This is a genomic window from Streptomyces sp. NPDC005808 (assembly GCF_042871385.1).
Lineage (GTDB): Bacteria > Actinomycetota > Actinomycetes > Streptomycetales > Streptomycetaceae > Streptomyces.
In genome coordinates this window covers 736,571-788,642 of sequence record NZ_JBIAIK010000001.1, presented here as the reverse complement: position 1 = coordinate 788,642, position 52,072 = coordinate 736,571, and the positions used below count along the sequence as shown (strand labels likewise).

Sequence of the window (52,072 nt, the reverse complement as noted above, 5' to 3'; positions counted from 1 at the left end):
CCGCCGTCATCGCCTTCCTCCGCGAATACAAGGACGACCTCGTCCTGTGCGTCCACAACTTCTCCCGCTTCGCACAACCCACCGAACTGGATCTGAGCGCGTTCAACGGGAGGCATCCCGTCGAGCTGATCGGCGGGGTACGCTTCCCAGCCATCGGTGACCTGCCGTATCTGCTCACCCTCGCAGGTCACGGCTTCTACTGGTTTCGGCTCCGCAAGGACGCGGTCCAGAACTGAGGCGGGGCCGGTTTCCCCCGCCCCGCCCTGGGCACGCATGAGTAACACCCCGACTCCCCCGGCCGCCCAGGATCTCCGGGTCCTGGGTCTCCGGGCCTCCGGATCCCCTCGTCCATGGGTCTCCGGGGAAAGGACGCGACGCCATGTCGGAAGCAGCAACCCACTCTGCCACTGCCCCGGCCGCACGCCCCGAGCTGCTCGCGTCCCTCGATCCGCTGCTGCGGGAGTGGCTGCCGCGGCAGCGCTGGTTCGCGGGCAAGGGGCGTCCGGTGACCAGGTTCTCGCTGGTGTCGGCCACGGAACTGCTGCCGACGACCGGCCCCCTGGGCCTGCTCCACCTTCTCGTGCGCGCCCATCAGCCGCTCACCGCGGCACAGGGCGCACTCCCGCACCCGAGCGACTGCTACCAGCTGCTGATAGGCGTGCGCCAGGCCCTGCCACCGAGGCTCGCACCCGCGCTGATCGGGCATCTGGAGGAGGGGCCGCTGGCCGGCCTCACCGTGTACGAGGCGCTGCACGACGCGCGCCCCGCCGAAGTGCTCCTGGAAGCCCTGCGCACCCGGGCCCGGATCGGCGACCTGCGCTTCGAGCGCGACAGGCGCCAGGAGAGCCGGGGCGGGCAGATCATCCGCGACGGCCTGGTGCCCCGACTGGTGACCTCGGAGCAGTCGAACTCGTCCGTCGTCTACGGAGATACGTTCATTCTCAAGCTGTTGCGGCGGATCGTGCCGGGCACCAACCCGGACCTGGAGCTGCCGCTGCTGCTGTCCGGGGAGGGCTGCCCGCGGGTGCCGGCGCCGGTGGCGTGGATGGTCGCGGAGCTGGGTGAGGAGACGTACACCCTGGGTGTGCTGCAGCCCTTCGTGCGCGGTGCGACGGACGGCTGGGAGCTGGCGCTGCGCGAGCTGGCCAAGGGGGCGGACTTCGGCGCCGAGGCGCGGGCGCTGGGCCGCGCCACCGCCGAGGTGCACACGGCACTGGCCCACGCGCTGCCCACGGTCACGCTGGGCCACGCGCAGATGAAACCGCTCGTCGACGGAATGACCCAGCGCCTAGACGCGGCCGCGCAGGCGGTACCGGCGCTGCGTCCGTACGCTCCCGGTCTGCGCACCGCCTTCGAGGCGCTGGCCGACCTGGCCGCGGAGAGCGGCGCCTGGACCGCGCAGCGTATCCACGGCGATCTGCACCTCGGGCAGTGCCTGCGTTCGCCGTCCGGCGAGTGGTCGCTGATCGACTTCGAGGGCGAGCCGTCGAAGCCGCTCGCCGAACGCCGGATGCCGCAGCCCCCGGCGCGTGACATCGCGGGCATGCTCCGCTCCTTCGACTACGCGGCCCACTCGCACCACCCCCTGACGCCCGGCTGGGCCGACACCTGCCGGGCCGCGTACTGCACCGGTTATGCCGAGGTCACCGGAGTCGACCCGCGTACCGACCCCGTACTGCTGCGGGCCTACGAGACGGACAAGGCGGTGTACGAAGTCGTGTACGAGGCCCGCCACCGTCCCGACTGGCTCCCCGTACCGCTGGCGGCGGTGCGCCGACTCGCGGCGGACGCCACCGCCCCTTGACCGTCCCCCGCCCCTCTCGTTTCCAGGAGGCTTTGCCCGTGACGCCCCGTCCCTCGTCCGACGACAGTCCGAAGAAGACCGGCGCGAAGAAGAAGGCCGCCGCCGAGGGGAAGGCGACGGCCAAAACACCCAAGACTGCCGATGCCAAGAAGGCCGCCAAGGCCGGCAAGGGTTCGAAGAAGACCCGGGAGGCGGATCCGGTGCCCGCCGCCGACAGCGCTCCCGTCTTCGCGGGTGTGCACCCCGGCGACCGCGAGCGGCTGCTCAGCGGCACGCACCACGATCCGCACGGGGTGCTCGGGGCCCATCCCATAGCCGGTGGCGTGGCCTTCCGGACCTTCCGCCCGCACGCGCTGGCCGTGACCGTCGTGACGGACGAGCTGCGGGCCGAGCTCCAGGACGACGGGGACGGTTTCTTCTCGGGCCTGCTGCCACTGCGCGCCGTGCCGTCGTCCTACCGCCTGCTCGTCTCGTACGAGGGGACGGCCCAGGATCCCTTCGAGACCGAGGACGCGTACCGTTTCCTGCCCGCGATCGGCGAGCTCGATCTGCATCTGTTCGGCGAGGGACGCCATGAGCAGCTGTGGCGGGCGCTCGGCGCGGAGCCGATGGTGCACCAGGGCGTCGCCGGCACCCGCTTCACCGTGTGGGCACCGAACGCGCGGGGTGTCCGGGTGGCCGGCACCTTCAACTTCTGGGACGGCACGGCGTACCCGATGCGGTCGCTCGGGTCCTCCGGGGTGTGGGAGCTGTTCGTGCCCGCGATCGGTGACGGCGAGCTCTACAAGTTCGACATCACCCGCGCCGACGGTTCCCGCACCCTGCGCGCGGACCCGATGGCCCGGCGCACCGAGGTCCCGCCCCACACCTCCTCGATCGTGACCTCGTCGTCGTACACGTGGGACGACGACACCTGGATGGCGACCCGCGCCGCACGCCCCGTGCACCAGGCGCCCTTCTCCGTCTACGAGATCCACCTGGCGTCCTGGCGCCCAGGGCTGACCTACCGCCAGCTCGCCGAGCAACTCCCCGCCTACGTCGCCGACCTGGGCTTCACCCACGTCGAGCTGATGCCGGTGGCGGAGCATCCCTTCGGCGGCTCCTGGGGCTACCAGGTCACCGGCTTCTACGCCCCCACCGCACGGCTGGGCACCCCCGACGACTTCAAACACCTCATCGACGCCCTCCACAAGGCCGGCATCGGCGTCCTCATGGACTGGGTCCCCGCCCACTTCCCCCGCGACGACTGGGCGCTGGCCGAGTTCGACGGACGCCCCCTCTACGAACACGAAGACCCCCTCCGCGCCGCCCACCCCGACTGGGGCACCCTCGAATTCGACTACGGCCGCCGAGAAGTCCGCAACTTCCTCGTCGCCAACGCCGTCTACTGGTGCGAGGAATTCCACATCGACGGCCTCCGCGTCGACGCCGTCGCCTCCATGCTCTACCTCGACTACTCCCGCGAACCCGGCCAGTGGACCCCCAACGAACACGGCGGCCGCGAAAACCCCGACGCCGTCGCCTTCCTCCAGGAAATGAACGCCACCGTCTACCGCCGCAACCCCGGCGTCGTCACCATCGCCGAGGAGTCCACGGCCTGGGACGGCGTCACCCGGGCCACGCACCACATCGGCCCCGGCGGCTTCGGCGGTCTCGGCTTCGGCCTCAAATGGAACATGGGCTGGATGCACGACTCGCTGGACTACGTGAAACACGAGCCGGTCCATCGCAGGTACCACCACCACGAGATGACCTTCTCCATGGTGTACGCCTACAGCGAGAACTACGTCCTGCCCATCTCCCACGACGAAGTCGTCCACGGCAAACGCTCACTCGTATCGAAAATGCCCGGCGACTGGTGGCAACAACGCGCCACCCTCCGCGCCTACCTCGGCTTCATGTGGGCCCACCCCGGCAAACAACTCCTCTTCATGGGCCAGGAATTCGCCCAGGGCGCCGAATGGTCCGAAACCCACGGACCCGACTGGTGGCTCCTGGACCCCGCCTACAGCGCCGAACCCGACCACCGCGGCATCCGCGACCTCGTCCGCGACCTCAACACCACCTACCAACGCGAACCCGCCCTGTGGCAAAGGGACACCGACCCCCAAGGCTTCACCTGGATCGCCGGCGACGCCGCCGACGACAACGTCTTCGCCTTCCTCCGCCACGACACCGACGGCACCCCCCTCCTCGCCGTCTCCCACTTCTCCCCCGTCGTCCGCCACGGCTACCGCCTCGGCATCCCCGACGACATCCCCGCCTGGCACGAAATCCTCAACACCGACGCCACCCACTACGGCGGCAGCAACATCCTCAACCCCGACCCGGTGAAACCAGAGCCCCAGGGCGCCCACGGCCGCCCCGCCAGCATCCAACTCACCCTCCCCCCACTGGCAACCATCTGGCTCCGACCCGCGTAACGCGTAAAGATTCAGCCCCTCCGGCGTTTGAGGAGCGGGGGTTTGGGGGCGGAGCCCCCAAGTGACGGGAACGGGCAGGGGCGGAGGGGGCGAAAATCCCCTACGCCGCCCCCGCCCCCCGCACCAACCCCCCAGGCAGCTCCCCGGTATGAAGCACCCCCAACGCCTGCGTAGCCCGAGTCAGAGCCACATACAGGTCGCTCGTTCCGAACGCCCCGGGCTCGACCACCAACACCGAGTCGAACTCCAGCCCCTTGGCCTGCCGAGGGTCGAGAAGCACCACCGACCGGGTCAGATCGGGCGACGCTCCCGCCGTCACCCCGTCCAGCCGCCCGGCAAGCGCCCCGTGCAGCGCCCGCGGCGCAATCACCGCGAGCCGCCCCTCGGCAGGCGCCAGCTCGGCGACGGCCTTGGCCACCGCCCCCGGGAGATCATCGGAAACGGCACGCACCCACGGCCGTACGCCAGTACTCCGTACCGACCGCGGCGGCTCGAACCCGGGATGCTCCGCCCGCAGCACTCCCGCCGCGAGGTCCATGATCTCGGACGGCGTCCGGTAGTTGACCGCGAGGCGGGTGTGGTCCCACCGGTCCTCGACATAGGGAGAGAGGATCTCCTCCCACGATCCGACCCCGCCCGCCTCGGAGGTCTGCGCGGGGTCGCCGACCAGGGTCATCGACCGCGTGGGACTCCGCCGCATCAGCAGCCGCCAGGCCATGGGCGACAACTCCTGCGCCTCGTCCACGATGATGTGTCCGAACGCCCAGGTACGGTCGCCGGCCGCCCGCTCGGCGGCACTGCGGTGGTCGTCCTCCTCGTGCCGCTCGGCCATCCGCTCGGCGTCGATGATGTTGTGCGCGGAGAGGACTTCGGAATCCTCTTCGTCCATGTCCTCGAACTCGTAGGTACGGGAGGCGTAGGAGACGTCCAAGACGCCCTGTGCGTAGGCGACTTGACTGGTCCGCTCCTGGTCGGCGAGGGCCCGCGCCATCCGGTCGTCCACGCCGAGCAGTTCGGCGGCCTCGTCGAGGAGCGGCACGTCGGCGGTGGTCCATTCCCGGGTGACCTCGCGCCGAACGGCGTCCGCGTCCTCGTCCGGCAGATACCCGTCGGGCGCGGCGAGGAAGTCCGCGACCAGCCGCTGCGGGGTCAGCCGGGGCCACAACTGCTCGATGGCGTCCCAGACTTCGGGGTTCTCGGCCAGTTCGTCACGGATCTGCGTGATGTCGCCGGGGTCGAGGAGGTTCGACCCGTCGAAGGGATCCGTGCCGATGCGCTCGGCCAGCATGTCGGTGAGCGTGTTGAGGATGTGGCCCTCGAAGTACTCGCGCGCGACGTTGTGCGGCAACTGCGCCTCACGGGTGCGCTCCCGGGCGACCCGCACGAGCCCGGCGTCGAGCATCAGGATGTCCCGGTCGTGCTCGATGGCGATGACGGGGTCGGGCAGGCTCTGCCGATCGCGTACGACGGCGGCGAGTACGTCGGCCATGTCGGCGCGCCCCTTCACGGCGGCCGCTTCGGGCAGGTCGATGGCGGTCGCCTTCACACCGGGGAACAGTTCCCCGACCGTCGCGAGCAGCACACCCGTCTCGCCCAGCGCGGGCAGCACCTCGCCGATATAGCCGAGGAAAGCGGGGTTCGGCCCGACGATCAGGACGGCGCGTTTGGCGAGCAGTTCGCGGTACTCGTACAGCAGATAGGCGGCTCGGTGCAGCGCGACCGCCGTCTTGCCGGTGCCGGGGCCGCCCTCGACCACCAGCACACCCTGGTGGGGCGCGCGGATGATCTGGTCCTGCTCGGCCTGGATGGTCTGCACGATGTCGCTCATGCGGCCGGTGCGCGCCGAGTTCAGCGCGGCGAGGAGCACCGCGTCGCCGCTCGGGTCCTCGTGACCGGTGCGTTGGCGGTCGCCGAGGTCGAGGATCTCGTCGTGCAGGTCGGTGACCTGCCGGCCGTCGGTGGTGATGTGCCGGCGGCGCCGCAGGCCCATCGGCGTATGGCCGGTGGCCAGGTAGAAGGGGCGGGCGACGGGCGCCCGCCAGTCGATGAGGACCGGGGTGCGCTCGGTGTCGTCGGCGCGGATGCCGAGACGGCCGATGTGGTGGCTGACGCCGGAGGTGAGGTCGATACGGCCGAAGCAGAGCGAACCGTCGACGGCGTTCAGCGCGGCCAGCAGCCCCGAGCGCTCGGCGACGAGCACGTCCCGTTCCAGTCGCGCCTGCATGGGCGTGTTGCCCTGCCCGAGCGCGTCCACGACCGCGGCCTCCGTGAGACCGCGCAGCGCGTCCACGCGGGAGTACACCCCGTCGATGAATTCCTGCTCAATACGCAATTCATCGTCGATAAAACCTGTGGTGGAGTCTGTGTTTGAGCCCCTGTTTGACAATTCCACTCCCGGCCGGATACACTGTGCTCAATGAACTTCTCCGCGATTCAATGCACTTGAAGTCGCGAACCATTAAATATACGCAAGGAAATCCCCCGAGCGCAATTGCTCGGGGGATTTCTTGTGTGGGTGGCCTGTTGTCGGGTGGCCGGTTCCGCGGCGCGGGGTCACATCACCTCGGAAAGCTCCTCCAGAAGCCGTCGCTTCGGCCTGGACCCCACCATCGACTTCACCGGCTCACCGCCACGGAACACCATGAAGGTGGGCATCGACAGCACGCCGTACGCGAGCGTGGTCCGCGGGTTCGCGTCCACGTCCAGTTGTACGACCTTGAGCCGGTCGCCCTCCTCGGCGGCGAGGGCGGTCAGCACCGGCGCCATCTGCCGGCACGGCGGGCACCAGTCGGCCGTGAACTCCACCAGCACGGGCAGCTCCGCCCCGATCACCTCCGCCTCGAAGTCCGCGTCGCTCACCTCGGCCACACCCGCCGCCTTGATCACCGTGTCTGCCCTCCCAGTTCGCACACGGGTTCCGGGCCACCCGGAATCCCTGCATCGGCCGCCAGCTCGTCCCGCGCCCGCTCCGCCCGCGCCAGCTGCTCACCGACCGTCGCCCGCACCGCGGCCAACTCGTCGATCACCGCGTCGAGTTCACCGAGCTTGCGCCGGTAGACGGCAAGCGACGCGGGGCACGAGTCGCCCTCCGGGTGCCCGGCCCGCAGACACTCCACGAAGGGCCGGGTCTCCTCCAGCTCGAACCCGAAGTCCTGCAAGGTCCTGATCTGCTTCAGCAGCCGCAGATCGTCCTCGTCGTACGTCCGGTACCCGTTCTCACCCCGCCGCGCGGGCAGCAGCCCCCGGGACTCGTAGTACCGCAGAGTCCGGGTGGTCGTCCCGGCCCGCACGGCCAGCTCGCCGATTCGCATACCGCGACGGTAATCCTTGACGCCGACGTCAAGGCAAGCATGTTCAGGCGCGCACGCTGCCGGGGACCGGTCCACGAGAAACGTCCCGAGCCGGAGGCGGTGGGCGACTTCGGGGGTCGCGGCCAGGTTCGAAAGGACCTCGCGACCAGGCCCGTACCAGGGCAAATCGGTGGAGCCCCGGTGGACGGGACAAGGGCTTTCCCCATGGCCAGGCACAATGACCGTCATGAGCACGGAAACCCCCGGCCACGTGGAGACCCTCAGCCGCGCGGACGTGAACCGACGCCGCATCCTCGATGTCGCGCTCACGGAGCTGCTGCGTGATCCCGACGCGTCCATCGACCAGATCGCGCGAGCCGCGGGTGTCGTACGACGTACGGTCTACGGGCATTTTCCGAGCCGTGAGGCGCTGATCTCCACCTTGTTCGACGCCGCCGTGGACGCGGTGGAGGCGGCGCACATGGCGGGTCGCGAAGGTGTCGAGGATCCGCTGGAGTCGGTGGTCCGCTCGACGCTCGCCTGCTGGGAGGTCGCCGACCGCTACCGGCTGCTCGTCGGGCTCGCGCAGCGCAGTGTCACGGTGCAGGGCATCCGTGACCGGCTCGCGCCCGTCCGCGGGGCTGTCGTGGAGGTGCTGCGGCGCGGCCTGGAACAGGGGGTTTTCGAGTCCCCGCTGCCCGCGACCGTGCTCGCCCACGTGCACGAGCAGATGCTGTTCGCCCTCATGGAGGCGGTGAACCACGGCCTGCTGGCACCGGAAGAGGCGGGCCGCTCCGCCGCGGTCACGTTGCTGACCTCGGCAGGCGTACCCGCCTCACACGCCACCGAGCTGGTGGCCAAGCTGAGCGACTAGAGAACTGGTGACGCACCGAGCGGCCAGGCTACGGGGGATGGCCTGGCCGCTCGGCGTTCTGGGGAGGGGATTTACCGGTCTCCCCGGTTCGCGGGCGCCCCGTTCAGGAGGGCACCCGCGAGGCTCATGCCTTGGCGAGTTCCTTTTCGCCGCCCTGCTCCGAGACGTCCGCGTCGGCAGGAGCCGCGCCGTCCTCGTCGTCCAGCAGGGTCTTCTCGTCGAACGGGAACTCACCGGCGAGGACGCTGTTCACGCGCTCGGTGTCGATCTCCTTCGTCCAGGTACCGATCAGGACGGTGGCGACCGCGTTGCCGGCGAAGTTCGTCAGGGCGCGCGCCTCGCTCATGAAGCGGTCGATGCCGACGATGAGGCCGACGCCGTCCACGAGGGCGGGCTTGTGCGACTGCAGACCGCCGGCCAGGGTCGCGAGACCCGCGCCGCTGACGCCCGCGGCGCCCTTCGAGGCGACGAGCAGGAAGAGCAGCAGCGGGATCTGCTCCCCGAGCGACATCGGGGTGCCCAGGGCGTCCGCGATGTAGAGCGAGGCCATGGTCATGTAGATCATGGTGCCGTCGAGGTTGAAGGAGTAGCCGGTCGGGATGGTGATGCCGACCACCGGCTTGCTCACGCCCAGGTGCTCCATCTTCGCGATGAGCCGCGGCAGGGCGGACTCGGAGGAGGAGGTGGACAGGATCAGCAGGAACTCACGGCCCAGGTACTTGAAGAGCGTGAGGATGTTCAGGCCCGCGACGACGCGCAGCAGCGTGCCGAGCACGATGAAGACGAAGAGGAAGCAGGTGGCGTAGAAGCCCAGCATCAGGACCGCGAGGCTCTTGAGCGCGTCCACTCCGGCGGAACCGGTGACCGCGGCGATGGCGCCGAAGGCACCGATCGGGGCCGCCCACATCACCATGCCGAGGATGCGGAAGACCAGCCGCTGGATGTGCTCGACGCCGCGCAGGATGGGCTGTCCGGCCGATCCCATGGCCTGGAGCGCGAACCCGGTGAGCAGCGCCACAAGGAGGGTCTGCAGGACCTGGCCCTCGGTGAAGGCGGAGATCATCGTGGTCGGGATGATCGACAGCGCGAACTCGACCGGCGGCAGCGCCTCGGCGGACACCTGGCCCTGACCGGCTTCCTTGACCGCGTCGGTCACCTGGAGGCCCGTGCCCGGGTCCAGGATGTTGCCGACGACCAGACCGATGGTGAGCGCCACCAGCGACATGACCAGGAAGTATCCGAGGGCGATACCGCCGACGGCGCCGACCTTGGCGGCCTTGCGTACGGAACCGATGCCCAGCACGATCGTGCAGAAGATGATGGGGGAGATCATCATCTTGATGAGGTTCACGAAGCCGGTGCCGATGGGCTTGAGCTCGACCGCGAAGTCGGGAGCGAGCAGACCGACCGCGATACCGAGGATCACGGCGCCGATCACGGCGATGTAGAGATAGTGGGTGCGGTCCCGCTTTACGGCGGGTGCGGCAGGTGCGGTTTGCGGGGTGCTGGCCACGGCTGCCCTCCTTGACGACGTCGTCGGCATCATCCGGCGTGCGGCTCACGACCGGCGGAACCCGGCGTGCGACTCACGACCGGGGATCCGGAAGTCGCGCCCCCAGGACCCGGGAGGCGGATTCCCGGTGGATCCGGGAAACGGACTCCCGGCCTGTCCTGGAGGCGCACTCCCAGGGGATGCGGTGACTATCTCCCGCCTTGTGAGGGCGGTCACCCTTCCGTTCATTTAGTTCACACTTGTACGTGGAGGGAGACTGTTAGCCATGCACCTGCCCCGCGTTCCCAAACCCCGCAGCCTCGCCGGTCAGCTCTTCGGTATGCAGGCCGTGCTGATCGCGGTGCTCGTCGCCGGGTACGCGCTCTTCAGCTACGTCAGCGACCGCGGCCAGGCCGAGGAGGCGGCGGGCCGCCAGGTCATGGCCGTGGCCGGCTCGGTCGCCGGCTCCCCTTCGGTACGCGAGGCGATCCACACCGCCGACCCGACGAAAACCCTCCAGCCGTACGCCCTCCAGGTCCAGCAGGACACCGAGGTCGACTTCGTCACGATCATGAACACGCAGGGCATCCGCTGGACGCACCCGGACGAGACGCTGATAGGAAAACACTTCCTCGGACACATCGGCCCCGCTCTGGAGGGCACCCCCTTCACGGAGACCTACACCGGCACCCTCGGCCCTTCCGTCCGCGCGGTCACGCCCATCTGGGACAACGGCAAGATCGTCGGGCTGGTCAGCGCGGGCATCAAGGTCGAGGCGATCAGCGCTCGCGTGCAGGAGCAGGTGGCGGCTCTTCTCGGGGTGGCGGCGGGCGCCCTGGCCCTGGGCGGTCTCGGCACCTACGTCATCAACGCGCGCCTGCGCCGCTCCACCCACGGGATGAACGCGGCCGAGCTGAGTCACATGCACGACTACCACCAGGCCGCGCTGCACGCCGTACGCGAGGGTCTGCTGATGCTGGACGGGCAGTTCAAGGTGGCGCTCATCAACGACGGCGGGCGCGAGCTGCTGGGGGTGAGCGGCGATGTGGTCGGCCGTTCCGTGGCGGAACTCGGGCTGCCCGCACCGCTGACGGGCGCGCTGCTGTCGGCGGCGCCGCGGATGGACGAGGTGCACCTCACCGCGAACCGCGTCCTGGTGCTGAACACCTCGCCGGTCTCCGGCGGCGACCGCCGCGGCACCGTGGTGACCCTGCGCGATGTCACCGAACTCCAGTCCCTGATGGGCGAGTTGGACTCGGAGCGCGGCTTCACCCTGGCGCTGCGTTCACAGGCTCACGAGGCCGCGAACCGCCTCCACACGGTGGTGTCCCTCATCGAGCTGGGCCGCGCCGAGGAGGCCGTCGACTTCGCCACGGCGGAACTGGAGCTGGCCCAGACACTCACCGACCAGGTGGTCGCGGCGGTCAGCGAACCGGTGCTCGCCGCCCTGCTGCTCGGCAAGGCCGCGCAGGCCAACGAGCGGGGTGTGGAGCTGGTGGTCTCCCAGGACAGCGCCATCGACGACGGGCTCCTGCCGGCCTCGCTGTCCGCCCGCGACCTGGTCACGGTCCTGGGGAATCTCATCGACAACGCGGTGGACGCGGCGCAGGGGACGGTGGGCGCGCGGGTCACGGTGACGGCGTTCACCGACACCGACGGGCTGGTGCTGCGGGTCGCCGACACCGGCGCCGGGGTCGCTCCCGCTCACGCGGAGGCGGTCTTCCAGCGCGGCTGGTCGACCAAGCCGTCGGGGCCGGGCGGCCGGGGCCTGGGACTGGCCCTGGTACGACAGACCGTGAGCAGGCACGACGGCACCTTGACGGTGACGGCGGCCGCCGGGGGTGGGGCGGAGTTCGAGGCGCGACTGCCGTTGCCGTTGCCGTTGCCGTTGCCTACGGTGCCCTCGACGCCGAGGAGCGCGGCGCCCCGGGCAGGGGCATCGGCTGCGGCGCCCGGGACCGGGGCATCCGCCACCACGTGCGGGACCGAGACATCCGCCGCAGCGCCCGAGGCCGGGGCATCCTCCGCGGCGCCCGAGACCGGCGCATCCGCCGCCACATCCGGGACCAAGGCATCGACCGCACCGGCCCGACAGCAGGACGACCGGCCTGAGCACGCCCAGACCACCCCGACTGCCCACACCACCCAGACCACCCCGACCACCCAGCCCGCTCAGCCCGCCCAGCCCGCCGTGCCTGGAGGCGACGTATGACGACCGATCCCATCCGTGTGCTCGTCGTCGAGGACGACCCGGTCGCCGCCGACGCCCACGTCATGTACGTCGGCCGCGTCCCCGGTTTCGTCGCCGTCGGCAAGGTGCACACGGGTGCCGAGGCGCGGCGCGCGCTGGACCGTACGCCGGTGGATCTGCTGCTGCTCGACCTGCACCTGCCGGACGCACACGGCCTGCAGCTCGCCCGCTCCCTTCGCGCCGCCGGCTACCACGCGGACGTCATAGCGGTGACGTCGGCGAGGGACCTGGCGGTCGTACGGGAGGGTGTGTCGCTCGGGGTCGTCCAGTACGTCCTGAAGCCCTTCACCTTCGCCACGCTGCGTGACCGGCTGATCCGGTACGCGGAGTTCCACGCGGCGGCGGGTGAGGCGAGCGGCCAGGACGAGGTGGACCGCGCCCTGGCCACCCTGCGCGCACCGGGCCCGGCCGCGCTGCCCAAGGGCCTGAGCGCCCCGACCCTCGAACGCGTCACCGTCACTCTGCGGGACTGCGGCGAGGGCCTCACAGCGGCCGGGATCGCCGAGCTGGTCGGTATCTCCCGGATCACGGCCCGGCGCTATCTGGAGCACCTGGTGGAGTCGGGGCGGGCGGCGCGGGCCCCGCAGTACGGGCAGGTGGGACGGCCGGAACTGCAGTACCGGTGGGTGAAGGGCTAGGGACTAGTCCGGTGGACGGACTTCGGGACGCGGCCGTACGCGCGTGATCGCGGCGAAGACCACGAGGGCCGCCAGGCTCCCGCACACGAGGGCGGGATAGTCGGCCCAGTCGGGGTCGGCCGGTGCGGGCAGTCCCCGCCGCACCAGCTTGCCGATTGACCAGAAGACCAGCAGACCGGCTATGAAGGCCGGCCAGCGGTGCCGCACACCCTTGGTGACGTCGTCGAGCATCGCCAACACGGTCCAGACACCGATGAGGTCCACGAACTCCGTCCAACCGACGGCCACGACCCCTCCCCCCGCGGCGGTGAAGAAGAGCCAGGCATGAGCCAGCGGCAGGATCGGCGCGGCCTCTCGCGGCTCCTCCCGTGGAAACCAGAAGAACCTGCGCGCATTCCCGACGAACCCGCGATCCCCGTCGTCCAACGTCATGTCGCCCCCCGCGATGACCAGTTGGCCCGTCCGCCTCGTACGAGGTGGACCCACGGCGGCGGCCAAGGGTTGCGCGCACGCCCCAGGACGTTCTCCCACCCGAAGGTGAGGACCGGCAACTGCCCTACGGTGACGCCCTGTTCGGCACGGCACCTTCCATCTTGACTACGGCCACTGCAAGGTCATTGACCTGACATGCTCCCGCCTCTTACTTTCGCCGGGCAGACAATCTTGGCCACCAACGACGTCGGCCAGCAGGAGGTCCTGCCCGTGCGCCCCACCGCCGCCCCCATTCTCCTCGCGACACTGCTCACCGCCGCCACGCTCACCGCGTGCGGATCGGGATCCGGCAGCGATCCGGACACCGTGAAGATCTCGTTCAAACAGTCCACGGACAACTCGATCAAGGTGATGGACACCTATCTGGGCGAGATGAAGAAGGAGTTCGAGAAGGCGAACCCCGGCAAGAAGGTCGAGCTGGTTCCGATCAAGGCACCGGACTCGGAGTACTACACGAAGGTCCAGCAGATGCTGCGATCCCCGAAGACGGCTCCCGACCTGGTCTACGAGGACACCTTTCTCATCAACTCGGACATCACCAGCGGCTACTTGAAGCCCCTGGACGCCTACCTCGAAAGGTGGCCGGACTGGGACCAGTTCATCGACACGGCCAAGACGGCGGCCAAGGCCGAGGACGGGAAGACGTACGGCGTTCCGGACGGGACGGACACCCGGGGCCTCTGGTTCGACAAGGCCATCTTCAAGAAGGCGGGCCTGCCGACCGACTGGCAGCCGAAGACCTGGGACGAGGTCCTCGACGCGGCCCGCACGATCAAGGAGAAGGTCCCCGGCGTCACCCCCCTGAACGTCTACACGGGCAAGCCCGCCGGCGAGGCCGCCACTATGCAGGGCTTCGAGATGCTGCTGTACGGGACGGGGGACGGAACGACGGACCCCTTGTACGACACCGCGTCCAAGAAGTGGATCGCCGGCAGCCAGGCCTTCAAGGACTCCCTCGCGTTCGTGGAGACGGTCTTCAAGGAGAAGCTCGGCCCGGAGGTCTCCGACGCCCTCGACCCCAACTTCCCCACCAGGGTCCGCGGTGAACTGCTGCCCGAGGGCAAACTCGGCATCAACCTCGACGGCAGCTGGCTCCCGCAGGACTGGCTGGCGGGGTCGGGCCACGAATGGCCCGAGTGGTCCGACAAGCTCGGTCTCGCCTACATGCCGACGCAGAACGGCCAGGCTCCCGGCAAGGTGAGCATGTCCGGCGGCTGGACCTGGTCGATCCCGTCCAAGGCGGCCAACCCCGACCTGGCCTTCCAGTTCATCGAGACGATGCAGACCAAGGCGAACGCCCAGAAGTGGTACATCGCCAACTCCGGTATCGCGGTACGGAAGGACGTCGCCGCCGACCCCGGCTACGTGGACGCGCAGCCCGGCATCAAGTTCTTCACGGACCTCGTCGCGAGCACGCACTACCGGCCCGCGTACCCGGCGTACCCGAAGGTCTCGACGGCCATCCAGGAGGCCATGGAGGGCGTGACGACGGGCGACAGTTCGGTCGAGGAGGCGGCGAAAGGGTACGACGAGGAGCTCAAGACGGCCACCGACGGCCAAGTGGTCACGCAATGAGCGTGAGTACGCCGGTGGCACCGCAGATCCGTCCCCCGGATCCCTCAGGTACGAAGGTCGCCTCCCCTCCCCGGGGAGGCCTCCGCCGCTCCCTCGTCCGGGCCCTCCCGCTCTCCCCCGCCCTCATCCTGCTCGTCCTCTTCCTCGCGGGCCCGATCGGCTACTGCGCCTACATCGCCTTCACGGACCTGCAGTTGACCGGCCAGGCCCACTCGTCGTTCGTCGGCTTCGACAACTTCCGGGCGGCGTTCCAGGACGACGCGTTCCTCAACGCGGTCTGGCTCACCCTGGTGTTCACGGTGCTGTCCTCGCTGGTCGGCCAGAACACGCTGGGGCTGGCGCTCGCCGCACTGATGCAGCGGGCGTCGAAGCCGGTACGGACAGTGGTGGGCGGGATCGTCATCACGGCGTGGGTGCTGCCGGAGGTGGTCGCGGGGTTCCTGCTGTACGCCTTCTTCCGGCAGGAGGGGACGTTGAACGCCATCCTTGACTGGCTCCATCTCCCCTCCCAGAACTGGCTGTTCACGTTGCCGATCCTGGCGGTGTCGTTCGCGAACGTGTGGCGGGGCACGGCCTTCTCGATGCTCGTCTACTCCGCCGCGCTGAACGAGATCCCGAAGGAGATCACGGAGGCGGCGGAGGTGGACGGGGCGGGAGGCTGGCGCCGGATGTGGCACATCACGCTCCCGATGATCCGCCGGTCGATCGGCACGAATCTCATGCTCAACACCTTGCAGACACTCTCTGTCTTCGGGCTGATCTGGGTGATGACCCGGGGCGGCCCGAGCGGCAAGAGCCAGACCCTGCCACTGTTCATGTACGAACAGGCCTTCCAGAAGAGCATGATCGGGTACGGGACGGCGGTGGCGTTGCTGCTCCTGGTCGTCGGCTCGCTGTTCTCGGTCGTGTACATGCGACTGCTGCGGACGGAGGTCTGAGATGGCGATTCAGCCTGCTCGTACGCCCCTCAGGTCCCGGCGTCGTTCCACCCGGCGGCTGGCGGCGGACGCCGGGCTCCTCGTCCTGGCCGCCGCGTTCGCGCTGCCGCTGGTCTGGGTGGGCCTGTCCGCGCTCGACCCGGACGCGGGCCTGCGGGTGCAGGCCCCCGACAGCCTGACCCTGGACAACTTCGACGCGGTCCTGACACCGGACATCACCTTCACCCCGCTGCTCAACAGCCTGATCCTGTGCGGGGGCGGAACACTGCTGACGGTGCTCTGCTCGACACTGGCCGCCTATCCGCTGTCGCGGTTCAGGTCACGACTGAACCGTCCCTTCCTGCTCACCATTCTCTTCGCGACGAGTCTGCCGATCACCGCCATCATGGTGCCGGTGTACGCGCTGTTCGTGCAGGTGAATCTGATCGACACCATGCAGGGCACCATCTTCTTCTTCGCGGCCTCCCAACTGCCGTTCGCCATCTGGCTGATGAAGAACTTCATGGACGGGGTGCCGAAGGAACTGGAGGAGGCCGCGTGGACTGACGGGGCTTCGTCGTTCCAGTCCCTGATGCGAATCGTCCTGCCACTGATGGGACCGGGCGTGGCCGTGGTGACGGTGTTCTCGTTCGTGATGATGTGGGGCAACTTCTTCGTGCCGTTCATGCTGCTGCTCACGCCGGACCAGATGCCCGCGTCGGTGAGCATCAACGAATTCTTCGGGAATCGAGGGACCGTGGTCTATGGACAATTGGCGGCGTTCTCGATCATTTACTCGACGCCGGTGATTCTGTTGTATGTGCTGGTGGCGAAGCGATTGGGCGGGGGCTTTGCTCTGGGCGGGGCGGTAAAGGGATAGAGGCGTCACCCCTTGACCGCCCCGCCCGAGAACTCCCGAGCCCCCCGCCAAGGCAACACCGCCCACATCCGCGTCCCGCCTCCCGGCTCCCTGGCCTCCCCGAACCCCCACTCCCCCTCACAGACCCGCACCACGCACGCCAGCACCCGGAGCGCCGCCCGCCTTCGCGCATCGCAGGCCGCCGCCAGCCGGGGATGGCTGTGCCGCGGATGCCCGTCGTAGAGGATCACCCGCAACGCCCCCTCCCGAAATCGCAGCGACACGTACACCGAGGCGTCCGGCGTGAACCGGCAGGCGCACGCGGCCAGTTCAGCCACCACCTGCACCGCCGCCTCCGTCATGTCCGCCAGCCCGTGCGCCTGAAGAGCCACCCGGGTCGCCTCCCGCGCGATCCGCGAACTCACCGCCCCGGCGGGCAACGTGAAGCTGTACGCGAGCGTGTCCGGGGACGGGGGTGCCGCGTCCCGTACGTCTGCGGAGATGGGGCAGGCCGAGACGGCCGACGATGAGGACATGGCGAACTCCCTTGAGATCCAGCGGACATGACGAGGTATGTACGGCTCGGCCAGTGGCCTGTCTCCCTGGCACGATTCCGCCCCTCCCAGGGAGGGAGAACGCGGGCAGGCTCGCGCGATGCACTTCCGAACGACGCCGGGCCGTAAGCGACTTGTCACTGACTGTAGGACTTCAAGGGGCACGTGTGCCACCTAGTCGAGCACATTGCCTCCGGAGAAGTGGACCGGTCCGCGGCGCGCAGTGCAGACTGATCCCCGACCAATCGGGGAGGAAGGTGCCGATGCCGACACGGCCCGCACCGACGGAACGTCAGAAGCGCCTGGGCGCCGAGCTGCGCAAGATGCGACTCGCGGCTGATCTGACCACGGAGTACGCCGCCGGACTGCTCGGGCTGGACCGTACGAAGGTCTCCAACATGGAGTCGGGCGTCCGGGCCACGTCACCCGATCGGATCCGGATACTCGCCAGCAACTACGACTGCGCGGACGAGGCATACGTCGACGCGCTCGTAACCCTGGCCGATTCACGCAAGCGAGGCTGGTGGGACAACTTCAAGGGGACCCTCCCCCAAGGCCTGCTGGACGTCGCCGAGTTGGAGTGGTTCGCCTCCCGCCTCCGGAGCTACCAGACCGTGCACATCCCGGGGCTGCTCCAGCTCAGCGGATACGCCCGCGCCGTCTTCGACTCAGCGCTGCCACAGCTGCCCAAGTCGGAGGTCGAACTACGCGTCCTGCAACGCCTGCAGCGTCAGCAGGTACTCGATCGCGACGACCCCGTCGAGTACGTCGCGTACGTCCACGAGTGGGCCTTGCGCATGCAGTTCGGCGGGCGCCGTACCACCCGTGAGCAGCTTGCGTACCTGTGCGAGGCGTCCGAACGCGAGCACGTCGAGTTGCGCGTGCTCCCCGTCGAGGCCGGAGCCTTCCCCGGTGCAGGGCACGCCGTTCTGTACGCGAGCGGTGCCGTCCCCCAACTGGACACCGTCCAGTTGGACTCCGCGCACGGCGGCGAGTTCACCCATGCAGACGCCCAACTCGCCAAGTACCGTGCCCACATGGACTGGTGGCACTCCCACACCCTGAGTCCGGAGCGCTCGCGCGACCTCATCCACGCCATCGCCCAGCAACTCTGAGGAGCCCGCATGCCCGAGATCATCTGGGAAGAGCCCTACTGCGCCGAAGGAAACAACTGCTTCCGCATAGGCACCGACCCAGACCCCACCGGCAACGCCTACATAGCCATCGCCGGTCAGGAGGACCACTACCTCACCGACACCCGCGAAGCGCTCCGTACCCTCATCCGGGACATCAAGGCCGGAAAGGCCGACCACCTCCTCTGAGCCGGTCCGGAGCACCGACGCGGGAAACAGAAAGGCGGCGTCGGCCGACCCCCCGGAGGGAGCCGGCCGACGCCGTGTACGGGTGGCGTCTGACTCAGGTGTCAGATGCGCGGGGTGCCGTAGTAGCCACCTACCTGCTCGTGGTAGCCCGCATCCCCGATGTGCTTGTCCTTGTCGAACTCCGGGGAGTTCTTGATCTCTTCCTTGGTACGGCCGACGAAGATCTTCTTGTCGGTCGTGTCCACGCTCGTGATGGTGCCGGCCGGCAGCAGCACGTGCTTGCCGAAGATCCACACACCGGTGTCGACGACGATGTAGGCGGAGCCGACCTCCTCGGAGTACTTGTCGACCTTGCCGATGTGGCCGTCGGTCGCCTCCACCTTGAAGCCCGTCAGATCCAGGCCCGCCTGGTAACCCGACGTCGGCTGGTAACCCCACATGTCGGTCACGATAAATCCCTTCGTTCAGCTGTACAGAATTACCCCGGACGCTTGATGGGCGCCGGTGTCTTTGCTGACGGGAGACGGGTTCCCGACCGGGCCCCCGCCATGCACGGGAAATCTCGTTGAAATCCGTGCGGTCCGTCGGGAACGGCGCACCACCTGGCATTTCCAGCCACGATCATCAGCGCGCCGGACTCTCGACTCGCTGCGCATCAAACTCCCGTTTACCAGCGGTACCAACGGCTACGTCGGCCGCCTCCGCCAGCGGCGGGCCTGAGGACGAACCCCAGCACCCACACCACGAGAACAATCACCGCTATCCACCACAGTGCTTTCAGTGCGAAGCCCGCACCGAAAAGGATGAGAGCGAGAAGAAGAACGAGAAGCAGGGGAACCATGATTATCAACCTCCGGACAATCGTGTGCCCTAGGCCTGAACGATCATGCCTGCCGAATTTCGGGTTTGATTCTGCTGTTCGGGGTGAGAGGGTCCGCCGCCACCGTTCTTCTTCGACCGGCAGGGAGCGCCGTGACCAGCACACGCATGGAGTCGGAAGGGACCCGGGTGACGGCCGCCCCGCGGCTGGACCCGGCGGAGAACAAACAGCGGCTGCGGCGTCGCCTGGAGCGGCTGATCGGCATCGCCGCGACGGAGGGCAACTCCCTGACGGTGCTGCGCAACGGGGACGAGATCTTCGCGGCGATGCTGGAGAGCATCCGCGGCGCCGAGTACACCGTGGACATGATGACGTTCGTGTACTGGCGCGGAGAGATAGCCCGCCGGTTCGCGATCGCGCTGGCCGAGCGGGCCCGCGCGGGTGTGCGGGTGCGGCTGCTCCTTGACGGCTTCGGCAGCCGGCTGATCGAGCGGGACCTGCTGGAGATGATGGAGGAGGCCGGGGCCGAAGTGGCCTGGTTCCGCAAGCCCTTGTACCTCTCGCTGTTCAAGCAGAATCACCGCTGCCATCGCAAGGTCCTGGTCGTGGACGAGGAGACGGCGTTCACCGGCGGGGTGGGCATCGCCGAGGAGTGGTGCGGTGACGCCCGCAACGAGAACGAGTGGCGCGACACCCACGCCCGGGTGCGCGGACCCGCCGTGGACGGCATCGCCGCCGCCTTCGCGCAGAACTGGGCCGAGTGCCACGACACCCTCTTCGACAGCCGCGACCGCTTCACCGACCACGCGTCCGAAGGCGGCGCCGTGGTCCAGGTCGTCCGCGGTTCGGCGAGCATCGGCTGGCAGGACATGCAGACGCTCCTGCGGGTCGTGATCGAATCCGCCCAGGAGCGACTGCGCCTGGCCACCGCCTACTTCGCCCCCGACTCCTACTTCGTCGACCTGCTGTGCTCCGCCGCCCGGCGCGGTGTCGAGGTGGAGATCCTGTTGCCCGGCCCCCATACCGACAAGCGTGTCTGCCAGTTGGCCGGTCAGCACTTCTACGAGGACCTGCTCGCCTGCGGGGTGCGCATCTTCGAGTACCAGCCGACGATGATGCACGCCAAGGTCATCACCGTCGACAAGGTCGCGGCCCTGGTCGGCTCCACCAACCTCAACCGGCGCTCCCTCGACCACGACGAGGAAGTCATGCTCGCCGTCCTGGACGAGGGGTTCACCGCCACCCTCGACGATCACTTCGACGAGGACCTGCGGGCCTGCGAGCGGATCGAGGAGGACCGCTGGAAACGGCGCTCCGCCACGCAGCGGCTGCGGGAGACGGCCGTGGCCCCCATCCGCCGGTTCCTGTAGACGGCGCCCTGACCACATGGGAGTGGCATAACAGGGCACTCGTCTCACGTCGGACCGACCCGAAGGAGTTCACTGATGCTGATCGCCGCCATCATCGCCGTATGTGTGGTCCTGGCCGTGCTTGCCTTCTTCGTCCCCCGTCTCTCCCGCCACCCCGAACGCGGCACGCAGCGTTCGCTCGGCGCCGGAGCCCGGGCCGGCGGCAAGGCACCCGGTTTCCTGGGCAAGCTGCTCAGCAAGCCCTTCCACAGCAGTTCGCGTGCCGTCGGCCGCAGCGGCTCGGCAGGTCGCCGCAGCCGCGGCCGTATGCCTTTCTGATCCGGAATGAACAACACCGAGGAGGACGGCGCCGACGAGGAAAGACTGCTGGACGGTCTCACCGTCGACGCCAGCCGGAGCGAGCAGCCCATCGTCCTGGACGAGAGCGGGCGTCCTACCAGCACCTGGCGCGAGAACCACCCCTACGACCGCAAGGTCCGCCGCAAGCAGTACGAGCAGACCAAACGCGTCCTGCAGATAGAGATGCTCAAGCTCCAGCGGTGGGTCAAGAACACCGGCGCGCGCTTGGTCGTCGTATGCGAAGGGCGCGACGCGGCCGGGAAGGGCGGCACGATCCAGCGCTTCACCGAGCGCCTCAACCCCCGCGGCGCGCGGGTGGTCGCCCTGGACAAACCCAATGACCGCGAGAGGGGGCAGTGGTACTTCCAGCGGTACATCGCGCAACTGCCGACGGCGGGAGAGATCGTCTTCTTCGACCGCTCCTGGTACAACCGCGTCGGTGTGGAGCGGGTGATGGGCTACTGCTCGAAGGAGGAGTGTGAGCTGTTCTTCAGGCAGTGCCCGGCCTTCGAGCGGATGCTCGTCGACGACGGGTTCCTGCTGGTGAAGTTCTGGTTCTCCGTGTCACGCTCCGAACAGCGCACCCGCTTCGCCATCAGGCAGGTCGACCCGGTCCGCCGCTGGAAGCTCTCCCCCACCGACCTCGCGTCGCTGGACCTGTGGGACGACTACACCGAGGCGAAGGTCGACATGTTCCGCGCCACCGACACCGAACACGCGCCGTGGACGGTCGTCAAAAGCAACGACAAACGTCGCGCCCGGCTGGAAGCCATGCGTAACCTGCTCACACGCGTCGACTACGCCGACAAGGACCCTGAGGCCGTGGGTACACCCGACCCTCTCATCGTCGGGGCCGCCGACACCCTCCTCGAACCCGGCGAGGAGGACACGGCACTCTCCCCCACTCCGCTGTCCCACCGCACCACGGGTCCCGGCAATCACCCTGACACCGCCTGACATAGACAGGGTGCGGACAGGTGACAGGGTGCGGACAGGTGCAGACAGGTGCAGAGCCGTATGTTCCTACAATCTGTGATTGTGTCCGAACAGACCGTAGTCACCGCGGCCTTCGGCCCTTACTTTGACCGCGTGCCCCGACCGCAAGCCCACCAGCCCACCCCGCCCTTCAACGCCCCGGCGGCCCGCAGACTGCGGGCCGCGCTAGGAATGGGGCCCGAGCATGTCGCGTACGGGATGAGATCCTCGTACGGACTCCCCTACGTCACCCCGGACCTGGTCGCCGCCTGGGAACGCGGGATCGCCGTGCCGAGTGCGCCCGAACTCACCGCGCTCGCGGGCGTGTTGTGGTGCTCCCAGGGTGAACTCATCGGCGTACCGCGGACCTTGCGCGAGCACCGCGTCGCACGCGGCCTCGCAGCCGACGACCTCGCGCGCTCCGTCGGCCTCGAACTCCTCGCGTACCAGCGGATGGAGGAGTCCGGCGAGTGGCGCGGCAACGAGCGGCAGTCGGCCACGCTCGCCGAGGTTCTCGACCTCTCGCTGCGCGACTTCGTCACCGTGACGGGGCGCGACGACAAGCTCGCCGAACTCCTGCGCAGCGCGGTGACGACGCGCTGGCAGGCGTACGCGCGCCCGGTCGGCAAGATGGTGCCCCTGGACCGGCGTCTCCTGGAGAACGTGCTGCAGGAGATGCACACCGACTACCAGGGGCGGATGGCCGCCTCGCTGAGCTGGGGCGACGGCTCGGCCGCCACCGACGCAGGCGAGTTGGGCCAGGACTTCCTCGACCAGATCATCGACCACTTCTGGGCGATGATCCAGCGGAGTACTTACTGAGAGCCCAGGCCCGACCACCGTGGGCAAGAGCCTCTAGAACGACCATCGTGGGCAGGAGCCTCTAGAACGACCACCGTGGGCAGGAGCCTCTAGAACACCGACTCCGCCTCGTCCATCCGGTCCTTCGGCACCGTCTTCAGCTCAGCGGTCGCGTCCGCCAGCGGCACCATCTCGATCTCCGTGCCACGCAGGGCCGTCATCCTGCCGAACTCGCCGCGGTGGGCGGCCTCGACGGCGTGCCAGCCGAAACGGGTGGCGAGTACACGGTCGTACGCGGTCGGCGTGCCACCACGCTGGATGTGGCCGAGGATGACCGGCTTGGCCTCCTTGCCGAGGCGCCGCTCCAGCTCGCGCGCGAGAGCCGTGCCGATGCCCTGGAAGCGCTCGTGGCCGAACTGGTCGATCTCGCCGTGGCCGTAGTTCATGGTGCCGTCGCCGGGGTGGGCGCCCTCGGCGACGCAGATGACGGCGAACTTCTTGCCGCGCGCGAAGCGCTCCTCGACCATCGCGACCAGGTCGGCCGGGTCGAAGGGGCGCTCGGGCAGGCAGATGCCGTGGGCCCCGGCCGCCATACCCGACTCCAGGGCGATCCAGCCCGCGTGCCGGCCCATCACCTCGACGACCATCACGCGCTGATGGGACTCGGCGGTGGTCTTCAGCCGGTCCATCGCCTCGGTGGCGACGCCGACCGCGGTGTCGAAGCCGAAGGTCCGGTCCGTGCCCGAGATGTCGTTGTCGATCGTCTTAGGGACGCCGACGACGGGGAGGCCTCCGGAGTCCGAGAGCATCCGGGCGGCGGTCAGCGTGCCCTCGCCGCCGATCGGGATGAGTACGTCGATGCCGAACTCACGGGCCATGTCCTGCGCGTTCTCGCAGGCCTCCCGGAGCCGGTCGCGCTGCAGACGGGAGGAGCCGAGGATGGTGCCGCCGCGGGCGAGGATGCCGCTGACCGCGTCGAGGTCGAGGGTGCGGTAGCGGCCTTCGAGCAGGCCGGCGTAGCCGTCCTCGAAGCCGACGACCTCGTCCCCGAAGTTGGTGACCGCTCGGTGCACGACCGACCGGATCACTGCGTTCAGGCCAGGGCAGTCGCCGCCTGCGGTGAGAACTCCGATGCGCATCGTGCTGTGTCTCCTGCTCGCTGCCGGTACGTGTGAGCCGGTTCGATTCTTTCACGGCGCGAAGGGCATCGTCGCTTCCGCGCGCCCCACCAGGACGTTCTTCCTGGCGGGCGCCTTAGCCACCCGCAGAGGTATTGTCAAGAGGCTTCCGCTCAGCTTAGTGGGCCATCTGCCGAGCCTCAAAAAACACTGCCGGAACCGCTGAAAACAGTCTCCCGACAAGGAGACGACGAAGAGACGAACGGGATGGAGAGCACGCGTGACGCGCAGCGTGTATGTGACCGGGATCGACCGCGGCGACGGCCGTCAGGTCGTCGAGCTGGGAGTCATGGAACTCCTGACCCGCCAGGTCGACCGGGTGGGGGTGTTCCGCCCGCTCGTGCACGACGGTCCGGACCGGCTCTTCGAGCTGCTGCGCGCCCGCTACCGCCTCGCCCAGGACCCGGCGACGGTCTACGGCATGGACTACCACGAGGCCTCCGCGCTCCAGGCCGAGCGCGGCACGGACGAGCTGGTGTCGACCCTGGTCGACCGTTTTCATCTCGTAGCCCGTGACTACGACGTCGTCCTCGTCCTCGGCACCGACTTCGCCGACACGCAGTTCCCCGACGAACTGGCGCTCAACGCCCGCCTGGCGAACGAGTTCGGCGCGTCCGTCATCCCGGTCGTCGGCGGGCGGGGGCAGACCTCGGAGTCGGTGCGCGCGGAGACGCGCAACGCCTACCGCGCGTACGACGGCCTCGGCTGCGACGTCCTCGCGATGATCGTGAACCGGGTCGCCCCGGTCGACCGCGCCGGGATACACGAGCGGCTCGACAGCCGCCTCCCGGTGCCCAGTTACGTGCTCCCGGACGAGCCCGCGCTCTCCGCGCCCACCGTCGCGCAGATCACCCAGGCCCTCGGCGGCACGGTACTCCTGGGCGACAGCGCGGGCCTTGCACGTGACGCGCTCGACTTCGTCTTCGGCGGCGCGATGCTGCCGACCTTCCTGAGCGCCCTGACCCCCGGCTGCCTGGTCGTCACCCCAGGCGACCGCGCCGACCTGGTCATCGGCTCACTCGCCGCGCACAGCGCGGGCACCCCGCCCATCGCCGGCGTGCTGCTCACCCTGAACGAGCGGCCCACCGACGAGATCCTGACCCTCGCCGCCCGCCTCGCGCCCGGCACCCCGGTCGTCTCGGTGGCCGGCAACTCCTTCCCCACCGCGACCGAACTCTTCGGCCTGGAAGGGAAGTTGAACGCCGCCACGCCGAGGAAAGCGGAGACGGCGCTCGGTCTCTTCGAGCGGTACGTGGACACCAGCGACCTCCTCAAGCGTGTCTCCGCCCCGAGCAGCGACCGCCTCACCCCGATGATGTTCGAGCACAAGCTCCTGGAGCAGGCCCGCTCGGACAAGCGCCGTGTCGTGCTGCCGGAAGGCACCGAGGAGCGCGTCCTGCACGCCGCCGAAGTGCTGTTGCGCCGGGGCGTCTGCGAGCTGACGCTGCTCGGCCCCCTCGACCAGATCCGCAAGAAGGCCGCCGATCTCGGCATCGACCTCGGCGCCACCCAGCTCATCGACCCGGCGACCTCCGAACTGCGCGACCGCTTCGCGGAGAAGTACGCCGAACTGCGCGCCCACCGGGGGGTGAGCGTCGAGCTGGCGTACGACGTCGTCGCCGACGTGAACTACTTCGGGACGCTGATGGTGCAGGAGGGCCTCGCCGACGGCATGGTGTCGGGCAGCGTGCACTCCACCGCCGCCACCATCCGGCCCGCCTTCGAGATCATCAAGACGAAGCCGGACACGAAGATCGTGTCCTCCGTCTTCTTCATGTGCCTCGCCGACAAGGTCCTCGTCTACGGCGACTGCGCGGTCAACCCGGACCCGAACGCCGAGCAGCTCTGCGACATCGCCATCCAGTCGGCGGCCACCGCCGAGCAGTTCGGGGTCGAGCCGCGGATCGCGATGCTGTCGTACTCGACGGGTACGTCCGGTACGGGCGCCGACGTCGACAAGGTGCGCGAGGCCACCGAGCTGGTGCGGCTACGCCGCGGCGACCTGCGGATCGAGGGGCCGATCCAGTACGACGCGGCCGTCGAACCGACCGTCGCGGCCACCAAACTGCCGGAGTCGGAGGTCGCCGGGCAGGCGTCCGTGCTGATCTTTCCGGACCTCAACACCGGCAACAACACCTACAAGGCCGTGCAGCGTTCGGCCGGCGCGATCGCCGTCGGTCCGGTCCTGCAGGGCCTGCGCAAGCCCGTCAACGACCTGTCACGCGGCGCGCTCGTCCAGGACATCGTGAACACCGTCGCCATCACGGCGATCCAGGCCCAGGCCCACACCCAGACCCAGGCCCACACCCACACCCAGAACCGCAGCGAGAAGGCAACCGCCCAGTGAGCACCACCCGCGTCCGCGTCCTCGTCCTCAACTCCGGCTCCTCGTCGGTGAAGTACCAGCTCCTCGACATGCGGGACAGCAGCCGACTGGCGATGGGCCTCGTCGAGCGCATCGGCGAGGAGACCTCGCGGCTCAGGCACACCCCACTGCTCGGCGGTGAGACCCGCGAGCGGACCGCCCCCATCGCCGACCACGAAGCCGCCCTCAAGGCCGTCGCCGCGGAACTGGCCAAGGACGGGCTCGGCCTCGACTCCCCGGAGCTGGTCGCGATCGGCCACCGGGTCGTGCACGGCGGCAAGTTCTTCACCGAACCGACGGTCATCGACGACGCGGTGATCGCCGAGATCGAGCGGCTGATCCCGGTGGCGCCGCTGCACAACCCCGCCAACCTCACCGGCATCCGTACCGCCCGGGCCCTGCGCCCCGACCTCCCCCAGGTCGCCGTCTTCGACACCGCGTTCCACACGACGATGCCGGAGTCCGCGGCGCGCTACGCGATCGACGTGAAGACCGCCGACGAGCACCGCATCCGCCGGTACGGGTTCCACGGCACCTCGCACGCGTACGTCTCCCGGGAGACCGCGAAGCTCCTGGGCAGGGCGCCTGAGGAGGTGAACGTCATCGTGCTGCACCTCGGCAACGGGGCGTCGGCCTCCGCGGTGCGGGGCGGCCGGTGCGTGGACACCTCGATGGGGCTCACACCTCTGGAGGGACTCGTGATGGGTACCCGGTCCGGAGACATGGATCCGGCGGTCATCTTCCATTTGATGCGCGTTGGGGGGTTGTCCACCGACGAGATCGACACTTTGCTCAACAAGAAGAGCGGCCTGATCGGCCTGTGCGGCGACAACGACATGCGCGAGATCCGCCGTCGTGTCGACGAGGGTGACGAGCAGGCCCAGCTCGCCTTCGACATCTACATCCATCGCTTGAAGAAGTACATCGGCGCCTACTACGCGGTCCTCGGCCGGGTGGACGCCATCGCCTTCACCGCCGGAGTCGGGGAGAACGCCGCCCCGGTGCGCGAGGCGGCGATCGCCGGCCTGGAGGAGCTGGGCCTGGCGGTCGACGGCGACCTGAACGCCGTACGAGCGGATGGGCCCAGGCTCATCTCGCCGCGGTACGCGCGCGTCGCGGTCGCCGTGGTGCCGACGGACGAGGAACTGGAGATCGCGACACAGACGTACGCGCTGGTCGGAGAGAGCGATGCGTGAGCCCGAGAGAGATATGCCTGAGTCTGACGTAGACAAGCCCGAGCCAGAGATGGACAAGCCCGAGCCCGCGGGAGACAGGTCCGAGTCCGCGGGAGATATGCCCGAGTCCGGAGAGAGATACAAGGCATACGCCTGAGCGCCCGCCCGCCCATTTGTATCTTCCGCCAGACGGAATATTCCGTAGCGAAACAAACCGATAGGATCGCCCTATGCGCCGTTCGAAAATCGTCTGTACTCTCGGCCCCGCGGTCGACTCCCACGAGCAGCTCGTCGCGCTGATCGAGGCCGGCATGAACGTGGCCCGCTTCAACTTCAGCCACGGCACGCACGCCGATCACCAGGGGCGTTACGACCGCGTCCGCGCCGCCGCCGCCGAGACCGGCAAGGCCATCGGTGTCCTCGCCGACCTCCAGGGGCCCAAGATCCGCCTGGAGACCTTCGCCGAGGGACCCGTCGAGCTGGTCCGGGGTGACGAGTTCACCATCACCACCGAGGACGTTCCGGGCGACAAGTCGATCTGTGGCACGACCTACAAGGGCCTGCCCGGCGACGTCTCCAAGGGCGACCAGATCCTCATCAACGACGGCAACGTCGAGCTGCGGGTCGTCGAGGTCGAGGGCCCCCGGGTCAAGACGATCGTCGTCGAGGGCGGCGTGATCTCCGACCACAAGGGCATCAACCTGCCGGGTACGGCCGTGAACGTGCCCGCGCTGTCCGAGAAGGACGTCGAGGACCTGCGCTTCGCCCTGCGGATGGGCTGCGACATGGTCGCCCTGTCCTTCGTGCGCGACGCCCACGACGTGAACGACGTCCACAAGGTGATGGACGAGGAGGGTCGCCGGGTCCCCGTCATCGCCAAGGTGGAGAAGCCGCAGGCGGTCGAGAACATGGAGGGCGTCGTCGCGGCGTTCGACTCCGTCATGGTGGCCCGCGGCGACCTGGCCGTCGAGTACCCGCTGGAGAAGGTCCCGATGGTGCAGAAGCGCCTCGTGGAGTTGTGCCGCCGCAACGCCAAGCCGGTGATCGTCGCGACCCAGATGATGGAGTCGATGATCACCAACTCCCGCCCGACGCGCGCCGAGGCGTCCGACGTCGCCAACGCGATCCTCGACGGCGCCGACGCGGTCATGCTGTCGGCCGAGTCGTCCGTGGGCGCGTACCCGATCGAGACGGTCAAGACGATGTCGCGGATCGTCGTGGCGGCCGAGGAGGAGCTCCTCTCCAAGGGCCTGCAGCCCCTGGTCCCCGGCAAGAAGCCGCGCACGCAGGGTGGTTCGGTCGCCCGCGCCGCCTGCGAGATCGCCGACTTCCTCGGCGGCAAGGGCCTGGTCGCCTTCACCAAGTCCGGCGACACGGCCCGCCGCCTCTCGCGCTACCGCGCCTCCCAGCCGATCCTCGCCTTCACCACCGACGAGGGCACCCGCAACCAGCTCACCCTCAGCTGGGGCGTCGAGTCCCACGTGGTGCCCTTCGTCCACAGCACCGACGAAATGGTCGACCTCGTCGACCAGGAACTCCAGAAGCTCAACGTCTTCAACGACGGCGACGTGGTCGTCATGACCGCAGGCTCGCCTCCCGGCGTCCCGGGAACCACGAACATGGTCCGCGTCCACCACCTGGGCGAAAGCGCCCGCACGGCCTGACCTACGGCGGTGCTTGTACGGCACTGAGGGCGCTCCCTGTGACGGGGTGCGCCCTCAGTCGATTGTCCGTGACAGGGGACCCACTCATGACTGTGGCCCGGCCCACCGCTCGTGCGGTGGACCGGGCCACAGACCTGTGCGGCTCCCGGGCGGGCTCTGAGCGGTGTTCAGTCCTCGGTCTGGTACGTATGCATGCTGGGTATGGTCAGCGTGCCTCCGAACTGGCCCGCCTGAACGACCTTCACGTCGGTGAAGTAGATCAGCGGGATGTTCAGTGGCGGAGGGTGCTCCGGGTCGAACGTGATCGGTATCAGCCCGAACAGCTTGCCGGAGATGCTCTCCGTGTACATGACGGTGTCGCCGTCCTTGATGGTGGACGTCGTGCCCTTGCCGGCCTGCACGTGGTAGGTCTGGCCGGCACGCTTGTCGATGACCGTCTGGTGCAGATCACCGATGTCGGTGCCGCCGGAGATGACGTACTTCAGGACCTTCTTGACCGTGCCGTTGGCGGTCTTCACCTGCACGATGCCCTGGTAGTCGGCACCCTTGAGCAGCAGCGAGCTGGCGTTCAGATACCAGGGGTCGTCGGGAAGCATGACCGGGTTGTCGACATCGCCCTCTGCGTCGGTGGAGACCGGGCAGTCCGCCGCGTCCGTACTCTCGCTCGCGGACGGGCTGGGGCTGGGGCTGGCGGACGAAGTAGCCTCGTCGGCCGCCTCCTTGGACGCCTCCGCGTCGGCTTCGGGCGTTGCGGACACCGTGTCGGTGGTGTCCTTCCCGGTGGCCTCGGCCGGCTCAGTGACCTTGTCGGCCGTGTCCTTACCGGTGTCGGAACTGTCCGACGGATCCGCGCTCGCACTCGCCGAGGCGCTGGCGGACGGCGTGGGGGTGGCGCTAGCCGTCCCGCCGGGCGTGAGGATGTCCTTGATGGCATCGCCGATGCCCAGCGGGTCCAGCGGGTTGCTGCTGCTCTCGGACGCCGAGGGGGTCGCCGTGGCCGTGTCGGCCTCACTACCGCTGCTCTCGGACGTCTTGCTCGCGGACGCCGAAGGCGTGGGCTCGGCCTCGTCGTCGGAACCTGAATCCGACGAAGGGGTCTCGCCCGCATCCGAGGATGGCGTAGCCGAAGGGCTCGGCTCGGCCTCGTCGGCGGACTCGGAGGCGCTCGCCGAAGCGGAGGCTGAAGGCGTCGGGCTGGCAGACGCGTCCTCGCCGTCCAGAAGCTCGACGCAGGCCTGGTACTCCTCGGCCGTCAGGCTCTTCGAGGTGCTCGGCTGGTCTTCGGCGTTCGCGAGAGTCGGCGTGAAACCTATGCCCATGAGGACCGCCGTCGGCATCGCCGCGAAGGCCACGGCCTTGCCCGCCGGCACGTGGAACCTGGTGGACAGCGGCTTCTTCGGGGCGGCGTGCCGCGGCCCCGTTCTCGTACGGGGCTTGGCCGCGGAGTCGTCGTGGGACACCTCGTCAGTCGGCACGGTACCCCCCGCCGTTGCCGCCGCCGTTGTCGGCTCCGGCGCTCTCGGTCAGCTGGTGGCCCGGCTCCGGCGCGCCCGCGTCGGCCGGAACACCGGCGTCGCTGTCGGCAGGAGAGGGGTCTTCCTTCGCGCCCCCCGCCGGGCCGTGCTTCCGGGACCGGTTGGGCTTCGCACCGTCGGCCGACCCATCGCTGGGCATCCAGGAAACGGAGAGCGCGCCGCCGATCAGCGAGAGCAGGAAGCCGACAATGAAGCCGCCTATGTTGGAGACCACCAGGGACACCAGACCCAGGACGATGGCAGCGACCCCGGCGAAGACACGTGTAGCCGACTGGAACCACATGGTCAGTCCCAGCGTGACCAGCAGAACACCGATGATCAGTGAGCCGGCACCCGCGGTGGTCGCCATGGCGAGCGACATGTTGCCCAGTTTGAAGGTGGCATACGGGAAGTAGGCGATCGGCACCCCGCCGAGCAGGGTGAACAGACCGGCCCAGAACGGCCGGTTGCCCCGCCAGTCACGGAATCGCAGACGCGCGCGGGTGAAGTGCCCGGCGTTCTGGACCGGAGTCTCGGCACTCATGGAAAGAAGCTCCCTGGGTCCGGTGGAAGTACGTACCGGCTCGGCCTTGGGGCGGTGAAGCCGGAGAGTATGGGCGGAAAGCACCCGGTGCGAGGCATCGGGCGGGTGTGCGCGGGGCGGAGAAGCGACAACTCCTCCGCCCCCTTGAGCGGCTCAGCCGCCCAGCGACACCACTGCGACGGAAACCGTCAGAAGCACTCCATCGTGGCGCTCGTACCGAGACGCATCTTCAGGCCGCTGAGCTTGAAGGTGCCGGCCGTGGTCGCCCACGCCGTCTGCTCGACGCCCGTGAGGTCGGCCGAGTCCGCCTGCTGGGCGAAGCCGCCCGGCAGCACGCTGTCGCCCGACCTCACCTCAGGACCCTTTCCGCCCTTGCTCTTGCTCGTGTCCTGGGCCGCGACGCCGATCTCCATACCCTTGAAGGTCGCGTCGGCATCGAGCTGGGCGACGTCGATGTAGAGGTTCTCGGCGATGACCTTGTGGTCCTCGTCCGGACCCGCTTCGAGACGGAGGTAGATCGTCTTCCCTATGAGGGGAATCTCCGTCTTGACCGACTGGCACATGTTCGTGATCTCGGCGTGCTCGAACGACGAGACCGCCACGGCACGGACCGTCTTGTTCTTGCCGTCGGTCGACGTGTAACCGGTGTCGATAGCGCCGTACTGGGCGAAGCCGGTGCCCTCGAGATGCCCGGCCTTGACCTTGAACTCCTGGCCGGAAACGCTGAACGACGCGGCGAGCGCACCCTGCGCGAGCCCGACGCCGATCGCGGCGGCCGCGGCGACGCTGGGCACCATGACCACAGCGAACCGCTTCCATCTTGTCCCGCCACGCACCTGGGACTCCATATTTCCTCCTTCTCGGACGTACATCTCCTGGCCCTGACTGCCCCGTTCTAGCGGCTCAGCCGGGCAGGGATGGGAGAAGTGCTACGTCCTCGGAAAGGAGAGCGCCCGTACTTTCAGGCGCTTACCGTGCCCGAACTCACTAGGCGATCACTCCCGAGCGACAACCACTGGTCGCGCCTGACGCACATCACGCACAACCTGCTGGACAGGCTCCGCCGAACGACAGAGACCCCCCTGCCCAAGAACCGGCGTGTTGCCGCCGGCCCTACTCGGTGGGGACCCAGAAAACCCCTTGACCCGATTGGCTGTCGAGGTAGGGGGGAATGGACCGAGCGTCGCCGATCGTGGTGCATTCTCGCCGCCCCCGCAAGAGGGATCGTTACTGGCTAGTAACGGGCGGATAACCGAACAACGACCCGCCGGTATCGGTCGGCAACACAGGGTGGCGCCGGGGTGGGTGACACACCGGTTGATCTTCGGACAGAAACCGACAGATCAACACCTCTGACTTACTCCAAGTAACAGCGGCCGCGTTTACCAAGATTTGGTAAAGCGCGGCCACTTCTCTCCCCAGCGACACAGGTTTCACCCGGGCATCACATGTCCGGGCGTTTAGCAACAGGTCAGAGATCCCGTCACGGTTCGGGTCAGAACAGGGCCCGGGCCAGCGCCCTGCGCGCCGCGACCACCCGCGGGTCGTCGGCGCCGACCACCTCGAAGAGCTCCAGGAGCCGCACTCGTACGGCGTCCCGGTCGGCGCCCGCTGTGCGCGCCACGGTGTCGGTGAGCCGGCCGAAGGCGTCCTCGACATGCCCGCCCACGAGGTCCAGGTCGGCGGCGGCGATCTGCGCCTGCGCGTCGCCCGGCTTCTCCGCGGCGTCCTTGCGCACCTGCTGGGGATCGGCGCCCGCCACCCGCTGGAGCAACTCGGCCTGCGCGAGACCCAGTTTGGCCTCGGTGTTGCCCGGGTCGTCGCTCAGCACGTTCTTGTACGCCTGCACCGCGCCGCCGAAGTCGCCCGCGTCCAGGGCCTGTACGGCGGCTTCAAGGAGCGCGTCGTGCGGTCCGGCCGGAATCTCGGGGGCCACCGCGGGGGCACTGCCGGGCTCGGCGTCGGGATCGACGACCAGGCCGGTCAGCCCGAAGCGCTCCTCGGCGACCTGCACGAGCTGGTCCAGGGTCCCGCGGATCTGGGCCTCGCCCGCCGCGCCCTGGAAGAGCGGCAGTGCCTGCCCGGCGACCACCGCGAAGACGGCCGGGATCCCCTGGATCCCGAACTGCTGCATCAGCATCTGATTGGCGTCGACGTCGATCTTGGCAAGAACGAAGCGTCCGTTGTACTCGACGGCCAGCCGCTCGAGCACCGGGCTGAGCTGCTTGCACGGCTCGCACCATTCGGCCCAGAAGTCGAGGACGACCGGGACCTCGGTGGAGCGCTGCAGGACATCGCGCTCGAACCCCGCCTCGTCGACGTCGATGACAAGGCTGGCGGGAGAAACGCCCCCGCTGCCACCCCCGCCACCCTGCCTGGCCGCTTCGGCGCGCGCCTGCTCCGCCTTGGCCTTGGCCTCCTGGGCCGCCTTCACCGCGGCGAGGTCGACGACTCCGCTCATGGACATGTTCCGTGGCTGCATGAGTACATCTTCCCCCCTCCGCGCACGCGTGTGAAAAGCGTTGTGAAAGCCAGCCTGATTGCGTCGTGATCGGTCCTGCGGGGCGCCGGGTCCCCACCTGGCGCCAGAGCGGTTGTCGCCGCGTTCGAGCTTTCGCTACGGGTCGTAGCGTAACTGTCGAAAGGCCACGGTGTACGCCCTTCCCCGGTGATCTCCCTCACGGCTCCGGGTAAACGCCGGATACGGCCACAGCGGGCACATAGACCCCAGAGACTGGCCGGATATGGTCACTGACATGCAGAGTCGCATTTCCGCCTCCCGTACGGGGCGCCCGCGCAGTGCCGCCGCGGACGCCGCGATCCTGGCCGCGACGCGGGCGGTACTGGTCGAACTGGGCTGGTCCAAGCTGACGTTGGGGGACGTCGCGACTCGGGCGGGCGTCGCCAAAACGACCCTCTACCGCCGCTGGGCGGGCAAGAACGAGCTCGTGGTGGACGCGGTCGCCGAACTCTTCGACGAACTCGAACTCCCCGACCGCGGCAGCCTGGCCGCCGACATCGAGGGGGCGGTCCTCCAGTTCGCGGCGATCCTGTCCCGCCCGGAGGCGAAGACGGCCCTGATGGCGGTGGTGGCGGAGTCGACCCGCGACGAACCCCTGCGCGAACGCATCCGCACCTCCATCGTCGACCGCCAGAAGCGCCTGGTCCTGGAGGGCCGCGCCCGCGCCCAACTCCGCGGCGAACTCCCCCCGGAGCCCGACCCCGAATCCGCCACCCGCACCGTCGACCTCATCTTCGACATGGTCGCGGGCGCGGTGGTGCATCGCACCCTGGTGAGCGCCGAACCCGCGGACGAGGAGTGGGTACGCGGCTTCACGCGGGTGCTACTGCTGGGACTGAAGGGAGCGGACGATCCGTACGACGACGTTCCCGGTTGAGATGCGGGTGCAGGGAGAGATACGCGAGGGGAAGAGTCCGTCCAGACCGATGCCGGGGCCCGAGGAACGGGACGGGGCGGGCCGGAGGGGTGAAACCCCCAAGTCCCGCACCCGCACCCGCCCGGCACCTCAGAAACCGGGCGGCTCCGTGTACACCCCCCACTCGTCCCGGAGCACCCCGCAGATCTCCCCGAGGGTCGCCTCCGCCCGGACCGCGTCCAGCATGGGGGCGATCATGTTGGACCCGTCACGCGCCGCCGCGAGCATGGTCTCCAGGGCGCCGCGGACCGCCGCGTCGTCCCGGCCGGCCTTGCGCGCCGCGAGTTCCCGGACCTGATCCCGCTCCACCTCGTGGCTGACCCGGAGGATCTCCAGATCTCCGGTCACGGAGCCGTGGTGGACGTTCACGCCGACGACCCGCTTGTCGCCCTTCTCAAGGGACCGCTGGTACTGGAAGGCGGACTCGGCGATCTCGCCGGTGAACCAGCCGTCCTCGATACCCCGGAGGATGCCGGAGGTGATCGGGCCGATCGGGTGCTGTCCGTCCGGGTGGGCGCGCAGCCCCCGCTCCCTGATCTGCTCGAAGATCTTCTCGGCGTCCGCCTCGATCCGGTCGGTCAGCTGCTCCACGTACCAGGAACCGCCCAGCGGGTCGGCCACGTTGGCGACGCCGGTCTCCTCCATCAGCACCTGCTGTGTACGCAGGGCGATCTCCGCGGCCTGCTCCGACGGCAGCGCGAGGGTCTCGTCCAGGGCGTTCGTGTGCAGCGAGTTGGTGCCGCCCAGGATCGCCGACAGCGCCTCCACCGCCGTACGCACCACGTTGTTGTACGGCTGCTGAGCCGTCAGTGAGACCCCCGCCGTCTGCGTGTGGAAGCGCAGCCACTGCGCCTTGTCGGACGTGGCGCCGTACACATCGCGCATCCAGCGGGCCCAGATCCGGCGTGCCGCCCGGAACTTGGCGATCTCCTCGAAGAAGTCGAGGTGCGCGTCGAAGAAGAAGCTCAGGCCGGGTGCGAAGACGTCCACGTCGAGGCCGCGGGAGAGGCCCAGTTCGACGTACCCGAATCCGTCGGCGAGCGTGTAGGCGAGCTCCTGCGCGGCCGTGGAGCCGGCCTCGCGGATGTGGTAGCCGGAGACGGACAAGGGCTTGTACGCGGGGATGCTCGCCGCGCAGTGCTCCATCAGGTCGCCGATGAGGCGCAGATGCGGCTCGGGCTGGAAGAGCCACTCCTTCTGCGCGATGTACTCCTTGAAGATGTCGGTCTGCAGCGTGCCGTTGAGCAGCCCCGGGTCGACACCCTGCCGCTCGGCCGCGACCAGGTACATGCAGAAGACCGGGACCGCAGGACCGCTGATCGTCATCGATGTCGTGACGTCGCCGAGCGGGATGCCCTGGAACAGGACCTCCATGTCGGCCGCCGAGTCGATCGCCACCCCGCAGTGCCCGACCTCGCCGAGCGCGCGCCGGTCGTCGGAGTCGCGCCCCATGAGTGTGGGCATGTCGAAGGCCACGGACAGGCCCCCGCCGCCGTTGGCGAGGATCTTCTTGTAGCGCTCGTTGGTCTGCTCGGCGTTCCCGAAGCCGGCGAACTGCCGGATGGTCCACGTCCGGCCTCGGTAGCCGGTCGCGTGAAGGCCGCGGGTGAAGGGGTACTCCCCCGGCCAGCCGATCCGTTCGAAGCCCTCGTACGAGTCTCCCGGCCGGGGCCCGTACACCGGCTCCACGGGATCACCGGAGAGCGTGGTGAAGTCTGCGTCGCGCTTACGCGCAGTGTCGTACCGGGCCTGCCAGCGTCGGCGGCCCTCTTCGATGGCGTCAGCGTCCATACCTTCGAATTTACTAGGACGTCCTAGTAAATGTCGATGGCTGACCGCCGCAGGTTGCCCGTACGGCGGCAGGAATGACGTGCTTACACCTTGGCGACCACGGGAGAGTCGTCCGTGACCCTGTCCGCGAGCTCACGCGAGATCCGGCGCTCCACGAAGAACGCGGCCGTCGGAACGGTCCCCGCGAGCAGCACCCACAGCTGCTTGGCGACCGGCCACTTCGCCTTGGAGCCCAGGTCGAAGGCGAAGATCAGATACACGACGTACAGCCAGCCGTGCGCGATGGACACGACCCGGGTGGCGTCGGTCGCTCCGTCGATGTCGAGCACATACTTGCCGATCATGCACAGGCACAGCAGGACCAGCAGCACACCGGTGACGTAGGCCATGACGCGATAGCGGGTCAGCACGCTTTTCTTCATGGAGACGAGCGTAACCACCGGTTTCGGGCGATCTTCGGGCGCCCCCGGCTCGTGACGGAGGGGCCCTTCCCCGCGTACGACCACACACGACAACGCACGACAACGCACGACGGCGTATCGACCGCGCCCTACTCCTCGTCGAAGTCCCGCGCAGCGACCCGCAGCGGCCGCAGCATCGCGAAGATCTCCGCGCACTCCTCGGCGTCGTACGCGCCGAGCCCGAAGTCCATCGCCATCAGGTCCTCGGTGGCCGCGTCACACACCTCGCGCCCCTTGTCGGTGATGGACGCGAGCGTGCCGCGGCCGTCATTGGGGTTGGGGCGCTTGTCGACGAGCCCGGACCTCACCAGCCGGTCCACCGTGTTCGTCACGGACGTCGGATGCACCATGAGCCGTTCGCCGATCTTGGACATCGGCAGCTCGCCCGCCTTGGAGAAGGTGAGCAGCACCAGCGCCTCGTACCGCGCGAACGTCAGCCCGTACGGCTTGACCACCGCGTCCACCTCGGCGAGCAGGATCTGGTGCGCGCGCATGATCGAGGTGATCGCCGCCATGGACGGCACCGAGCCCCACCGCTGTTTCCAGTGCTCGTCGGCACGGGCGATGGGATCAAAGGCAAGGCTGAGCGGCTTCGACACGCCAAAGACCTTACCGGCCGGTCACATGGTGGTCAGCCCTGTCTCGCCTTTCGGTCCGCGGCCCGGAAGGCTCGGCAGAACACCGCCCCGCACCCCACCGCCTCAGTGTCGTATCCATGTCGATTAAGCGCCCTATGCAACGATTACCGATGAATCGTCACTGAAAGTCACCTTCGCTCAAGGGGGCAGGATGTCCCGGCTGATCCGTACCTTCGCCGCACTCGCGGCGCTCGGGCTCGCGGCGGGCTGCGCGTCCGTGCCCGATGTCGACGAGGCTTCCGTCGCCGGCGCCGACACCAGGAAGGCGAGCCCCACGCCGGCCTCTCCCTTCTGGGTCGATCCGGCCAGTTCCGCCGCCGCGCAGATCCAGCTGTGGGAGCGGCAGGGCCGCACAGCGGACGCCGCACTGCTGGAGCGGATCGCCGGGCAGCCCCTCGCGCTGTGGCCGGCCGGTGAGATCGACCCGGCCCCGGCGGTCGCGGCCGCGGCCACTTCGGCGGCCCGGGAGGGGCGGACGGCGCTGTTCGTCGCGTACAACATCCCGCACCGGGACTGCGGCCAGCACTCGGCGGGCGGGGCGAGTGACGCGGAGGCCTACCGGGCGTGGATCGGGAAGTTCGCGGACGCGCTCGGCGACAGCAAGGCGCTGGTGGTGCTGGAGCCCGACGCGGTCGCGCACATCGTGGACGGCTGCACTCCCGCCGAGTACCACGCCGAGCGCGAGCAGTTGCTCGGCGAGGCGGTCGTCCGGCTGAAGCAGCAGCCGAACACGCAGGTGTACCTGGACGCGGGCAACCCGTCCTGGATCCAGGAGCCGTGGAAGCTGGTGGACCCGCTGAAGCGGGCCGGCATCGAGAACGCGGACGGCTTCGCGCTCAACGTCTCCAACTTCCAGACGGACGCGGTGACGAAGGCGTACGGCCTCCATCTCTCCCAGGACCTCGGCGGCAAGCACTTCGTCATCGACTCCAGCCGCAACGGCAACGGGCCACTGCCCGGCGTCTGGTGCAACCCGTCGGGCCGGGCGCTGGGCACCCGGCCGACCACCGACACGGGCGAGCCCGCCCTGGACGCCTATCTGTGGATCAAACGGCCCGGGGAGTCGGACGGCACCTGCGAGGGCGGGCCGAACGCCGGTCAGTGGTGGCCGGAGTACGCGCTGGCTCTGGCGCGCAACTCCAAGTCGTAGGCACGGCAGGCCGGTTCACCGCACCTGGATCCACTTCGCCTCCGACGGCGTGCCCTCCCCGTCCGTCACGAAGAGCATGTACCAGCCCGGCGGCACCAGAGCCCGGTCACTCGGTACGTCGACGGTGACCGAGTTCTTGGTCTTGGTGAGCCCGAGTTCGATGGAGCGCTGCTCGACGTCGGTCGTGTGAGTCACCGCGCTCGGGCGCATCAGCCGGGCCTTGACCACGCGCTCCGGGTACTCGGTGGCGAAGGTCGCGCGCCGCTTGCTGTCTAGTGTGTTCGGGCCGTCACCCAGCACCGGGCGGTTCTTGCCGTTCTTGTGCAGGGCGGGCGGGGTGAAGATCTCCATGCGCTGTTCGAAGTGGCCCAGCTTGGTGTTCTGCTGATCGTCGAAGAGCGGGTCGGAGCCGAAGGTGGCGACGCGGCCGTCGGGCAACAGCAGGGCCTCGGAGTGGTAGTTGCGGCCGACCTTCGGGGAGGCGGCCTCGCGGAAGGCGTTGCCCTTGGGGTCGTAGAACTGCGCCTTGAGGATGTTGCTAGCGCTGCGACCGCGGTAGTCCTCGGAGCCGTTGGTGGTGAAGACGGAGTCGTCCGGCATGATCACGCTGTTCAAGTACCGGGTGCCCTGGGGGAGGTCGGGGCCGTCCTCGAAGGACGGGCTGCCCTTCTTGAGGTCGACGACGGCGGTGCGCGGGGTCGACTCCTTGGACTCGCCGACGCCTCCGCCGCCGAGGATCATCACCTTCTGGTCCTGCGCGGGCGGCAGCAGCAGCGAGGCGGACGTCTCCGTCTCGTCCGGGTCGCGCAGCCCCGGGACCTTCTCGAACTTGTTGGTCTTCAGGTCCCAGATGCCGGGCTCGCGACCCATCTCGGCGGGCCCGTAACCGGCGTTGGACGCCGGGTAGAAGAGCTTGCCGCCCTTGGTGAGGAAGAGCGCGGGGTAGGTGGGGAAGTAACGCTTGGGCCCCGGCGTCCACTTCTTCGTCTTCGGGTCGTAGATCTCGTTGTCGCCCGGGTCGATCGCGCCGACGTCGTCGAGGCCGGACACCGCGAGGACCCGCCCGTCGTCGAGCCCGACGAGCGTCGGGTACCAGCGGGCCTTCTTCATCGGGTCGACCGGGATGTACTTCTCGGCCTTCGGATCGAACTCGTAGGCGGCTCTGATCCCTTGGAAGTCCTGCTTCTCCAGGGTGATCTTCTCGGAGAGGCCGTACGTGTTGTCGGCGTCCTTGCCCTTCAGGCCGACGATCTCGTACTGGGCCTGCTTGTCGGTGGCCGACGTCGGGCCCTCCTCGGTCGCCTCCACGAAGACCCGGGCCTCGCTCGCGACGATCCTGGTCTTCCAGGGCTGCATGACGCCCGCGCGGTTGTACGTGACCTTCTGCGTGCGCTTGGCCTTGGGGATCTTGACGTCGACCTTGCTGACGTACTCGACGCCGGCGGGTGAGCGGAAGCGGGTGCCCTTCTTCAGGAGGACCGCCTTGTCGGGGTTCTCGTTCTTCACGCGCATACCGCCGCCGGCCCGCTCGACCTCGCCTTCGAGCAGTTCGTAGCGGGCGGTGCCGCCCGCCACCAGCATTCTGCCGCTGGGGAGTTGGGCGTGCCCCGAGCAGAAGAAGTCGTCGGGGGTCGGGATCTTCTTGAAGGTGTCGGTCGTCGGGTCCCACAGGACGGTGTCGAAGGACCCCTTGTCGAACTTCCGCTTCTCGTTCCCCGAGCCGGCGACGATCAACACCTTGCCGGTGTGCAGCAGGGCGGCGTGGATGGCGTTGGTGCGGTAGTCGTCGGGGATGTCGAGGTGGCTCCAGGAGCCGTACTTCGCCTTGTAGCCGGGCTGCGCGATCTTGTACTCGTAGTACTTCTCGCTGGCGAAGCCGAGCGCGGCGGGTGCGTTGAGGCCGGCGAGCACGACTATGCCGCCGATGCCCAGCACGGTCTTCTTCGTCTTCTGCGAGGGCTGGTAGGCCATGGCCTAGTTGCCTCCTGTCGTGGAGCTGGTGACCGCGGCCGTGCTGCCGCTGGTCGCGAGGGCGGGTTCGACGGCCTCCGTGATCCGTGCGGTCGTCGCGAGGGGCAGCTGCCGGGCCCTGCGTTCCTTGAGCACGGTGGAGAGCCACACCCCGACCGGGGCGAGCGAAATCCCCATGGCCAGCAGCGCCCAGGTGCGCATGGCCGCGTGGGTGTGGTCGAGGACGACCGACGCGGCGAGCGAGACGCCGAGCAGCGCCGCCCAGGTGAGGTGGATACGGAAGGTCAGCAGCCGGTCGGGGTTGGCCTCGCCGCCCTTGGGCGTGACCACGAAGCGGCTGGGCCGGCGGATCAGGGCCTCGCCCAGCGACTTGAGATAGATGGGCGCGGAGAGCGCCGACATCGCCATCCCCGCGAGGCCGCCGGAGCCTTCGGGTTCGTGCGGGGAGACGTTGTGCCGCCGGTTCCAGAGGTAGAGGCCGATCTGGAGGGCGGCCGCGTCGCTGTAGAGCATCAGCCAGACGGAGGCGGCGACCTGCGTACCGGACGCGCCGAACCACAGGAAGAGGAAGCAACTCATGATGCCAAGCAGCCAGTTGACGGCCGTCATCGGGTAGTAGACGAGCATCATCGTGTACGAGAAGAGGCGGCCGGCAGGCATCGTGAACGGCGCCTTCCAGTACTGCTTGAACAGCGTCTCGTAGGTCCCCCGCGACCAGCGCATCTGCTGCGTGAAGAAGTCCGTCCAGGAGGCGGGCCCCTCCCCCACGGCGAGCACGTCCGGGGTGTAGACGGACCGCCAGTGCCTGCCGGTCTTCGGGTTCTTGTGGCGGTGCAGCTCGAACCCGGTGGCCATGTCCTCGGTGATGGAGTCGTACAGGCCGCCGACCTGACGGACGGCCGTGATGCGTACGACGTTGTTGGTGCCGACGAACATGGGCGCGCGGTAGCAGTTGCCGGCACGCTGGATCAGCGCGTGGAAGAGGAACTGCTGGGACTCGGCCGCCTTGGTGACGGGGTTCTCGTAGTTGCCGTAGACCTGCGGGCCGACGACGAAGGCGACGTCCGGGTCCCGGAAGTAACCCATCATCCGCTCAAGGAAGTTGGGGAGCGGGACGTGGTCGGTGTCGACGGAGGCGAAGAACTCGTACTCCTTGCCGTGCATCGCGATCCACGCGTTGTAGTTGCCGTGTTTGGTACGGGCCTTGTGGACGCCCTTGTCGCGGTTCCACTCCGGGACACCGAACCGGGTGAAGTGCCGGACGCCGAGTTCCGCGCAGAGCGCCTTGGCCTGTTCGTCGTTGCCCTCGTCGAGGAGCCAGACGTCCACGGGTCCGGTGTGGGTGACCGCGACGGCGCCTTCGAGTGTCGCGCGGACCATGGCGAGGGGTTCCTTGCCGGGCACGTATGTGGTGAGGAAGGCGACCCGGGTCCCTTCCTGGGCCTCGACGGGTATCGGGTCCCGCGCCACCATCGTGGCGTGCGCGATGCTGATCACGTTGACGACCATGAACAGCTCGATCAGGCCGATGGCTATGAGCATCGCGATGTCGAGCCCCACCAGCCAGCGGGCGCCGCCTTCGCGCTCCACCCAGTGGCTCGGCCACACCAGGTAGACGAGGAGTACGCCGGTGAGGATCGGCGCGAAGGTCATCAGCAGGACGGCGCGTATCCGGTGCGGCTCTCGCGAGAGGAGCTTGGTGTACTGCACCTGGTACGCCGAGGCGGACGGCTGCGTGAGCGGTCCGGCGAGACGGCTGTAGGTGTCGTAGTCGTAGCCCTCGGGCCGCACAGCGCCCTCCAGTGATTGAACTTGTCCGGTGATCGAACGAGCCGATACCCATACACAAGTGGAGATTTGGTGGCGTGTCGAACTGGGCGCGTCCGATGGGGTAACCGGCCCCGCCGGAGCGGACACGACAAAACCCCGGCCCACATGGACCGGGGTCTGGCTGCCTGAGGCCTACGCGGACAAGTGGCGTTCCACCGTCTCGACCTTGGACTTCAGACCGTCCGTCACACCGGGACGGATGTCCGCCTTCAGGACGACCGAGACGCGCGGGGCGCGCTCCTCGACGACGGCGACGGCGCGCTTGACCACGGCCATCACCTCGTCCCACTCGCCCTCGATCGAGGTGAACATCGCGTCGGTGCGGTTGGGCAGCCCCGACTCGCGTACGACCCGGACGGCGTCGGCGACGTACTCCCCGACGTCCTCGCCGACGCCCAGCGGTGTCACGGAGAAGGCGACGATCATGACGTCTTCACCACACCCTCGCGCCGGGCGCGGGAGGCGATCACCGCGGCCTCGGCCTCGTGCCGCAGCTTGCGCTCGGCGAAGAAGCCGCCGGTGGGCAGCACGGAGAGGACGAAGTAGAGGGCCGCGGTGCCTAGGCCCCACTTGGTGCGGTTCCAGGCGTCCGCCCAGAAGATCACGTACAGGATGAAGAGGAGGCCGTGGACCGCGCCCATGACGGGCACCGCGTTGAAGTCCGTGGTCCGCTTCAGCACCGAGCAGACGAGCAGGAGGAGGAAGGAGATCGCCTCGGGGGCCGAGACCAGGCGGAGGCGGCGGAGGGCGCTGGCGGTCTTGATGTCCACGGGTCACCTTCGGTGGGAGTCGCGCTTTCGGCAGGAACGGCGCTTTGTGAACCCAGGCACAAGCGTCCGAGCCATTGTGGCACCCGGGTTCCGGCCGTCCCGGCGGGGGGTGCGGGGGCCGCGCGCCCGGTCCGCTCCCCCGGCCCCTAGGGGTCCGATCAGGGATGAGATCCACCCGTAGGCCCTTTTGGCGGACCGCACCCGGCGGCTACCGTCACAGCGTGGCGATGTTCCGACTTCAAGGCAGCAAGGTGCTGGCCGTCGACATGACCGGGGACGCCGTGAAGGCGAAGAACGGCTCGATGGTGGCGTACGACGGCCAGATGGCCTTCAAGAAGATGAGCGGCGGCGGTGAGGGTGTCCGGGGGATGGTGACCCGGCGCCTCACCGGTGAGCAGATGACGGTGATGGAGGTGAAGGGGCACGGGACCTGCTGGTTCGCGGACCGGGCTGCCGAGATCAACCTCGTGAATCTCCAGGGGGACAAGCTGTACGTCGAGTCGAGCAATCTGCTCGTGACGGATGCCGGGCTGCGTACCGGCACGTCGTTCACGGGCATGCGCGGTGCCACGCAGGGCAACGGGCTGTTCACCACGACCGTCGAGGGCCACGGCCAGGCGGCGATCATGTCCGACGGTCCGGCGGTGGTGCTGCGGGTGAGCGCGCAGTACCCACTGACCGTCGACCCCGGCGCGTACATCGCGCACCAGGGCAATGTGCGGCAGTCCTTCCAGTCGGGTGTGACGTTCCGCACGTTCATGGGCGAGGGCGGCGGCGAGGCCTTCCAGATCCGCTTCGAGGGCGACGGCCTGGTCTACGTACAGCCCAGCGAGCGGAACACGATCGCGGGGGATGTGTGACATGCCCTTCCGGGAGATCAACTCGAAGATGGTCGAGGCCACCGTGCTGCCCGGCCAGCGAATGTTCAGTCAGCGCGGGGCGATGCTCGCCTACAAGGGCGATGTGTCCTTCACGCCCAACATCCAGGGCGGTCAGGGCGGGGTGATGTCGATGCTGGGCCGCCGCCTGGCGAACGAGGCCACCCCGCTGATGACCGTCGAGGGTTCCGGCACGGTGCTCTTCGGGCACGGCGGCCACCACATCCAGGTGATCGGCCTCACCGGCGACACCCTGTACGTGGAGGCGGACCGGCTGCTCGCCTTCGACGGCGCACTCCAGCAGGGCACGATGTTCATGGGCTCGCAGGGCGGGGTGATGGGCATGGTGCGCGGTCAGGTGACCGGCCAGGGACTCTTCACGACCACCCTGAAGGGGCACGGCGCCGTCGCCGTCATGGCCCACGGCGGCGTGTTCGAGATCCCGATCACCCCGCAGCGCCCGGTCCACGTCGACCCGCAGGCGTACGTCGCACACCACGGCGACGTACGCAACAAGCTGTCCACGGCGCTCGGCTGGCGCGACATGGTGGGCCGTGGCTCGGGCGAGGCGTTCCAGCTGGAGCTGAGCGGCAACGGCGCGGTGTACGTCCAGGCCTCGGAGGAGAAGTTGTGAGCGGATACGGAGCTTCGGGGCCGACCGTGTACGACCCGATGACACTGCCGGTCGACGACAACGTGAACAACTACACCTTCTGCGTGGAGCTCAAGGGGAGCCAGTGGTTCCTGCAGAAGGGCAAGATGATCGCCTACTACGGCTCGATCGACTTCAACGGCATCGGCCACGGCCGGCTCGACCGACTCGTCCGTACGTCCTTCCATTCGCCTCTGCACGCTAGCGACTGGGTCGTGGCGGAGGGCTCGGGCAAGATGCTCCTCGCCGACCGGGCCTTCGACGTGAATTCGTACGACCTGGAAAACGGCAACCTGACCATTCGCTCCGGCAATCTGCTCGCTTTTCAGCCAACTCTCGCACTCAAGCAGTCGATCGTGCCGGGGTTCCTGACGCTCATCGGAACGGGCAAGTTCGTGGCCGCCTCGAACGGTCCGGTGGTGTTCATGGAACCCCCGATCCGGGTCGACCCACAGGCCCTGGTCGGCTGGGCGGACTGCCCCTCCCCGTGCCACCACTACGACCATGGGTACATGACAGGCGTAATGGGCGGCCTACGTGCAATGACAGGCATCGGCGGGGCCTCCGGAGAGGAGCACCAGTTCGAGTTCGTGGGGGCCGGCACGGTGCTGCTCCAGTCCACCGAGACCCTCATGGCCGAGCTGGCCACGGGGGCAGTCCCGCAGCAGGCGGGAGTACCCGGCGCGAGCGGGGTACCCGGCCGGCACGGACAACAGCCAGGCGCACCGCGCCTTCCCGGACAGCTGGGAGACCTCCAGCGTCGCTTCGGGCTGTGAGCGGTAGTCTGCGGAGTGTGACATCGAACGCGTGCGCGTAGTCACACCGCCCTCACTAGTTCGCCTTTCAACATTTTAGGTAGACTTCACTTATGGAGACCGAGACGGCCACGCGCTGGCTGACCAATGCGGAGCAGTGTGCCTGGCGCACCCACCTGGAGGTCAACAGGCTGTTGACCTACCAGCTCGAGAGGGACCTGCAACCGTTCGGCCTGACCATGAACGACTACGAGATCCTCGTGAACCTCTCCGAGTCGGAGGACGTACGGATGCGGATGAGCGACCTCGCGTCCGCCACCCTCCAGTCCAAGAGCCGCCTCTCGCACCAGATCACGCGCATGGAGAACGCGGACCTGGTGCGCCGGGAGAACTGCGAGTCCGACCGCCGAGGGCTGTTCGCGGTCCTCACCGACCACGGCATGGAGACGATGCGGAAGGTCGCACCGCACCATGTGGCCTCCGTGCGGCGCCACTTCATGGACCTGCTGTCGCCGGAGGCGCTGGAGGAACTCCACAAGACGCTGACTCCGATCGCGGAGCATCTGCGAGGGCAGCGGGGCAAGCCGTAACGCTCGACCCGGGCAGCCGACTTCGGCGGAGCACGCGCCAACGCTCGTCCTGGGCATCCGACTTCGGCGGGCCAAGCGCCAACCCTCGGCTTGAGCAGCGACTTCGGCCGTGGGCCGAGCTGGTTATCGGCCCCCCGCGCCTCTCGCGGGCGCGGGGGCGATCAGACGGAGCCGGCCTTCGCCGAATCCATGGGCGCGCCTGAGGGGCACGGGACGGCGGACGCGGCGCCTGCACCTCGTACCGCGGCCAGACCCGCCACCAGAGCCATGCCGCCCGATACCGCGAAGCACCACCCCAGGGACAGCCGGCCGACCAGCAGGCCCACGCCCGCCGCACCGGCCGAACTGCCCGCATTCACGGCGGTGTTGACCCAGGCGCCCGCCTGAGTGCGGAAACCCGGAGGGGCGGCCTCGTCCGCGATCAGGTACGACGTGGTCAGCGCCGGGGCCACGAAGAAGCCGGCGCAGGCCACCGCGACGGTCAGTGTGCCGAGCCCCGGGGCCAGTCCGGCGGCGAGCAGGGCGAGCCCCACGCCACCGGCCATCAGCGGCAGCCGCGCCTTCGCGGACGTACGCCAGTTGACGGCTCCGTTCAGCAGCCCGCCCACCGCGCTGCCCGCCGACAGGGCGGCGAGGACCCAGGCCACCACATCGTCCCCGTGGTGGCGCTGCTCGGCGAAGGCCATGACCAGCAGGTCCAAGGCGCCGAGCGCCAGTCCGACGCCCGCCGCGACGACAACGGGCTGCGCGAGGGCGCGGCCGCCGCGCAACCGGGCCCGGGACCGCTCGGCCTTGACGGCAGCGGGCCGTACGCCCGCCACCACCGGCGACAGAACGAACCCGAGGGTCCCCGTCCACACCAGCACGGCGCTGAGGGCGACGGCGGCGGCGGGCGGTGCGAACTGCACCACTCCGCCCACCATCAGCGGCCCGGAGACGAAGAGGATCTCCTCCGCCACGCCGTCCAGGCTGTACGCCCGTTGCAGCAGCCGCCGGTCCTCGACGACTTCGCCCCAGACGGCGCGCATCGTGGGACCGAGCGGGGGCGTGCAGGCGCCCGCCGCCACGGCCAGCGCGCCGAGTAGCACCGGCGGTGCCTCCGGGCGCCAGGCGGTCGCCGCGAAGGCTCCGAGGAGCGTCGCGTAGAGCGAGGCCATGGGGGTGAGGGCACGGCGGGGGCCGTACCGGTCGATCAGGGCCGCCCTCGCGGGCGACAGGAACACGCTCGTGGCACCGAACAGCGCCAGGACCGCGCCGGCCACGGCGTACGACCCGGTCGCCCGGGTCACTGTCAGCAGCATGGCCAGGGAGACCATGCCGTACGACAGTCTGCCGACGAGGGCCGTGGTGAAGGTGCGGCGGGTGTGGGGGATGCGGAGGACGGCGGCGTACGAAGGCCGCCGCGAAGGTGACGCGGACATGGGAATGTTCCTCGGCGAGAGGGCGGAAGGGGGCGCCTGAGTGCCGCGACGGCCGCGGCCTGGGCGGGCCCTATGCCATGAGGAGGAACATGGGGGTCAACTTAACAGCGGGGGCGGAGAGCTGACCAGGAGGGTTTCTCGCCCCCTCCGCCCCTGCCCGTCCCTTGTTCCTGGGGCTCTGCCCCAGACCCCGCCTGGGGGTGCCGCCCCCAGGACCCCCGCTCCTCAAACGCCGGAGGGGCTGACTCCAGCCCGTCCGGGGTCTGGGGGCGGCAGCCCCAGGTACAGGACGGGTAGGGGCGGAGGGGGCGAAAAACCCGAGCCTCAGGCCTCCCGTAGGCCCTCCACCAGCGAATCCGCCGCCCGGTAGGGATCCAGCTCGCCCGCCACGATCCGCTCCGCGAGTGCGCTGAGGCGGCGGTCGCCGTGGAGGTCGCCGATGCGTTGGCGCAGGGCTGTCACGGCGATCGTCTCGACCTCCTTGGACGCCCGGGCACGGCGGCGTTCGACGAGCACCCCGTGCTCCTCCATCCACGCCCGGTGCTTCTCCAGGGCTTCGACGACCTCGTCGATGCCCTCGCCCCGCGCGGCGACGGTCTTGACGATCGGCGGGCGCCAGTCACCGGGGCCACGGGACTCGCCGAGCCCGAGCATGTGGTTCAGCTCGCGGGCGGTGGCGTCGGCCCCGTCCCGGTCGGCCTTGTTGACGACGTACAGGTCTCCGATCTCCAGGATTCCGGCCTTGGCCGCCTGGATGCCGTCGCCCATGCCGGGGGCGAGGAGGACGACCGAGGTGTCGGCCTGGGAGGCGATCTCGACCTCGGACTGGCCGACGCCGACGGTCTCGACCAGGATCACGTCGCAGCCCGCCGCGTCCAGGACACGGATCGCCTGGGGGGCCGACCACGCGAGTCCTCCGAGATGGCCCCGGGTCGCCATGGAGCGGATGTACACCCCGGGATCGGAGGCGTGCTCGGACATCCGCACGCGGTCGCCGAGCAGTGCGCCTCCCGAGAAAGGGGAGGACGGGTCGACGGCGAGGACACCGACCCGCCTGCCCTGCTTGCGGTACGCGGTCACGAGCGCAGACGTGGCCGTCGACTTGCCCACGCCCGGCGACCCCGTGAGGCCGACGACGTACGCGTTCCCGGCGAGCGGTGCCAGAGCCGCCATCACCTCGCGGAGCTGCTCGGACGCCCCTTCCACCAGGGAGATCAGCCTGGCCACGGCCCGCGGCCGGCCTTCTCTGGCCTGGGCCACCAGCGAGGCGACGTCCTCCATCACAGCTCCGTTCCGAGTAGAGACGTACGAACAGAAGTACTCAGCCCTTGGGTACCCGCACGATCAGCGCGTCACCCTGTCCGCCGCCACCGCACAGCGCGGCGGCACCCACACCGCCGCCCCGCCGCTTCAGTTCGAGGGCGAGGTGCAGGACGAGGCGGGCGCCGGACATCCCGATCGGGTGACCCAGGGCAATGGCTCCGCCGTTGACGTTCACCTTGTCGGTGGACACCCCGAGGTCCTTCATTGACTGCACGGCGACCGCGGCGAAGGCCTCGTTGATCTCGATCAGGTCGAGGTCCGAGACGTCCAGGCCCTCCTTCTTCAGGGCGTCCAGGATGGCGTTGGACGGCTGCGACTGGAGCGAGTTGTCCGGCCCTGCGACGTTCCCGTGGGCGCCGATCTCGGCGATCCAGTCGAGGCCCAGCTCCAGCGCCTTCGCCTTGCTCATGACCACGACGGCGGCGGCGCCGTCCGAGATCTGGGACGACGTGCCGGCCGTGATCGTGCCGTCCTTGGTGAACGCCGGGCGCAGCTTGCCCAGGGATTCCGCCGTCGTCTCGGCGCGGATGCCCTCGTCCTCGCTGAAGACGACGGGCTCGCCCTTGCGCTGCGGAATCTCCACCGGCGTGATCTCCGCCGCGAAGACGCCGTCCTTCTGGGCGGCGGCCGCCCGCTGGTGCGAGAGGGCCGCGACCGCGTCCTGCTCGGGGCGGGCGATGCGGAGCCGGGTGTTGTGCTTCTCCGTCGACTCGCCCATGGCGATGTTCTCGAAGGCGTCGGTGAGGCCGTCGTACGCCATGGCGTCGAGCATCTCGATCGCGCCGTACTTGTAGCCCTCGCGGGACTTCGGGAGGAGGTGGGGCGCGTTCGTCATGGATTCCTGGCCGCCCGCGACGACGATCTCGAACTCACCTGCACGGATGAGCTGGTCGGCGAGTGCGATGGCGTCGAGGCCCGAGAGGCACACCTTGTTGATGGTGAGCGCCGGGACGCTCATCGGGATGCCCGCCTTGACCGCGGCCTGGCGTGCCGGGATCTGCCCTGCCCCGGCCTGGAGCACCTGGCCCATGATCACGTACTGCACCTGGTCGCCGTCGATACCCGCACGGTCGAGGGCGGCCTTGATCGCGAAGCCACCGAGGTCTGCCCCGGAGAAGGACTTCAGCGAGCCCAGCAACCGTCCCATGGGCGTACGGGCGCCCGCGACGATCACCGAGGTACTGCTGTTCGTTCCTGACATGAGGTGCGATCCCCTTTCAGCTGCACAGCTGAGGAGTGAACGAGGGTTTACTTTGAATGTACTGAGCGGTAGGCCACCCGTCATCCGGCGTGGAGTGTGATCGCGCGCACGTTGCGTAACCGCCGCAGGAGCGCTGCACTGACTCCATGCTGACGCGAATCGACCACATCGGGATCGCCTGTTTCGACCTCGACAAGACCGTCGAGTTCTACCGGGCCACGTACGGCTTCGAGGTCTTCCACTCCGAGGTCAACGAGGAGCAGGGCGTCCGGGAGGCCATGATCAGGATCAACGGTACTTCCGACGGCGGTGCTTCCTACCTCCAGTTGCTCGAACCCACCCGCGAGGACTCCACCGTCGCGAAGTGGCTGGCGAAGAACGGCGAGGGGGTCCATCACATCGCTTTCGGCACCGCGGACGTGGACGCCGATGCCGCCGACATCAAGGACAAGGGCGTACGAGTGCTGTACGACGAGCCCCGGATCGGCTCGATGGGCTCCCGGATCACGTTCCTGCATCCAAAGGATTGCCATGGCGTCCTGACAGAACTGGTGACTTCGGCGCCTGTTGAGTCACCTGAGCACTGACCCACGTACATATGGGCCGGTAGGGTTGGGGACGGCCGCCGCCTCAGCGGGGCGGCCCGGGTCCTTGTCGATGAGGATTCGAGGGCCGGGGTCCAGGTTTTCGGGGGACAGGCGGGACGAGCGTCGGGGCAGCGGCCCATGCTCCGCCGGTGATCTGACACCATTCCCCGGGGGCCCCGTTCGGCGGATGGACGGAGCTCGTTTGGAGAGACTTGCGACCAGGGGACGGATGGGACCGCGCAGTGCGGGGCTACGAACGCCAGGAGCGAGAGCCGGCGGCTGACGTCGACCACCTCTCTCGGTTCGAGGCCGAGATGGAGCGGCTGAAGACCGAGCGGGAAAAGGCCGTCCAGCACGCCGAGGACCTCGGCTATCAGGTCGAGGTGCTGCGCGCCAAGCTGCACGAGGCGCGCCGCAGTCTGGCGACCCGGCCTGCCTACGACGGCGGTGACCTCGGCTACCAGGCCGAGCAGCTCCTTCGTAACGCGCAGATCCAGGCCGACCAGTTGCGCGCCGACGCCGAGCGCGAGATGAGCCAGGCCCGCGCGCAGACCCAGCGCATCCTCCAGGAGCATGCCGAGCAGGCCGCCCGTCTCCAGGCGGAGCTGCACCAGGAGGCGGTCACCCGCCGCCAGCAGCTGGACCAGGAGCTGGGCGAGCGCCGGCAGACCGTCGAGTCGCACGTCAACGAGAACGTGGCGTGGGCGGAGCAGCTGCGCGCCCGCACCGAGCAGCAGGCCCGCCGGCTCCTCGATGAGTCGCGCGCCGAGGCCGACCAGGCGCTGGCCGCCGCCCGCGCGGAGGCCGAGCGGGTCGCCGCCGAGGCCCGTCAGCGGCTGAACGCCGACGCCGAGTCGGCCCGCGCCGAGGCCGAGGCGCTACTGCGCCGGGCCCGCACGGACGCCGAGCGGCTGCTGAACGCGGCGTCCACGCAGGCCCAGGAGGCCACCGACCACGCCGAGCAGCTGCGCAGCTCCACGGCGACCGAGTCGGACTCCGCCCGCCGTCAGGCCACCGAGCTGAGCCGGGCCGCCGAGCAGCGCGCGGCCGAGGCCGAGGCGGCGCTGCGCGAGGCGCGCGCCGAGGCGGAGAAGACTCTCGCCGAGGCGAAGGAGGCCGCGGCCAAGGCCCTGGCCACCGCCGAGTCGACGAACGAGCAGCGCACGCGGACGGCGAAGGAGCAGGTCGCCCGGCTGGTCAACGAGGCCAACCAGGAGGCCGAGACCACCAAGGCCGACGCCGAGCAGGTCGTCGCGGAGGCCAAGGCCAAGGCCGAGAAGATCGTCGCGGAGGCCGAGGAGAACGCGCGCAGTCTCACCGCCGAGGAGACCGCGTCCCAGCTCGCCAAGGCGGCCCGTACCGCCGAGGAGGTCCTGAACAG

49 protein-coding genes (1 of these 49 only partly in view) are annotated in these 52,072 nt (G+C 69.0%); 26 read left to right on the top strand and 23 right to left on the bottom strand.

The features are described 5' to 3' along the window. From ACFYPC_RS03530 to glgB, 3 genes are all read left to right on the top strand, one after another. On the top strand, positions 1-236 hold a 236-nt coding region (locus tag ACFYPC_RS03530), incomplete at its 5' end, for an alpha-glucosidase C-terminal domain-containing protein (RefSeq protein ID WP_388669937.1). Positions 237-379: 143 nt separating this feature from the next. Then, positions 380-1,804 carry a phosphotransferase gene (locus ACFYPC_RS03525; RefSeq protein ID WP_388669934.1) on the top strand — a complete coding sequence of 475 codons (1,425 nt, stop codon included), beginning with the start codon at positions 380-382 and terminating at the stop codon, positions 1,802-1,804. Positions 1,805-1,842: 38 nt separating this feature from the next. Continuing rightward, the gene (gene glgB / locus ACFYPC_RS03520) at positions 1,843-4,227 is read left to right on the top strand and encodes a 1,4-alpha-glucan branching enzyme (RefSeq protein ID WP_388669931.1); all 2,385 of its coding nucleotides are present in this window, start codon (positions 1,843-1,845) and stop codon (positions 4,225-4,227) included. 100 nt (positions 4,228-4,327) lie between these two features. On the opposite strand, the gene ACFYPC_RS03515 is transcribed toward glgB, so the two are convergent. The 3 genes from ACFYPC_RS03515 to ACFYPC_RS03505 form a co-directional block, all read right to left on the bottom strand. After that, a complete protein-coding gene (locus ACFYPC_RS03515; protein ID WP_388670082.1) occupies positions 4,328-6,631 on the bottom strand; it encodes a HelD family protein in 2,304 nt (767 codons plus the stop codon). 149 nt (positions 6,632-6,780) lie between these two features. Then, positions 6,781-7,095 (bottom strand): thioredoxin family protein, encoded by a 315-nt coding sequence (locus ACFYPC_RS03510; RefSeq protein ID WP_388670079.1) that lies wholly within the window; start codon positions 7,093-7,095, stop codon positions 6,781-6,783. Between the two features lie 14 nt (positions 7,096-7,109). After that, positions 7,110-7,538 (bottom strand): MerR family transcriptional regulator, encoded by a 429-nt coding sequence (locus ACFYPC_RS03505; RefSeq protein ID WP_388669928.1) that lies wholly within the window; start codon positions 7,536-7,538, stop codon positions 7,110-7,112. A gap of 226 nt (positions 7,539-7,764) precedes the next feature. Between ACFYPC_RS03505 and ACFYPC_RS03500 the strand changes: the two genes are divergently transcribed. Continuing rightward, entirely contained in the window at positions 7,765-8,391 is a 627-nt protein-coding gene (locus ACFYPC_RS03500; protein WP_388669925.1) for a TetR/AcrR family transcriptional regulator, read from the top strand. Positions 8,392-8,515: 124 nt separating this feature from the next. Here ACFYPC_RS03500 and ACFYPC_RS03495 read toward each other — a convergent pair whose 3' ends face one another. After that, entirely contained in the window at positions 8,516-9,934 is a 1,419-nt protein-coding gene (locus tag ACFYPC_RS03495; protein ID WP_388670076.1) for a cation:dicarboxylate symporter family transporter, read from the bottom strand. 235 nt (positions 9,935-10,169) lie between these two features. Here ACFYPC_RS03495 and ACFYPC_RS03490 point away from each other — a divergent pair, with 235 nt between their 5' ends. Next, a complete protein-coding gene (locus tag ACFYPC_RS03490) occupies positions 10,170-12,095 on the top strand; it encodes an ATP-binding protein (protein WP_388669922.1) in 1,926 nt (641 codons plus the stop codon). Further along, on the top strand, positions 12,092-12,772 hold the full coding sequence (locus tag ACFYPC_RS03485; RefSeq protein WP_388669919.1) for a response regulator: 681 nt from the start codon (positions 12,092-12,094) through the stop codon (positions 12,770-12,772). The genes ACFYPC_RS03490 and ACFYPC_RS03485 overlap by 4 nt, the downstream gene beginning before the upstream one ends. Before the next feature lie 3 nt (positions 12,773-12,775). Here ACFYPC_RS03485 and ACFYPC_RS03480 read toward each other — a convergent pair whose 3' ends face one another. Next, complete coding sequence (locus ACFYPC_RS03480) at positions 12,776-13,204, bottom strand: hypothetical protein (RefSeq protein ID WP_388669916.1); 429 nt, start codon at positions 13,202-13,204, stop codon at positions 12,776-12,778. Positions 13,205-13,468: 264 nt separating this feature from the next. Between ACFYPC_RS03480 and ACFYPC_RS03475 the strand changes: the two genes are divergently transcribed. Genes ACFYPC_RS03475 through ACFYPC_RS03465 form a run of 3 tightly spaced genes read left to right on the top strand, consistent with a single transcriptional unit; the run spans position 13,469 to position 16,636 of the window. After that, the gene (locus ACFYPC_RS03475; protein ID WP_388670073.1) at positions 13,469-14,839 is read left to right on the top strand and encodes an extracellular solute-binding protein; all 1,371 of its coding nucleotides are present in this window, start codon (positions 13,469-13,471) and stop codon (positions 14,837-14,839) included. Continuing rightward, entirely contained in the window at positions 14,836-15,777 is a 942-nt protein-coding gene (locus tag ACFYPC_RS03470) for a carbohydrate ABC transporter permease (protein WP_388669913.1), read from the top strand. Before ACFYPC_RS03475 ends, ACFYPC_RS03470 begins: the two co-directional genes overlap by 4 nt. A gap of 1 nt (position 15,778) precedes the next feature. Next, positions 15,779-16,636 (top strand): carbohydrate ABC transporter permease, encoded by an 858-nt coding sequence (locus tag ACFYPC_RS03465; protein WP_388669909.1) that lies wholly within the window; start codon positions 15,779-15,781, stop codon positions 16,634-16,636. Positions 16,637-16,641: 5 nt separating this feature from the next. On the opposite strand, the gene ACFYPC_RS03460 is transcribed toward ACFYPC_RS03465, so the two are convergent. Next, positions 16,642-17,151, bottom strand: a complete 510-nt coding sequence (locus ACFYPC_RS03460) for an ATP-binding protein (protein WP_388669906.1) — start codon at positions 17,149-17,151, stop codon at positions 16,642-16,644. A 281-nt stretch (positions 17,152-17,432) separates the two neighbouring features. Here ACFYPC_RS03460 and ACFYPC_RS03455 point away from each other — a divergent pair, with 281 nt between their 5' ends. Together ACFYPC_RS03455 and ACFYPC_RS03450 are read left to right on the top strand one after the other, a co-directional pair. After that, positions 17,433-18,284, top strand: a complete 852-nt coding sequence (locus ACFYPC_RS03455) for a helix-turn-helix domain-containing protein (protein WP_388669903.1) — start codon at positions 17,433-17,435, stop codon at positions 18,282-18,284. Between the two features lie 9 nt (positions 18,285-18,293). After that, positions 18,294-18,491, top strand: a complete 198-nt coding sequence (locus tag ACFYPC_RS03450; RefSeq protein WP_388669900.1) for a hypothetical protein — start codon at positions 18,294-18,296, stop codon at positions 18,489-18,491. 101 nt (positions 18,492-18,592) lie between these two features. On the opposite strand, the gene ACFYPC_RS03445 is transcribed toward ACFYPC_RS03450, so the two are convergent. Continuing rightward, on the bottom strand, positions 18,593-18,931 hold the full coding sequence (locus ACFYPC_RS03445; RefSeq protein ID WP_388670070.1) for a PRC-barrel domain containing protein: 339 nt from the start codon (positions 18,929-18,931) through the stop codon (positions 18,593-18,595). A 227-nt stretch (positions 18,932-19,158) separates the two neighbouring features. Further along, the gene (locus ACFYPC_RS03440; RefSeq protein WP_388669897.1) at positions 19,159-19,332 is read right to left on the bottom strand and encodes a hydrophobic protein; all 174 of its coding nucleotides are present in this window, start codon (positions 19,330-19,332) and stop codon (positions 19,159-19,161) included. A 146-nt stretch (positions 19,333-19,478) separates the two neighbouring features. On the opposite strand from ACFYPC_RS03440, the gene ACFYPC_RS03435 reads away from it, so the two are divergent. From ACFYPC_RS03435 to ACFYPC_RS03420, 4 genes are all read left to right on the top strand, one after another. After that, positions 19,479-20,681 (top strand): phosphatidylserine/phosphatidylglycerophosphate/cardiolipin synthase family protein, encoded by a 1,203-nt coding sequence (locus ACFYPC_RS03435; RefSeq protein ID WP_388670067.1) that lies wholly within the window; start codon positions 19,479-19,481, stop codon positions 20,679-20,681. 75 nt (positions 20,682-20,756) lie between these two features. Continuing rightward, on the top strand, positions 20,757-20,999 hold the full coding sequence (locus ACFYPC_RS03430; RefSeq protein ID WP_388669894.1) for a DUF6411 family protein: 243 nt from the start codon (positions 20,757-20,759) through the stop codon (positions 20,997-20,999). Positions 21,000-21,005: 6 nt separating this feature from the next. Next, complete coding sequence (gene ppk2 / locus ACFYPC_RS03425; protein WP_388669891.1) at positions 21,006-21,977, top strand: polyphosphate kinase 2; 972 nt, start codon at positions 21,006-21,008, stop codon at positions 21,975-21,977. A gap of 210 nt (positions 21,978-22,187) precedes the next feature. After that, positions 22,188-22,817, top strand: coding sequence for a helix-turn-helix domain-containing protein (locus ACFYPC_RS03420; RefSeq protein ID WP_388670064.1), 630 nt, complete (start codon positions 22,188-22,190; stop codon positions 22,815-22,817). 89 nt (positions 22,818-22,906) lie between these two features. On the opposite strand, the gene ACFYPC_RS03415 is transcribed toward ACFYPC_RS03420, so the two are convergent. Further along, a complete protein-coding gene (locus tag ACFYPC_RS03415; RefSeq protein WP_388669888.1) occupies positions 22,907-23,935 on the bottom strand; it encodes an ATP-dependent 6-phosphofructokinase in 1,029 nt (342 codons plus the stop codon). 259 nt (positions 23,936-24,194) lie between these two features. Between ACFYPC_RS03415 and pta the strand changes: the two genes are divergently transcribed. The 3 genes from pta (at position 24,195) to pyk (ending at position 29,178) form a co-directional block, all read left to right on the top strand. Continuing rightward, positions 24,195-26,321 (top strand): phosphate acetyltransferase, encoded by a 2,127-nt coding sequence (gene pta / locus ACFYPC_RS03410; RefSeq protein ID WP_388669885.1) that lies wholly within the window; start codon positions 24,195-24,197, stop codon positions 26,319-26,321. Continuing rightward, a complete protein-coding gene (locus tag ACFYPC_RS03405) occupies positions 26,318-27,535 on the top strand; it encodes an acetate kinase (protein WP_388669882.1) in 1,218 nt (405 codons plus the stop codon). The genes pta and ACFYPC_RS03405 overlap by 4 nt, the downstream gene beginning before the upstream one ends. Positions 27,536-27,744: 209 nt before the next feature. Then, complete coding sequence (gene pyk / locus ACFYPC_RS03400; RefSeq protein WP_388669879.1) at positions 27,745-29,178, top strand: pyruvate kinase; 1,434 nt, start codon at positions 27,745-27,747, stop codon at positions 29,176-29,178. Positions 29,179-29,345: 167 nt separating this feature from the next. Here the strand turns inward: pyk and ACFYPC_RS03395 are convergent, their stop codons facing one another. The 4 genes from ACFYPC_RS03395 to ACFYPC_RS03380 form a co-directional block, all read right to left on the bottom strand. Continuing rightward, a complete protein-coding gene (locus ACFYPC_RS03395) occupies positions 29,346-30,653 on the bottom strand; it encodes a hypothetical protein (protein ID WP_388669876.1) in 1,308 nt (435 codons plus the stop codon). Then, complete coding sequence (locus ACFYPC_RS03390; RefSeq protein ID WP_388669873.1) at positions 30,643-31,236, bottom strand: DUF6114 domain-containing protein; 594 nt, start codon at positions 31,234-31,236, stop codon at positions 30,643-30,645. The genes ACFYPC_RS03395 and ACFYPC_RS03390 overlap by 11 nt, the downstream gene beginning before the upstream one ends. Before the next feature lie 188 nt (positions 31,237-31,424). Beyond that, the gene (locus ACFYPC_RS03385) at positions 31,425-32,084 is read right to left on the bottom strand and encodes a DUF6230 family protein (protein ID WP_388669870.1); all 660 of its coding nucleotides are present in this window, start codon (positions 32,082-32,084) and stop codon (positions 31,425-31,427) included. Between the two features lie 647 nt (positions 32,085-32,731). After that, positions 32,732-33,718 (bottom strand): tetratricopeptide repeat protein, encoded by a 987-nt coding sequence (locus ACFYPC_RS03380; protein ID WP_388669867.1) that lies wholly within the window; start codon positions 33,716-33,718, stop codon positions 32,732-32,734. Positions 33,719-33,992: 274 nt separating this feature from the next. Here ACFYPC_RS03380 and ACFYPC_RS03375 point away from each other — a divergent pair, with 274 nt between their 5' ends. Beyond that, a complete protein-coding gene (locus ACFYPC_RS03375) occupies positions 33,993-34,634 on the top strand; it encodes a TetR/AcrR family transcriptional regulator (RefSeq protein WP_388669864.1) in 642 nt (213 codons plus the stop codon). A 129-nt stretch (positions 34,635-34,763) separates the two neighbouring features. On the opposite strand, the gene ACFYPC_RS03370 is transcribed toward ACFYPC_RS03375, so the two are convergent. From ACFYPC_RS03370 to ACFYPC_RS03360, 3 genes are all read right to left on the bottom strand, one after another. After that, positions 34,764-36,464 (bottom strand): methylmalonyl-CoA mutase, encoded by a 1,701-nt coding sequence (locus tag ACFYPC_RS03370; RefSeq protein ID WP_388669860.1) that lies wholly within the window; start codon positions 36,462-36,464, stop codon positions 34,764-34,766. 83 nt (positions 36,465-36,547) lie between these two features. Next, positions 36,548-36,886, bottom strand: a complete 339-nt coding sequence (locus ACFYPC_RS03365) for a DUF3817 domain-containing protein (protein ID WP_388669857.1) — start codon at positions 36,884-36,886, stop codon at positions 36,548-36,550. Positions 36,887-37,014: 128 nt separating this feature from the next. Further along, on the bottom strand, positions 37,015-37,524 hold the full coding sequence (locus ACFYPC_RS03360) for a MarR family winged helix-turn-helix transcriptional regulator (protein WP_388669855.1): 510 nt from the start codon (positions 37,522-37,524) through the stop codon (positions 37,015-37,017). Between the two features lie 190 nt (positions 37,525-37,714). Here ACFYPC_RS03360 and ACFYPC_RS03355 point away from each other — a divergent pair, with 190 nt between their 5' ends. Beyond that, positions 37,715-38,713 carry a glycoside hydrolase family 6 protein gene (locus tag ACFYPC_RS03355; RefSeq protein WP_388669852.1) on the top strand — a complete coding sequence of 333 codons (999 nt, stop codon included), beginning with the start codon at positions 37,715-37,717 and terminating at the stop codon, positions 38,711-38,713. Between the two features lie 15 nt (positions 38,714-38,728). Here the strand turns inward: ACFYPC_RS03355 and ACFYPC_RS03350 are convergent, their stop codons facing one another. The 4 genes from ACFYPC_RS03350 to ACFYPC_RS03335 form a co-directional block, all read right to left on the bottom strand. Further along, positions 38,729-40,684 carry a galactose oxidase-like domain-containing protein gene (locus ACFYPC_RS03350; RefSeq protein WP_388669848.1) on the bottom strand — a complete coding sequence of 652 codons (1,956 nt, stop codon included), beginning with the start codon at positions 40,682-40,684 and terminating at the stop codon, positions 38,729-38,731. A 3-nt stretch (positions 40,685-40,687) separates the two neighbouring features. Continuing rightward, the gene (locus ACFYPC_RS03345; RefSeq protein WP_388669844.1) at positions 40,688-42,475 is read right to left on the bottom strand and encodes a glycosyltransferase family 2 protein; all 1,788 of its coding nucleotides are present in this window, start codon (positions 42,473-42,475) and stop codon (positions 40,688-40,690) included. A 171-nt stretch (positions 42,476-42,646) separates the two neighbouring features. After that, positions 42,647-42,940, bottom strand: a complete 294-nt coding sequence (locus ACFYPC_RS03340; protein ID WP_388669841.1) for an MTH1187 family thiamine-binding protein — start codon at positions 42,938-42,940, stop codon at positions 42,647-42,649. Further along, positions 42,937-43,284, bottom strand: a complete 348-nt coding sequence (locus tag ACFYPC_RS03335) for a DUF3817 domain-containing protein (protein WP_388669838.1) — start codon at positions 43,282-43,284, stop codon at positions 42,937-42,939. Before ACFYPC_RS03335 ends, ACFYPC_RS03340 begins: the two co-directional genes overlap by 4 nt. A gap of 227 nt (positions 43,285-43,511) precedes the next feature. Between ACFYPC_RS03335 and ACFYPC_RS03330 the strand changes: the two genes are divergently transcribed. The 4 genes from ACFYPC_RS03330 to ACFYPC_RS03315 all read left to right on the top strand — a co-directional run bounded on the left by ACFYPC_RS03330 (position 43,512) and on the right by ACFYPC_RS03315 (position 46,159). Then, a complete protein-coding gene (locus ACFYPC_RS03330) occupies positions 43,512-44,144 on the top strand; it encodes an AIM24 family protein (RefSeq protein WP_388670061.1) in 633 nt (210 codons plus the stop codon). A 1-nt stretch (position 44,145) separates the two neighbouring features. Continuing rightward, the gene (locus ACFYPC_RS03325) at positions 44,146-44,796 is read left to right on the top strand and encodes an AIM24 family protein (RefSeq protein WP_385731747.1); all 651 of its coding nucleotides are present in this window, start codon (positions 44,146-44,148) and stop codon (positions 44,794-44,796) included. Then, positions 44,793-45,590: an AIM24 family protein gene (locus tag ACFYPC_RS03320; RefSeq protein ID WP_388669835.1), complete on the top strand. Its 798-nt coding sequence runs from the start codon at positions 44,793-44,795 to the stop codon at positions 45,588-45,590. The genes ACFYPC_RS03325 and ACFYPC_RS03320 overlap by 4 nt, the downstream gene beginning before the upstream one ends. Before the next feature lie 92 nt (positions 45,591-45,682). Beyond that, positions 45,683-46,159, top strand: a complete 477-nt coding sequence (locus tag ACFYPC_RS03315; protein WP_388669832.1) for a MarR family winged helix-turn-helix transcriptional regulator — start codon at positions 45,683-45,685, stop codon at positions 46,157-46,159. A gap of 161 nt (positions 46,160-46,320) precedes the next feature. On the opposite strand, the gene ACFYPC_RS03310 is transcribed toward ACFYPC_RS03315, so the two are convergent. The 3 genes from ACFYPC_RS03310 to ACFYPC_RS03300 form a co-directional block, all read right to left on the bottom strand. Further along, positions 46,321-47,580, bottom strand: coding sequence for an MFS transporter (locus ACFYPC_RS03310; protein ID WP_388669829.1), 1,260 nt, complete (start codon positions 47,578-47,580; stop codon positions 46,321-46,323). 324 nt (positions 47,581-47,904) lie between these two features. After that, positions 47,905-48,861 carry a methylmalonyl Co-A mutase-associated GTPase MeaB gene (gene meaB, locus ACFYPC_RS03305; RefSeq protein WP_388669826.1) on the bottom strand — a complete coding sequence of 319 codons (957 nt, stop codon included), beginning with the start codon at positions 48,859-48,861 and terminating at the stop codon, positions 47,905-47,907. 40 nt (positions 48,862-48,901) lie between these two features. Next, positions 48,902-50,104, bottom strand: a complete 1,203-nt coding sequence (locus ACFYPC_RS03300) for an acetyl-CoA C-acetyltransferase (RefSeq protein ID WP_388669823.1) — start codon at positions 50,102-50,104, stop codon at positions 48,902-48,904. Positions 50,105-50,250: 146 nt separating this feature from the next. Between ACFYPC_RS03300 and mce the strand changes: the two genes are divergently transcribed. Continuing rightward, a complete protein-coding gene (gene mce / locus ACFYPC_RS03295) occupies positions 50,251-50,691 on the top strand; it encodes a methylmalonyl-CoA epimerase (protein WP_384390066.1) in 441 nt (146 codons plus the stop codon). A gap of 242 nt (positions 50,692-50,933) precedes the next feature. Beyond that, a protein-coding gene (scy, locus tag ACFYPC_RS03290; protein ID WP_388669820.1) for a polarized growth protein Scy crosses the window boundary here: on the top strand, positions 50,934-52,072 show its 5' portion. 2,710 nt of this gene lie beyond the right edge of the window; only the first 1,139 of its 3,849 coding nucleotides appear in the window; it begins with the start codon at positions 50,934-50,936; the stop codon falls past the right edge of the window.

What these genes read in the sequence shown, in the direction of transcription:
- ACFYPC_RS03525 (WP_388669934.1), top strand. Translation starts at nt 380, where the DNA reads ATGTCGGAAGCAGCAACCCACTCTGCCACTGCCCCGGCCGCACGCCCC.
- ACFYPC_RS03505 (WP_388669928.1), bottom strand. Translation starts at nt 7,538, where the DNA reads ATGCGAATCGGCGAGCTGGCCGTGCGGGCCGGGACGACCACCCGGACT.
- ACFYPC_RS03500 (WP_388669925.1), top strand. Translation starts at nt 7,765, where the DNA reads ATGAGCACGGAAACCCCCGGCCACGTGGAGACCCTCAGCCGCGCGGAC.
- ACFYPC_RS03495 (WP_388670076.1), bottom strand. Translation starts at nt 9,934, where the DNA reads ATGCCGACGACGTCGTCAAGGAGGGCAGCCGTGGCCAGCACCCCGCAA.
- ACFYPC_RS03490 (WP_388669922.1), top strand. Translation starts at nt 10,170, where the DNA reads ATGCACCTGCCCCGCGTTCCCAAACCCCGCAGCCTCGCCGGTCAGCTC.
- ACFYPC_RS03485 (WP_388669919.1), top strand. Translation starts at nt 12,092, where the DNA reads ATGACGACCGATCCCATCCGTGTGCTCGTCGTCGAGGACGACCCGGTC.
- ACFYPC_RS03480 (WP_388669916.1), bottom strand. Translation starts at nt 13,204, where the DNA reads ATGACGTTGGACGACGGGGATCGCGGGTTCGTCGGGAATGCGCGCAGG.
- ACFYPC_RS03470 (WP_388669913.1), top strand. Translation starts at nt 14,836, where the DNA reads ATGAGCGTGAGTACGCCGGTGGCACCGCAGATCCGTCCCCCGGATCCC.
- ACFYPC_RS03465 (WP_388669909.1), top strand. Translation starts at nt 15,779, where the DNA reads ATGGCGATTCAGCCTGCTCGTACGCCCCTCAGGTCCCGGCGTCGTTCC.
- ACFYPC_RS03460 (WP_388669906.1), bottom strand. Translation starts at nt 17,151, where the DNA reads ATGTCCTCATCGTCGGCCGTCTCGGCCTGCCCCATCTCCGCAGACGTA.
- ACFYPC_RS03455 (WP_388669903.1), top strand. Translation starts at nt 17,433, where the DNA reads ATGCCGACACGGCCCGCACCGACGGAACGTCAGAAGCGCCTGGGCGCC.
- ACFYPC_RS03450 (WP_388669900.1), top strand. Translation starts at nt 18,294, where the DNA reads ATGCCCGAGATCATCTGGGAAGAGCCCTACTGCGCCGAAGGAAACAAC.
- ACFYPC_RS03445 (WP_388670070.1), bottom strand. Translation starts at nt 18,931, where the DNA reads ATGTGGGGTTACCAGCCGACGTCGGGTTACCAGGCGGGCCTGGATCTG.
- ACFYPC_RS03440 (WP_388669897.1), bottom strand. Translation starts at nt 19,332, where the DNA reads ATGGTTCCCCTGCTTCTCGTTCTTCTTCTCGCTCTCATCCTTTTCGGT.
- ACFYPC_RS03435 (WP_388670067.1), top strand. Translation starts at nt 19,479, where the DNA reads ATGGAGTCGGAAGGGACCCGGGTGACGGCCGCCCCGCGGCTGGACCCG.
- ACFYPC_RS03430 (WP_388669894.1), top strand. Translation starts at nt 20,757, where the DNA reads ATGCTGATCGCCGCCATCATCGCCGTATGTGTGGTCCTGGCCGTGCTT.
- ppk2 (WP_388669891.1), top strand. Translation starts at nt 21,006, where the DNA reads ATGAACAACACCGAGGAGGACGGCGCCGACGAGGAAAGACTGCTGGAC.
- ACFYPC_RS03420 (WP_388670064.1), top strand. Translation starts at nt 22,188, where the DNA reads ATGGGGCCCGAGCATGTCGCGTACGGGATGAGATCCTCGTACGGACTC.
- ACFYPC_RS03415 (WP_388669888.1), bottom strand. Translation starts at nt 23,935, where the DNA reads ATGCGCATCGGAGTTCTCACCGCAGGCGGCGACTGCCCTGGCCTGAAC.
- pyk (WP_388669879.1), top strand. Translation starts at nt 27,745, where the DNA reads ATGCGCCGTTCGAAAATCGTCTGTACTCTCGGCCCCGCGGTCGACTCC.
- ACFYPC_RS03390 (WP_388669873.1), bottom strand. Translation starts at nt 31,236, where the DNA reads ATGAGTGCCGAGACTCCGGTCCAGAACGCCGGGCACTTCACCCGCGCG.
- ACFYPC_RS03385 (WP_388669870.1), bottom strand. Translation starts at nt 32,084, where the DNA reads ATGGAGTCCCAGGTGCGTGGCGGGACAAGATGGAAGCGGTTCGCTGTG.
- ACFYPC_RS03380 (WP_388669867.1), bottom strand. Translation starts at nt 33,718, where the DNA reads ATGCAGCCACGGAACATGTCCATGAGCGGAGTCGTCGACCTCGCCGCG.
- ACFYPC_RS03375 (WP_388669864.1), top strand. Translation starts at nt 33,993, where the DNA reads ATGCAGAGTCGCATTTCCGCCTCCCGTACGGGGCGCCCGCGCAGTGCC.
- ACFYPC_RS03370 (WP_388669860.1), bottom strand. Translation starts at nt 36,464, where the DNA reads ATGGACGCTGACGCCATCGAAGAGGGCCGCCGACGCTGGCAGGCCCGG.
- ACFYPC_RS03365 (WP_388669857.1), bottom strand. Translation starts at nt 36,886, where the DNA reads ATGAAGAAAAGCGTGCTGACCCGCTATCGCGTCATGGCCTACGTCACC.
- ACFYPC_RS03355 (WP_388669852.1), top strand. Translation starts at nt 37,715, where the DNA reads ATGTCCCGGCTGATCCGTACCTTCGCCGCACTCGCGGCGCTCGGGCTC.
- ACFYPC_RS03350 (WP_388669848.1), bottom strand. Translation starts at nt 40,684, where the DNA reads ATGGCCTACCAGCCCTCGCAGAAGACGAAGAAGACCGTGCTGGGCATC.
- ACFYPC_RS03340 (WP_388669841.1), bottom strand. Translation starts at nt 42,940, where the DNA reads ATGATCGTCGCCTTCTCCGTGACACCGCTGGGCGTCGGCGAGGACGTC.
- ACFYPC_RS03330 (WP_388670061.1), top strand. Translation starts at nt 43,512, where the DNA reads ATGTTCCGACTTCAAGGCAGCAAGGTGCTGGCCGTCGACATGACCGGG.
- ACFYPC_RS03325 (WP_385731747.1), top strand. Translation starts at nt 44,146, where the DNA reads ATGCCCTTCCGGGAGATCAACTCGAAGATGGTCGAGGCCACCGTGCTG.
- ACFYPC_RS03315 (WP_388669832.1), top strand. Translation starts at nt 45,683, where the DNA reads ATGGAGACCGAGACGGCCACGCGCTGGCTGACCAATGCGGAGCAGTGT.
- ACFYPC_RS03310 (WP_388669829.1), bottom strand. Translation starts at nt 47,580, where the DNA reads ATGTCCGCGTCACCTTCGCGGCGGCCTTCGTACGCCGCCGTCCTCCGC.
- meaB (WP_388669826.1), bottom strand. Translation starts at nt 48,861, where the DNA reads ATGGAGGACGTCGCCTCGCTGGTGGCCCAGGCCAGAGAAGGCCGGCCG.
- ACFYPC_RS03300 (WP_388669823.1), bottom strand. Translation starts at nt 50,104, where the DNA reads ATGTCAGGAACGAACAGCAGTACCTCGGTGATCGTCGCGGGCGCCCGT.
- mce (WP_384390066.1), top strand. Translation starts at nt 50,251, where the DNA reads ATGCTGACGCGAATCGACCACATCGGGATCGCCTGTTTCGACCTCGAC.